The organism is Rugamonas fusca (genome assembly GCF_014042365.1).
Lineage (GTDB): Bacteria > Pseudomonadota > Gammaproteobacteria > Burkholderiales > Burkholderiaceae_D > Rugamonas > Rugamonas fusca.
In genome coordinates this window covers 110,395-166,751 of the sequence record NZ_JACEZS010000007.1, presented here as the reverse complement: position 1 = coordinate 166,751, position 56,357 = coordinate 110,395, and the positions used below count along the sequence as shown (strand labels likewise).

Sequence of the window (56,357 nt, the reverse complement as noted above, 5' to 3'; positions counted from 1 at the left end):
AGCACCTGGTGGTCAAAGGGGACACGTTGTGGGACATTTCCGGCCGTTTCCTGGAAAAGCCCTGGTGCTGGCCGCAAGTGTGGGACTTGAACAAGGAACAGATCCATAATCCGCACTGGATTTATCCGGGCCAGATCATCTGGTTCGACCGCGCCGCCGGCCGCCTGCGCCTCGGCAACAAGATCGAGGCCGGCGACGGCAGCGACGCCAACACGCTGCACCTGTCGCCCCAGGTGCGCACGGAGGGGCTGGGCAAGGACGCCGTGCCGTCCATCCCGTCCGGCGTGATCGAGCCGTTTTTGACCCAGCCCCTGATCATCGAGAACGATGAACTGAACAACGCCCCGCGCATTATCGCCACCCAGGACGGCCACGTGTTCCTGGGCAAGGACGACAAGGCCTATGTGCGCGGCGAGCTGAAGGATGGCACCTCGTTCCAGGCCTTCCGCCCAGGCAACGCGCTGAAGGACCCGGTCACCAAGCAAGTGATCGGCTACGAGGCGTTCTACCTCGGTACGCTCAAGCTGCGCACGCCGGCCAAGGCCGGCAGCGATGTGCACACCTTCACCGTGGCCACGGCCAAGGAGGAAATGGGGGTGGGCGATCAGCTGATGCAGGCGCCGCCCACGCCGATGCGCAACTACGTGCCCCATCCGCCGGAACAGCGGGTGGAAGCGCGGGTGGCGGCCATCTATGGCGGCGTGACCCATGCGGGCCAGAACCAGGTGGTGAGCATTAATCGCGGCAAGCTTGACGGACTCGATATCGGCTCCGTGCTGCAGCTGTACCATACCGGCAGGACCGTCAGCGATCCGGGCGCCAGCAAGGGCTGGCACGGCATGAGCGATCCGCAGGTCAAGCTGCCGGACGAGGAAGTGGGCAGCTTGTTTATCTTCCGTGTGTTCAAGCATATTTCCTATGGCTTGATCATGCAGGTCACGGCGCCGGTGGAAGTGGGCGACGTTGCCCAGTCGCCGGAGTAAGCCGCGCCGTGCAAGCCACGGATACCCAGCCCGCCGCCCCCCCGCCAGCGTCCCCTGCGCCGCTGGCGGACTGGCTGCGCCTGAGCCTGACGCCGCGCGTGGGGCTGCTGACGGCGCACCGCCTGCTCACTGATTTCCCCTCGCCAGGCGCCATCTTCGCCGCCGGCCATGGCGGCCTGCCAGACTGGCTCAACGCCGCCCAGGCGCGCGCGCTGGCCACTGCCACCAGCGGCGAGACGGCCGACGCCGTGGCTGCCGGGCTGGACGCCATTCATGGCTGGCTGCAACAACCATCGCGCCGGGTGCTGGCGCTGGACGACCCCGACTACCCACCCGCGCTGCGGGCCACGCCCGATGCGCCGCTGTTGCTGTATGTGCATGGCCGCACCGAACTGCTGGCGCGCGATGCGCTGGCCATGGTGGGCAGCCGCAACGCCAGCGCCCAGGGTGCCAGCAACGCGACCCGGCTGGCCGAGGCGCTGTCGGCGACGGGGCTGGTGATCGTATCGGGCCTGGCGCTGGGCATCGATGCGGCCGCCCACGAAGGCGGCTTGCGCGGCGAAGGCGGCACGGTGGCCGTGCTGGGCACGGGCGTCGATGTGATCTACCCGCGGCGCAACGCGGGCCTGGCCAGCCGCATCGCCGGGCAAGGCTGCCTGGTCAGCGAATATCCGCTGGGCACGGTGCCGCGCGCGTCCAACTTCCCCAAGCGCAACCGCATCATCAGCGGGCTGGCGCGCGCGGTGCTGGTGGTGGAGGCGGCGGCCGGTTCCGGTTCGCTGATCACGGCCCGGCTGGCGCTGGCGCAGGGGCGCGACGTGTACGCCATCCCCGGTTCCATCCATGCCACGCTGGCCAAGGGTTGCCACATACTAATTAAAGAGGGCGCCCGGCTGGTTGAATCGGCCGACGATGTGCTGGCCGCGCTGGCCGGCCAGCCGCCGGGGGTGGCCGGGGCGGCGCCCGACGACAGCTTCGTCGATCCGCTGCTGGCGGCGCTCGGTGACGATCCCGCCACGCCGGCTTTGCTGGCGCTGCGGCGCGGCCTGGACTTGCCGGCCGTACAGAACCAGTTGCTGGCGCTGGAGCTGGCCGGCCTGGTCGAGCGTTTGCCAGGCGGCATGTTCCAGCGTTGTGGGCGTTAAGCAGTGGCTTGCATGGCCCGTGCGGCACTTGTGCCCGATCTGATTTAACTGATAGAGTAGCGCCATGTTCGACATCCTTGTTTATCTCTACGAGACGTATTACCGTCCCGATGCCTGTCCGGAACCGGAGGCATTGGCCAGGAAACTGTCGGCCGTCGGTTTCGATGACGTCGAGATTTCCGAGGCGCTCGTATGGTTGACGGACTTGACGGCCATGGCCGGCATGGAACAGACCTTGACGGCGGCCTCCACCGGCACCCGTTTCTATGTCGACGAAGAGCAGGACGTGCTGGGCACGGCCGCCATCGGCTTCATCCAGTTCCTGGAATCGGCCAAGGTGCTGTCGCCACTGCAACGCGAGATCGTCATCGAGCGAGCCCTGGCGCTGGACGAAGTGCCCGTCTCGCTGGCCAAGCTCAAGGTCATCGTGCTGATGTTGCTGTGGAGCCAGGGCAAGGAGCCGGACGCGCTGATGTTCGACGACCTGTTCGGTTCCGACGAAGACCAGGCGCCGCGCCTGCTGCACTAGGACGCGCCGGCCACCGCTGCCGTCGCTGGCTTCCATCGTACCGTTCGGGCTGTCGCTGATGTTGCCGCGGCATGCTTGCCCTTTGCGCCGCAAGCCGTTTATTATTGGCGCTTTGACAAGTTGTCAACGTCCGGGCCCGCGAAAATTCAGCCTTTGCCGCATTGCCCATGTATGATGCGCATGCTGTACCCACTCCAGAGTAACTACGAGACAACAAAATATGAGCAAAACCCTCATCATCGCCGAGAAGCCATCTGTCGCGAACGACATCGCGAAGACGCTGGGCGGCTTTACCAAGCACGATGAGTACTTTGAGTCCGACGATTACGTGCTGTCCTCCGCCGTCGGCCATTTGCTGGAAATTGCCGTACCGGAAGAACACGACGTCAAGCGCGGCAAGTGGAGCTTCGCCCACCTGCCCATGATCCCGCCGTATTTCGCGCTCAATCCCATCGCCAAGACGGAAGCGCGGCTCAAGGTGCTCAATAAGCTGATCAAGCGCAAGGACGTCACCACCCTCATCAACGCATGCGACGCGGGCCGCGAAGGTGAGTTGATTTTTCGTTTGATCGCGCAGAACGCCAAGGCCAAGCAGCCCGTCAAGCGGCTGTGGCTGCAATCGATGACGCCGGGCGCCATCCGCGACGGTTTCGCCCATTTGCGCAGCGACGAGGAAATGCTGCCGCTGGCCGACGCGGCCCGTTGCCGTTCGGAAGCGGACTGGCTGATCGGCATCAACGGCACCCGCGCCATGACGGCCTTCAACTCGAAGGAGGGCGGCTTCTACCTGACCACCGTGGGCCGGGTCCAGACCCCGACCTTGTCGATCGTCGTCGAGCGCGAGGACAAGATCAAGAAATTCGTGCCGCGCGACTTCTGGGAAGTGCGCGCGCAGTTCGTGTGCGCGGCCGGCGTGTATGAAGGCCGCTGGCTCGACACCAAGTTCAAGAAGGACGACAGCGACCCCGAGAAGAAGGCCGAGCGGCTGTGGAGCAAGGCCGCGGCCGACTCCATCGCCATGGCCTGCGTGGGCAAGCAGGGCAAGGTGACCGAGGAGGCCAAGCCGACCACCTCGATGGCGCCGGCCCTGTTCGACCTGACCAGCTTGCAGCGCGAAGCGAACTCGCGCTTTGGCTTCTCGGCCAAGAACACGCTGGGCCTGGCCCAGGCCCTGTACGAAAAGCACAAGGTGCTGACCTACCCCCGTACCGATTCGCGCCACCTGCCGGAAGACTACATGCCGACCGTGATGCAGGCGCTGGAAGTGGTCAAGGAGAATCCGAACTACCACCAGTTCGCCAAGCAGATCCTGGACAAGGGCTGGGTCAAGCCGAACAAGCGCATCTTCGACAACGCCAAGATTTCGGACCACTTCGCCATCATCCCGACCACGATCGCGCCCAAGAACCTGTCCGAGCCCGAGCAGAAGCTGTACGACCTGGTCACGCGCCGCTTCATGGCCGTGTTCTTCCCGCCGGCCGAGTTCCAGGTGACGACGCGCTACACGGAAGTGTCGGGCCACCAGTTCAAGACCGAAGGCAAGGTGATGACCAATCCGGGCTGGCTGGCCATCTACGGCAAGGAAGCGTCGACCGACGAGGACAAGGCCGATAGCACGGGCGGCAACCTGGTGCCGGTGGCCAAGGGCGAGAACGTGCACACCGACAAGGTCACGGCCAACGGCCTGGTCACCAAGCCGCCCGCCCGCTACACGGAAGCGACGCTGCTGTCGGCCATGGAAGGGGCCGGCAAGCTGGTGGAGGACGACGAGCTGCGCGACGCCATGGCCGGCAAGGGCCTGGGCACGCCAGCCACGCGCGCGGCCACCATCGAAGGCTTGTTGACGGAACGTTACCTGGTGCGCGAAGGCCGGGAGCTGATCCCCACCGCCAAGGCGTCGCAACTGATGACCTTGCTGCGCGGCCTGGGCGTGAACGAACTGACGGCGCCCGAGCTGACGGGCGAATGGGAATACAAGCTGTCGCAAATGGAAAAGGGCAAGATCTCGCGCGAGGAATTCATGCGCGAAATCGCCCAGATGACCCAGATCATCGTCAAGCGCGCCAAGGAATACGACAACGAGACCATCCCCGGCGACTACCACACCATGCGCACGCCCTGCCCGAACTGCGGCGGCGTGGTCAAGGAAAACTACCGCCGCTTCGCGTGCACCAAGTGCGACTTCTCGATGAGCAAGACGCCGGGCAGCCGCCAGTTCGAGATCGAGGAAGTGGAAGAACTGCTCAAGAACCGCACCATCGGTCCGCTGCAAGGCTTCCGCTCCAAGATGGGCCGGCCGTTCGCCGCCATCCTGCGCATCGTGCGCGACGAGGACATCAACAACTTCAAGCTGGAATTCGATTTCGGCCAGAACGATGAAGCCGGCGAAGATGGCGAGGGCGTGGACTTCACCGGCCAGACCCCGCTCGGTCCGTGCCCGAAATGCGCGGCCGGCGTGTACGAGATGGGCCTGGCCTATGTGTGCGAGCACAGCGTGGCCAAGCCCAAGACCTGCGACTTCCGCAGTGGCCGCATCATCCTGCAGCAGGAAATCCTGCCCGAGCAGATGGCCAAGCTGCTCAACGACGGCAAGACGGACTTGCTGCCGGGCTTTATCTCGCAGCGCACGCGGCGGCCGTTCAAGGCGTTCCTGGTCAGGGGCAAGGATGGCAAGATCAGCTTCGAGTTCGAGGAACGCAAGGCCAAGCCCGGTGCCAAGGCCAAGGCCGGCGCGGTAGCGGAGGACGGCGCGGACGGTGCGGCGGGCGCGGACGAAGCGGCGGCACCGGCCAAGGCGGCCAAGGCGCCGGCCAAGAAGGCCAGCGCCACCAAGGCCAAGGCGCCCGCCAAGCGGGCCACAGCCGTCAAGGCGCCGGCCAAGAAGGCCGTAACCAAGAAGACGGCAGCGGCGGCGGAATAAAGCGAAACCGGGACCTCAGTGTCCCGGTTTTTTTTTCGCGCCAGGGCGAATGGAGCCCGCAAATGGGGACCTGGCACGTTTGACGGTTTAGCGTGGCGAGAACGCGATGCACCAGCCGTCCGGATTGATGGCGCCGCTGATGACGCGGCAACTGCCCGGTGCTCCGTCCGGGCCCGGCTGGAATGCGGCGCACTGGGCGCAGCGCAGGCCATCCTGCGGATGGTCCTGGTACTGGAAGTCCGATTTGGCGCCGTTGCCCGCCAATGCCACGCGGGGGCGCGCCAGGCCACCGGCCGCCGCCAGTGCGGCCAATGCCAGCGCGCCGCGCAAAGCCCGGCGCCGGGATAGTGTTTGCTTGGTCATGGTGGAGTCTCCCTTCCTGTCTGATATATACCGTTTATACCGTTTTTAAAATCAAAACATCAGCCACAGCATCAGGTATAAGGCGTTGTTGTCGCGCGCGTTGCGGCCCTGGCCGTCGTAGTTGGTGGCGGCGCCGTTGAACCTGTTGTAGCGCGTGTATTGCAGCATGAAGCGCACGTCGCGCCGGGGCAGGTAGTCGAATTCCCACAAATAGCCGGCGCTGTTGGGGCTGCCCGTGGCGCTGCCGGTGACCGGCTCGCCCGTGTTGTACAGCGCGTCGTCGGCCGTGCCCCGGGTGGCGAAGCGGCCCACGCTGAAACCGTATTTCCTGTCGAAATAGTAGGTGGCCTTGGCCCGCAGGCTGTGCAAGTCATTGCTGGCGTTGCTGGCCGCGCCGATGCGCGCCCGCTCGCGCACGTAGTTCAGCTGGGCCGACACGCGGTGCCGGTCCGTGATGTACTGGTACTGGGCGTCAAAGCCGAGGTCGCGGTAATGGTCGGTGGGGCCGCTGCGCACCGTGTTGTCGGGATAGCGGTCCAGCACCAGGCCGTAGGCGCCCACCATGGCCGAGTGGTGCGCATGGTCCCAGTCGTGTTGCAGGGCCAGCCGCCAGTAGGGCGGATAGCCTTTCAGAGCGGCATCTTCCGCATGGTCCGTGCCCAGGCGCAGCGGCGAGAACAGGCCGTCGGCCGTGCGGTAGAAACTGAGCTCGCCGTACACGGTGTCGCGCCACAGGGCGTAGGCGCCCAGGCCCGCCACCTGCTGGCCCAGGCTTTCGATGGCCGTGGCCGCGTTGGGCGCGGCCGCCACCGGCGAGCTGGCGTATGGAAAGCCCCAGGCCGGCCCCGTGTTGTAGACATCCTGCACGGTGGGGTTGTTGTGCAGCGTGAAGCCGTACACCAGCTTGCTGCTGCCCTGGCCCGCGTGGTTGGCATAGCGCAGGTCGACATTGTCGATGCTGCCGTGGTGTTCCACGCCGTCGTAGCTGTACTGGGAGAACAGGCCCACGTGGTCGGCCAGTTTGCCCGACAGGAAAACACTGGCCTGCTGCAGCGTCGCCTGCCGGTCCTTGGGAAAGCTGTCGGCCACACGCGGATCGACACTGGCGGTGGACGTGGCCGAAGCCTGCACCATGCCCGCCAGCGGCAGGCGCAGCCGGTCGCCCAGCGTGTAGCCATTGAGCTTGAACTGGCGGCCGGTGGGGGTGAGTTCGGGCCAGCTCAGGTGGCAGGTCATGCAATCGAGGCCGGTCTGGCGGGCAAAGCTGGGGACGGCCTGTGCCACGTTGGCCAGGCAAGCGAGCGCCGCGACGGCGAGCACGGTGCGGCAACGGGACCATTGATGCGGGCGGTTGTGCATGGTGGCATCCTATGAACGATATGGCAGGGGAACGATGCCCGTTGATGCCAGGGTGGCGCCACATTGTTCAAGTGCGATCGCCTGGCCTCGGGCATACCAAAGCGAGCCGATCAATTGTGGAGGGGCAGATTGGAAGCCGCTTGATCTATCGCAAACTCCAGGTCGATCAAGCGCGCCAGTGAGTTGTCCTTTGCCAAGGCAAGGCTTGCCTGACAGCACTTGCGGGCACTTGCGTGCGGTGGCCGCGCCTCCTATAGTGAAGTGATCAGGAGAGCCAGCCATGACCGTCGCGCTCAATTCCGTTCGCTATCCGTCACCGTATCAGACCTATGTGCCGCCGGCGCAGACCAACGGCGCGGCGGGGTTGCCCGACGCCGCCGTCGCCTTGTCGGCGCAGCAAGCCGTGGTGGCCTCGCTGGGCGGCTCGACGGGCGTGACCGTCTACACGCCCAGCGGCCTGCTGGAATCGCTGCAGCAGGCCGGCATCCTGGCGCAACCGGCCACCGTGCCTGTGCCGGGCAGCAATACGGCGAACCTGGCCCAGCAGGCGCTCGAGCTCGGGGTGATCGGCACGTTGACCGGCACCAGCACCACGGCTACCTCCGGCATCTACAACGGCAACGGCGTGCTGGCGGGGTTGCCGTCCACGCAGGCATCGACCAACTGGGCGGACTTGCTCAAGACCAACCCTTCGCTGGCCGGCGCCGTGGTCCAGGCTTCCGTCAGTTCCAGCCTGCTGAGCACCTTGTTCGCAACGGCCTGAGCCGGGCTAGCGGGCCTCCATTTCCACGTTGATCATGTTGTCGTCCGGCTTGCGGTCGATCAGCTTGTTGTCGGGATCGATGCCGGCGCGGGCCGGGCGGCCCTGCACCAGCAGCGTGTAGCGGTTGTCCTTGCGCTCCATGCGCACGCGCTGGCGCAGCAGCGGGTTGCCGTTGCCGTCGTCCACGCCGATGTCGATCCAGTCGTGCAGCGGCACGTCCCGCTCGGCGCCCTGTGCGTCGGCCCGCACCTTGGCCGCGCTGACGGCCAGTTGCACTGCGTAGCGGCCATCGGCCAGCTTGCGCGCCGTAGCCGACACGGCATGGTTTTCGTACAGCACGATCTGCTCGAACAAATCGTCGATCAGGTAGGCGTGCTCGGGCGGGGTGATGCGGCGCAGCGCGTCCACCAGCACGGTCACGCCAGGGTAGGGGCCGCTACGCTTGCCATACTCGGCCAGCAGCGTGCGCAGCGCGGCGTTGACGCGCGCCTCGCCGATCCGGTCCTGCAGCAGATACATGGCCAGGCTGCCCTTGTTGTAGTGGATGTAGTCCTGGTGCTCATTTTCGGCCAGCGGCAATTCCTTCTTGCGTTCCAGCGCGCGGCCCAGCAAGTATTTGTTGAGATCGTAACGCAGGAAGCGGCGCATCTTGCCGGCCCCGTAGCGCTGCTGCATCACCATCAGCGCCGAGTATTCGGCCAGCGTTTCGCTCAGCGCGCTGGCGCCGCGCGCATTGCCTCCGACGAGCTGGTGGCCCCACCACTGGTGCGCCACTTCATGGGCGCTCACGTAGAACGGGTAATCGATGTCCTTGGGATTGCTGTCGTCCACCTTGGCGATGAAGCCCACGCTTTCCGAGAACGGGATCGTGTTCGGGTACGATTGCGCGAACGCGGCGAAGCGGGGGAATTCCACCACGCGCAGCACCTTGAACTGGTAGGGGCCGAAATTGCGGGTGCAGTAGTCGAGCCCGTCCTTGAGGCCGTGGGCGATGCGCTCGAGGTTGAATTCGTGGCCGCGATGGTAGTACAGCTCGATGCCCACGTCCTGCCACCAGTCGCGCCGCACCTGGTAGCGGGCCGATTGCACGGCGTAGAAGTTCAGCATGGGCTGGTCCATCTTGTAATGGAAGTAGTGGCGCCCGTTGGCGCGCCAGTCTTTTTCCAGCGTGCCCGGGGCGATGGCGGTCTGGTCGGCGCTGGTGCTGACGGTGGCGTCGAAGTTGATCCAGTCGGCGTCGTTGCTCACTTCATTGTTGGCCAGGCCGCGCGGGTCGTCGCGCGCCAGCATGCGCTCGCGCGCGGGCAGGTCGTGACGGCGGCGGTCGCGCGCATCGTCGAGCTCGGCCCGCTGCTGGTAGCCGATGTGGGGCAGCACGTCGTTGTTGAAGAAGGTGCCGTTGGCCGCCACCGGCGTCTCCTGGCCCAGGCCGAGGATGCCCTTGGGCGCGAATTCCAGCTCGAATTCGAGCGCCAGTTCCGCGCCCGGCGCCAGCGGCGTGGCCAGCTGGTAGCTGTAGAAACCCAGTTCCGTATCGCGCAGGCCGGCCCGCACGGGCTGGCTGAAGCGCATGGCGCGGATGGTGGCCGTCATGTCCTGCTGCACCAGCACGGTGGCGATGGCTTGTTGGCTACGGTTGCGCAGCAGGTAGCGGCCCTTGGCCAGCAGCCGGCGCTGTTCCGGCATGATGTCCAGGTTCAGCGTCACGTCCGTGATGCGGGGCTGGGGCAGGGCGGCGAACTTCTGGTACTGGCGCTCGTAGCGGGCCCGCTGTTGCTCCTTGCCCCAGGTCGAATGGTATTCATTGGCGATGTGCATGTTGTAGAACAGCACGCCGCCGGCGCCGCCGAACACCAGCAAGCCGAGCGCCAATGTACGCAGCACGGGGGCGGTCAGGCCGTGGCGCGCCAGTTGCAGCCGCTGGCGCCATTCGGCATTGGTGCCACGGGCCCAGAACAGCAGCGACAGCACCACCAGCACGATGGCCGCGCCGCCCCAGTACAGGTCGAACCACCATGCGCGTGCCAGCGCGTGGCCGTAACCGTTCAGGGCCGAGTAGGTGAGGGTGGGGGTGATACCGTACAGCAGCATCGGATGGTCGAGACCGATGGAACTGAGCGTGATGGTCGCCAGGTAATACACGATCATGGCGAAGTAGCCCAGGTATTTGTGGTTGAGCAGCACTTGCAGCGTGATGGCCAGCACCGCCACCAGCGCATAGCCGGGCAGCTGGATCAGGAACAATTGGAACAGGTACAGGCCCGGTTCGAGCAGGAAATAACCCTTGAAGATCTGGATCGACATGCCGCACAGCATGACCACCACCAGCAGCAACGCTTGCAGGCCCACCAGCGCGATCAGCTTGGCCATCAGCGGCAGCCAGCTCGGGATGGGCAGCGCGTCCAGCATCTGCGCCATGCGCGCCTCGCGTTCGCGCCACACCAGTTCGCCCGCGTAGAAGGTGGTGATGATCAGCATGAACAGCGCGAACATGCTGGAGACGGCATCGAGCACCATGTAGGTGACCGGATAGGTGTTGGTGCCGAACATGGAGCCGAGGTCGATCGCGCTCGCGTACATCATCAGCACGCCAGCCAGCACGATGACGAGGAAATAGATGTTCTTGGTGGTCTCGCGCAGGTTCAGCCAGCTCATGCGCGCCAGCAGCAGGCCCAGGTTGCGGGCCGCGAAATCGGGCCGTTCTTCCAAGGCTGCCGATACGGGCGCGGCGGGCGGCGCGGCTTCCTTGTCGGCGCGCCGGTCGGCGCCGCTGTCGACGCTGGCGATGAAGTGGAAGCGCCAGTAGCCCAGCAGCAGCGCCGCCGCGCCCAGGCCGCACCAGATCGTGCGGTTGAGCAGGAACACCCCTTCCAGCCACACCATGCGCGTGTTGCGTTCGGCAATGGGCCAGTATTCGGTGAGGCGGATGATGGCCGTGGTGCCGAACGGGTCGATCAGCGCCGCCAGGGTCTTGTAGTCGAGGTCGCGCGCCAGGTCGGGCGCAACGATGTAGCCGATCAGCATGACGACGCTGCTGATGTAGACGGGCAGCATGCGCCGCGTGAGCGCGGCCAGGATGAAGAACACGGCGCCGAAGATGAAGATGTCGGGCAGCATCACGCTCACATACGGCATCAGGTAGGCCAGCACGCCCGGATGGCCCAGCCGTTCAAGGTCGATGCCGGGCAAGTAGGTGCCCAGCCAGGCACCCAGTGGCAGGCTGGTGAAGATCACGGCCAGGCTCAGGAAGGCGCCCAGGAAGCGGCCAAAGATGTACTGGTGCTTGCCGATGGGCGCGCTGAAGAAGAAGTGGTGCATGTCATATTCGAAATCCTGCTGCACCGAGCGGCCCATCATGGCCGCCATCACGATCACGCCCAGCGAGCCCAGGTAGCTGACGGTGATCATCACCGAGCGCGGCGCGTTGATGGCCACGCTGCCGAACGAGACCACGGCGGCCTTGAACACGCCGCCGGCGGCGGCCATCCACAGCAGGGCCAGCAGCAGGAACATGCCGAAATAGACCCAGGTCGACAGCAGCTTGAGCCGCTGGCGCGCCTCGAACAGGGCGATGGCTAGCATGGGACGACCTTAGGCACAGGGTTGCGCGGCGCGGTGGCGGCCGGCGATGGTGGCGAAATACACGTCCTCCAGGTCGCCGATGGCTTCCTCGAAGCCGTCGCCCGGATCGTCCTCGCTGTAGACGTGGATCAAGGTGCGGCCCGACAGCAGGCGCGAGGAAATGACAGGGTGGCGCAGCTGGAACGAGGGCAGGTCGCGCTTGTCGATGAAGCGCACCCAGATCTTGTCGCTGACCTCGTCGATCAGCTGCTGGGTCGGGCCGCACAGCAGCACGTGGCCGTGGTTGATGATGGCCATGTTGGCGCACAGGTCGGCCACGTCGCTGACGATGTGGGTCGACAACAGTACGGTGCGGTCGTCGCCGATGTCCGACAGCAGGTTGTGGAAGCGCACCCGTTCCTGCGGGTCCAGGCCGGCCGTCGGTTCATCGACGATGATCAGGCGCGGATCGCCCAGCAGCGCCTGGGCGATGCCGAAGCGTTGCCGCATGCCGCCCGAGAAACCGCCCAGGCGCTGGTGGCGCACGTCGTACAGATTGGTTTGCTGCAATAATCCTTCCACCACTTCGCGGCGCCGGCCCCGCTGCGACAAGCCCTTGAGCACGGCGAAGTGGTCCAGCAATTCGTAGGCCGTCACCTTCGGGTACAGGCCGAAGTCCTGCGGCAGGTAGCCCAGCAGGCGGCGGATTTCATCCTTTTCATCGAGCACATCGTATTCGCCGAAGAACACGGAACCGCTGTCGCATTCCTGCAAGGTGGCCAGCGTGCGCATCAAGGTCGACTTGCCGGCGCCGTTGGGGCCGAGCAGGCCGAACATCCCGGCCGGGATCGTGAGCGAAATATTATCCAGCGCCACCACGCCGTTGGCGTAGGTCTTGGATAAGTTGCTGATGCGCAATTCCATTGTGACTCCTGTCCTGGTTCTGTAACGGCCGGTTGGCGTCATTGCAGAACGAATAAGCACTTTTTACATGGTGCATTGTATTGAATTTGCGACAGCCGCGGGGGGCGATTGCGACAGGCGGCGCGAAGGATGCGCCAGAGTGCGCAAACGGCGCACTGGAACGCGGGCCGTCCGGCGGGGCGCGCGGGCCGCCTTAGAAGGCGTTTCAAAATGGACGTGGCCAGGCGCTGCAACGACGCCACGGTCATGTTGAAACGTCTTCTTAATTGCGGAACAATACCTGTTCGCGATTGAACCACCAGCGGCACAGGGCCAGCATGGCGCCGGCCGTCACCGTGGTCGACAGCAGGATCACGGAAAACATGCGGTAATCCATGGTGCCCTTGACCAGTTCCTTCATGGCCAGCGACACATTGGTCAGCGGCACCATGGCCCAGAACCAGTTCATTTCCACCCCCGGCAGCAAAGCCACGATGGTGGGCAGGATGGTGACGATGATCAAGGGCGAGATCAGGCCGGCCGCTTCCTTGTAGCTCTTGGCGTAGACGGAGATGGCCAGCAGGATGGAGGCGAAGATGGCGGCCGTGGGGATCAGCATCAGCGCCACCATGGCCAGGTCGGCCACGCCGATGGCGTGCAGCATCATGGCCAGGTTGCCTTCGATGGCGTGGCCGAAGAAAAACAGCAGCAAGCCCAGGCTGGCCACCATCAGCAGCGCCGACGTCAGGCCGATCGTAAACAGCACCAGGAACTTGGCCACCACGATGGCCGAGCGCGGCACGGGCGCCAGCAGCAGCGTTTCCAGCGTGCCCCGTTCCTTTTCGCCGGCGGCCGTGTCGATGGCCGGGTACATGGCCGCCATCAGGCACACCATCAACAGGATGTAGGGCAAAAAGCCGCCGAACAGGGCGCCCATCTGCTCGCGCTTGTCGGCCGTGGAATGTTCTTCCAGCTTGATCGGATCGAGCGCGAAGCGCAGCTGGTTCTGGCTCAGGCCCAGGGCCAGCAACACCTGTTCGCGCAGTGCGCTGTTCTGGGCGTGGATCACGGCCATCACGCGCTTGCGGGTGACGTCGATCGGTGTGGCGTTGTTGTAGTGCAGGGCGACGGCCGCTTGCTGCTGGCGCGCCAGCTGGTCGTCGAAGCCGTCCGGAATCACCAGGGCGAACTTGATGCGGTCGTCCGCGATGGCGGCCTTGATCTGGTCCGGCCCGGCCAGCTTCACTTCGCGGAAGCCCTTCTCGCGCGCGAAGCGGGCGCTGAGCTGGGGCGCGTTTTGCTGGCCGAAAATGCTGTAGGTCATCTCCGCCGTGTTGGCGTGGCGGAACATGGAGGAGGACAGGTAGCCAAAGCCGGTGAAGATCAGCGGCATGGCGAAGATGGGGATGAAGACGGTGAAGATGAAGGTCTTGCGGTCGCGCACCAGTTCCAGCATTTCCTTCAGGTAGATGGTCCACATGGCGCGCCCCCGTGGTTGATGACGCTGATGAAGGCGTCGTACAGGTCGGCGCTGCCGCCCAGGTGGCGTAGTTGCTTCGTGGTGCCGTGGAAGGCCGTCTTGCCGTGGTTGATGATGCAGACCCGGTCGCACAGCTTTTCCACCTCGTGCAGGTGGTGGGTGGAAAAAATCAGCGGGATGTGCAGCGCCTTGTAGCTGGCGATGAAGTCGAGCAGGATCTTGGACGACATCACGTCCAGCCCCGTGGTGGGTTCGTCCAGGATGACGATTTGCGGCTCGTGCACGACGGTGCGGGCGATGGCGCATTTCTGCTTCATGCCGCTGGAAAGCTGGTCGGCCCGCTTGTTGCCGAATTCATGCATGTGCAGCAGGTCGAACAGTTCGTCGCAGCGGCGCTTCAGGTAGGGCGGGCTCATGCCGTGCAGGCGGCCGAAGTATTCGATGTTCTCGCGCGCCGTCAGGCGCCCGTACAGGCCGGTGGTGCCGGACAGGAAGCCGATGCGCTGGCGCGCGGCCAGCGGGTCGGCCAGCAAGTCCTCGCCGTTGGCCATGACGCTGCCGGCATCGGGCTTGAGGGCCGTCGACAGCAGGCGCAAGGTGGTGGTCTTGCCGGCGCCATTCGGGCCGAGCAGGCCCAGCACCTCGCCGGGCGCGCAGCGGAAGCTGACGTCGCGCACGGCATGGAACCAGCCGTCATGTTCGCGCGGATCATGCAGCTGGTACGGTGTGCCTTTGTGCGACGGCAGGCGGAAACGCTTGGCCAGGCCCTTTACCTCGATCATCGGGCGTTCCTCATGACTCGGTAAGGTAGGGTAGCACGCAAAAATTCTGGCGTGCAAGGCACAAGCGCGGAATTGCTTGCTATAGTCTGCCCCATGAATCCGCAACTGCAGCAAAACATCCTGGCCGTGACCCGTTGCGGCACCAGCAAGAGCGAGGGCACCGGTTTTTTCCGCGTGGCCACGGGCCTCTGTTACCTGGCCAGCCTGATGACCAAGGAAAAGCTGGATTTCAAGCAGATCGACCGCGCCTACAACCGTTTCATCTACCACAGCATCGGCCGCGGGCACAGCATCACCAGCGTGCTGCAATTCATGAGCGGGGAGAACGTGGTGCGGGTGGTCGAATCCAGGCGCTTCCTTGAGGCATTCGCCAGGCATTGCCCCGAAGTGCCGGTAGAGAGCATTCCCTTCCTGCTGGGCCTGAACCTGGGCGTGGCCAAGGACATCTCCGGCATCGACGTGCGCGGCCCGGTGGCCGACTACATCGAGCGCCAGCGCCAGTTGCGCGAGGAAGCCGAGACCTGAGCCCCGCCCGCCGGGCGCCATCTTCCCGTGATCGTCCTATAATGGCGCTTTCCGAACGATTGCGATTATGACCATGGCAGCGAACCGTTATCACCATCCCCTGGACCGTTTCATCGCCGGCGCCGACAAGGCGTTGCGCGTGATCACTGGCGTGGCGTCCGCCTCGCGCCCCACGCCGGGCGCGCACGCGGCCGACGCCGTGCTGAGCGAGGCCGAGCAGCGCCACAGCGCCGGCCTGATGCGCGTCAACCATGTGGGGGAAGTGTGCGCCCAGGCCCTGTACGACGCGCAAGCCCGCTACGCCCACGGCGACGCCATGCGGGCCCAGTTCGAGCAGGCTGGGCGGGAGGAAGAGGATCACCTGGCGTGGACCGCGCAGCGGTTGGCCGAGCTTGGTTCGCAGCCGAGCGTGCTCAACCCGCTGTTCTACGCGGGCGCGTATGCGCTGGGCACGGTGGCGGCCTATCTGGGCGACGCGCGCAGCCTGGGTTTTGTGGTGGAAACGGAACGCCAGGTGGAAGCGCACCTGGCCAGCCATCTGGAAAAACTGCCGCCGCAGGACGCCAAGTCGCGCGCCATCGTCGAGCAGATGCGCGTCGATGAAGTGGCGCACGGGGCGGCGGCCCAGGCGCTGGGCGCCATCGAGCCGCCCGTGCCCGTCAAGCTGGCCATGACGGCCATGGCCAAGGTCATGACCGGCAGCGCCTACTACTTGTAACGCACAGCCGACGTCAGGCGACGTCGACGATCTCGAACGAGTGGGTGATCTCGGCCGTCTTGCCCAGCATGATGGAAGCCGAGCAATATTTTTCGTGCGACAGCTTGATCGCCCGTTCCACCGAGGCCGGCTTGAGGTTCTTGCCGGTCACGGTGAAGTGGAAATTGATCTTGGTAAAGACCTTCGGTTCCGTGTCGGCCCGTTCGGCCTTCAGCGTGCATTCGCAGCCGCGCACGTCCTCGCGGCCTTTTTTCAGGATCAGCACCACGTCATAGGCGGTGCAGCCGCCCGTGCCCAGCAGCACCATTTCCATGGGACGCGGCGCCAGGTTGTGGCCGCCGCCCTCGGGCGCGCCATCCATGTTGACCAGGTGGCCGGAGCCCGTCTGTGCCAAAAAACTCATGCCCGAGGGGCCGTTCCAACTGACTTTGCATTCCATTGCACTCTCCGTAAGAAAATCTTGCGGCTATTGTAATGGGAGGCGGGCGGCTTTGCCTAAGCGGCCGTTGCAACATGACGGCAGCGTCGCGTGGGCCGGCGCGGCCGGCCTGCAAGCGCTTTCGTCTCAGAACGTTTCCCATTCGCCGTGATCGGGCATCACGCCGGTCCTGGCATGCGCCAGCTTGACCGGTGGCCGCGCCGGGCGCCGGGCCGGCGCGGCGGCGGGACGCGCCAATGGCAGCGGTTTGGCGGCCTGGGCGGCTGCGCGGGCTGGCAGGGACGTGACGCTTGCCGTGGCGGTGCCCGCGCCTTGATGCAGCTGGAACACGGCGACCGCCTGCAGCAAGTCCTGCGCCTGGCCGTTGAGCGCGGTGGCCGCCGCCGCCATCTCCTCCACCAGCGCCGCGTTCTGCTGGGTGTTCTCGTCCAGTTGGGTGAGCGCTTCGCCCACCTGGGTCACGCCCGTGCTCTGCTCCACGCTGGCCGAGCTGATCTCGGCCATGATGTCGGTCACGTGCTGGATGGCGGTGACGACTTCGTTCATGGTGGCGCCGGCCTGGTCCACCAGCGCCGCGCCTTGCTCGACCCGTTCCACGCTGTTGTTGATGAGGTCCTTGATCTCCCTGGCGGCGGCCGCGCTGCGGCTGGCCAGGTTGCGCACCTCGCTGGCGACGACGGCGAAGCCGCGGCCCTGTTCGCCGGCCCGGGCCGCCTCGACGGCCGCGTTCAGGGCCAGGATATTGGTCTGGAACGCAATGCCATCGATCACGCTGATGATGTCGGAAATTTTCTGGCTGGAGGTGCTGATCTCCTTCATGGTGTCGATCACTTGGGCCACCACGGCGCCGCCCTGGGCCGCCACGCCGGACGCGTTTTGCGCCAGCTGGTTGGCCTGGCGGGCGTTGTCGGCATTCTGGTTGACGGTGGAGCTCAGCTCTTCCATGCTGGCCGCCGTCTGTTCCAGCGCGCTGGCCTGCGATTCGGTGCGTCCGCTCAAGTCCTGGTTGCCCTGGGCGATCTGGGTACTGGCCGACACCACCGATTCGCTGCCCTGGCGCACGCTGGACACCACGGTGATCAGCGATTGCTGCATGCGGCCGATGGCGGCCATCACGCTGCGCGTGTCGCCGCTGCGCAGGTGCAGGCTGGAAGTCAGGTCACCGTCGGCCACCCGGCCCACCACCTGGGATAACTCAGCCGGTTCTGCGCCGAGCTGGCGGGTGATGGCGCGCGCGATGGACCAGGCCAGGAACAGGCCCAGCAAGGTCGCCGACACGGCGATGACCCACACCAGGCGAGCGCCGGAGGCGACGGACTCATTAGCCTGTTCGCCGATGTCCTTGGCCAGCCCTTGCTGGAAGGCCAGAAATTCGTCGACTGCCTTGAACAGCGCGTTTTGCTTGCCCCGCAGATCGCCGATGATGATGGCGGTGGCGGCCTGCGCATCCTCGGGCTTGCCCGTCAGGCCAAGCTTGATGGACTCGTCCAGGCGCTGGTTGTAGGCGGGCCTGGCCTCGTTGATCGCGTTGAGCAGTTCCAGTCCCCGCGCCAGGTTGACGGTCTTGCCCAGCTCATCGAGGATGGCCCTGTTCCTCGCTTGCAGCGGGGGGATTTTATCGGCCTCGACCTGGGCGTCCTTGACGTCGGCGATCAAGGCGACGTTGCGGTTGGCGCGGGCGATGGCGTTCAGGTTGTCCTTCAACTCGGTGAGTTGGCGCATCTTCACCATGCGGTTGCCGACCAGTTCGCCGATCCCGTCGTTAAGCGTGTTCAATCGCCAGAGCGCCGTGGCGCTGACCACCATCAAGGCCAGGATCAGCAGGCCGAAACCGATGGCGAGCCGCGAACTGACTTTTAGATTCTCGAATTTCATCGCATTGTCTCCCTGATTGCTTCTAGGTGTAGTTGACCACGCTGAGGCGTGTTTTTTTGCCGGTGCCTGGTGGCCGGCTATGCCAGAACGCCAGCAGGCCAGGAGGTCGGCGGCCGGTGGCGGTGGATGAAGATGCACGACTGGGTCGCAGCGTGCTGTAATTTCCATGTGGAAACTATATGGGAAGCTTACCTGATAATTGCAGACCCGTAAGACTGATGTGCGACAATCGGTTGCATTTTGTCGACAAATGGTCGAAATAGCATGTTTCTTGCCCGCGCCGCGCCGGCCATGATGCATGCGGGCCGCTTGACCCGGCCGTCGTTCGGCGGTTATAATTGCCGGCTTTCCGTTCGCTCAGGAAAGAATCAACAAAAAGGCCGAGTCCGCTGAAGTCATGGCGGAACCACCATATGAGCGTGTGTAATTCATTTAGGAAGTCAACATGAAAACTTTTTCCGCTAAAGGACATGAAGTCCAGCGCGACTGGTTCGTGATTGACGCGACGGACAAAGTCCTCGGACGTGTTGCCAGCGAAGTGGCACTCCGACTGCGCGGCAAACACAAGCCAGAATTTACTCCTCACGTCGATACCGGCGATTTCATCGTCATCATCAACGCAGGCAAACTGCGCGTGACCGGCACCAAGGCCACCGAGAAGACCTACTACCGTCACTCGGGCTATCCAGGCGGCATCTACGAAACCAACTTCCTGAAAATGCAACAGCGTTTCCCAGGTCGCGCGCTGGAAAAAGCGGTCAAGGGCATGCTGCCTAAAGGTCCGCTGGGCTACGCCATGATCAAGAAGCTGAAAGTGTACGCCGAAGGTTCGCACCCGCACGCTGCTCAGCAACCCAAAGCACTCGAAATCTAAGGAACTGACATGATCGGTAACTACAATTACGGCACCGGCCGTCGCAAGAGTGCAGTGGCTCGCGTGTTCATCAAAGTTGGCACTGGCCAAATCATCGTCAACGGCAAGCCAGCGGCTGAGTACTTCTCCCGCGAAACCGGCCTGATGGTTATTCGTCAACCGCTGGAACTGACCGGCAACGTCGAGCGTTTCGACATCAAGGTCAACGTGCACGGCGGCGGCGAGTCCGGCCAGGCAGGTGCAGTGCGCCACGGTATCACCCGCGCCCTGATCGACTACGATGCAGGCCTGAAGGGCGATCTGGCCCGCGCCGGCTTCGTGACCCGCGATGCACGTGAAGTGGAACGTAAAAAAGTTGGTCTGCGCAAAGCACGTCGCGCAAAGCAATTCTCGAAGCGTTAATTTCACGCGATGTCAGCGCACTGCCTGCAGTGCGCTGTACCAAAAAGCCGCCGGCGTTTGCCAGGCGGCTTTTTGTTTTATGCTGCGGCGCCGCACGAATGCCGTTCATGCCTGATAAAATGGCAGACTCACACCTCCACCTCACTTTCAAGGAAAGAACATGATCAAAGTTGGCATCGTCGGCGGCACCGGATACACGGGAGTGGAATTGCTGCGTCTGTTGGCCGTTCACCCCGATGTACAGCTGACGGCCATCACCTCGCGCAAGGAAGATGGCTTGCCCGTGGCCGACATGTTCCCTTCGTTGCGCGGCCGCGTGAACCTGGCGTTCTCGGCGCCCGACAAGGCCGACCTGACCCAGTGCGACGTGGTGTTCTTCGCCACCCCGCACGGCGTGGCCATGGCCCAGGCGCCTGCGCTGCTGGCCGCTGGCGTGAAAGTGATCGACCTGGCGGCTGACTTCCGCCTGAAAGACCAGGCCACGTTCGAACAGTGGTACAAGATTCCCCACACCTGCCCGGAACTGCTGAAAGAGGCCGTGTATGGCCTCGTTGAGCTCAACCGCGACGCCATCAAGGGCGCCAAACTGATCGCCAACCCCGGCTGCTATCCGACCACCATGCAACTGGGCTTCTACCCGCTGCTCAAGGCTGGCCTGGTGGACGCGGGCGGCCTGATCGCCGACTGCAAGTCCGGCGTGTCCGGTGCCGGCCGCAAGGCCGAGATCGCCACCTTGTTCTCCGAGGCGAGCGACAACTTCAAGGCCTACGGCGTGGCCGGCCACCGTCACACGCCGGAAACCGTGGCCCAGCTGCAGAACTTCACGGATCAGCCCGTGAACCTGATCTTCACCCCGCACCTGGTGCCGATGATCCGCGGCATGCATTCCACGCTGTATGCGCGCCTGACGCGCGACATCAGCAACGAGGAATTGCAAGCCTTGTTCGAAGCGCAATACGCGGACGCGGCGTTCGTGGACGTGATGCCGTTCGGCTCCCATCCGGAAACCCGCTCCACGCGCGGCTCGAACATGCTGCGCCTGGCGCTGCATCGCAACGGCAACACCGTGATCGTGCTGGTGGTGCAGGACAACCTGGTCAAGGGCGCCTCGGGCCAGGCCGTGCAGTGCATGAACCTGATGTTCGGCCTGGACGAGGGCAAGGGCCTGAACCAGGTGGCGCTGCTGCCGTAACGCGCATCACGCGCGGGCGCGGAAAACGGCGAGGCAGATCAAGGCGGACGGCAGCAAACTTGGGCATAGTCAGGCATGCCGGTATCCGGTGCCGGCCTTGCCGGGGAGTGCCATGTTCGCCAAAGCCCGTAATCCGATGGAAAGCCTGATCGGCCCGGCCACCCGGATCGACGGCCATGTGCTGTTCCGGGGCGGGCTGCGCATCGATGGCAAGGTGGTGGGCAGCGTGTGCGCGGAGCCGGGGCAGGACAGTTACCTGGTCGTGTCCGAACATGCCTGCATCGACGGCGAGGTGCGCTGCGGCCACCTGATCGTCAACGGCGAGATACGCGGCGCTATCCATGTGGCCGAAAGGGTTGAAATTCAGCCCCAAGCCCGTATCGTAGGGGATGTTTATTACAAGGTGCTGGAAATGCACGGTGGCGCCCAGGTGCTGGGCAAGCTGGCCTGGTGCGATGGTGCCGGCGCGGTGGATCAGGGCGCCACGAATGGCGTGGTCGAGAACATAAATTGCGCCAAAGGTCTATAATGTACGGAATGATTTTACGTAGGAGTCTGATATGAATGCTGTTGCTGAAGCGCAAGATGTAATCCCGTCGCCTATCAACTTTACCGATAGCGCGGCTGAGAAGGTCGCCCAGCTGATCGAGGAAGAGGGCAATCCTGATCTGAAACTGCGCGTCTTCGTGCAAGGTGGCGGCTGTTCCGGCTTCCAGTACGGCTTCACGTTCGATGAAATCATCAACGAAGACGACACCACCATGATCAAGAACGGCGTCACGCTGTTGATCGACTCCATGAGCTACCAGTACCTGGTGGGCGCGGAAATCGACTACAAGGATGACCTGGAAGGTGCCCAGTTCGTGATCAAGAACCCGACCGCCAGCTCGACCTGCGGCTGCGGTTCCTCGTTCTCGGTCTGACTTAAAGCCTCGAACGCACGGCCGCTGATGCGGCTGTGGCGTTTCCACATCCACGGCGGACAGCGCAAGCTGCTCCGCCGTTGTTGTTTTTACGCCCCGCACTTGCCACGGCGGCGCGGCCGCTGCCTCAGTGCGGGTACAGCGCGCCCAGCACCCGTTCCCCGGCCGCGCCAGTGACGGCTGGCAGGTTGCCGGCCAGCCGCTCCGTGTAGCGGTAGCCCAGCCAGGCGAACGCCAGCGCTTCCACCCGGTTCGGCGCCACGCCCAGCGCGTCGGTCGACGCCACGTTCACCTTGCCGTCCAGTGCCGCTGCCAGCATGCGCAGCAAGGTGCCGTTGCAGGCGCCGCCGCCGCACACGTAGACCGCGTCCGCCTGCGCGCCGTAGCGTTGGATCGCCTGCGCCAGCGTAACGGCCGTCAATTGCGTCAGCGTCGCTTGCACGTCCGCTGGTGCTGCGTTGGGGAAGGACGCCAGATGGGCATCGAGCCAGTGCAGGTGGAACAGGTCGCGTCCCGTGCTCTTGGGTGCGGGCAGGGCGAAGAACGGCTCGGCCAGCATGGCTTGCAGCAACGGTGCGATGGCCGTGCCGCTGGCGGCCCAGGCGCCGTCCGCGTCATATTCCTTGCCCTGGTGGCGGTTGATCCAGCCATCCATCAGCACGTTGCCGGGGCCGGTATCGAAGCCGGTCACGCGGCCATCGCCGTGCAAGACGCTGATGTTCGAAATGCCGCCGATATTGGCCACCACCCGCGCCTGGCCGGCCAAGCCAAACAGTGCCTGGTGGAAGGCCGGCACCAGCGGCGCGCCCTGGCCGCCGGCCGCGATGTCGCGGCTGCGGAAGTCGGCGATCACGTCGATGCCGCACAGTTCGGCCAGCAGGGCAGGGTTGTTGGTCTGGCGGGTGAAGCCCAGCTCAGGCCGGTGGCGGATGGTCTGGCCATGCACGGCCACGGCGTGCACGGCCGATGGCGCCAGGCTGGCTTGTGCCAGCAGGTCCGCCACGCAGCGCGCATAGCAGGCGGCCAGTTGATTGGCGGCCAGCGCCTCGCGTTCGATTTCATTGTGGCCTGCCGCTTGCAGCGCCATCAGTTCGGCCCGCAGTGCAGGCGGGAACGGCAGGTAGGCGGCGGCCAGGGTGTGGACAGCGGTGCCGTCGAAGTCGGCCAGCGCGCCATCGACGCCGTCGAGGCTGGTGCCGGACATGAGACCGATGTACAGGGCCATGGAGCAATCCTTGAACGTAAAGGCTGTATTTTGCCTGACTGCCCGGGTTCCTGTGCTGAGAATCGCGATCCCGATGGGCGAAAAAAAACAGGCCACGCGGGCCTGTTTTCTCGTTGGCGTTGGCCGGCCTTACTTGGCCGCCACGCGGGTGCCGCCGGAACCGACCGGCTGCAGCAGCGCGAAGCGGTGCGACATGTCGGCGGCGTAGGCCTTGAAGCGGGTCATTTCGGCTGCCGTCAGCGGCGCCTGGGCTTGCACGTTCATCTTCGATGGATCCCTGGCTTCGCCACCGACGCGGAATTCGTAGTGCAGGTGAGCACCCGTGGACCAGCCCGTCGTGCCCACGTAACCGATCACGTCACCCTGGCTGACTTTGCTGCCCTTGTGGATGCCGGCCGCGAAACGGCTCATGTGCGCATACGCGGTGGAGTAGTTGGCCCAGTGCTTGAGGACGATCACGTTGCCATAGCCGTTCTGGGTGCCTTCGAACTCGACCACGCCATCGCCGGCGGCGCGGATCGGCGTGCCCGTCGGCGCGGGGAAATCGGTGCCCTTGTGCTGTTTCCACTGGCCGAACACGGGGTGCACGCGCATGCCGAAACCGGACGAGATACGGCTAAATTCCACGGGCGACTTGAGGAAGGCTTTCTTGAGCGATTTGCCATCGAAGCTGAAGTAACCGCCGCCTTGCTTGCTTTGCGGATCTTCGAACCAGACCGACTGATAGGTGGTGCCGTGGTTGGTGAATTCGCCGGCCAGGATGCGGCCCGCGCGCACGAATTCGCCGTTCTGCCAGAACGTTTCGTAGACCACGTTGAAATGGTCGCCGCGCTTCAGGTCGCCACGGAAGTCGATGTTGGTCGAGAACATCTCGATGATCTGCTTGACGATCGAGTCCGGCAGCTTGGCGCCGTCGTCGCTCGAATCCGTGGCCGCGTACAGCGTCGAAGTGATGGTGCGCGCGTGCATTTCGATGCGGCGCTCCAGCTTGGCCGCTTCTTCCTTGGCCTCGAAGCTGTCGCCCTTGCGGGTGATGGAGATGTTCTTGACGGGCATGTCCTTGCCATCGACCACGGTCGCTTGCAGCCACTGCAGGTTGCCTTCGTCGTCAGTCTGCGCCTGTACGCGCTTGCCGGTGGTCAGCTGCATCACGCCGCGCGCCACCTTGTCCTTCTTGATGAAGGTTTCGGCCGCTTCGTCGTCCACGCCCAGGCGGTTCAGCAGCGCCGCCAGCGTGTCGCCGGCCCGTACTTTTTCCTCATGGATGTAGTGCGCGTCGGTCTGTTGCTGTTCCAGCGCGGCGATCTGCGTGGACAGGTTGGGCAGGGCCAGTTCCTCGGACACGGATTTCACGGGCAAATCCGCAGCGTCCGGTGCCAGCGGCGCGACGCCGGCCGCACCAAACGCGCACACTGCCAGAAACAGTGCGGAGGCGCTGATGATGCGTGCCTTGCGCGTCGAACCTAGCAGTGTGAACAAGCGTGAGCTTGTGAATTTGTTTGTAGGGTTCATGCAATCAGTTAAAATTTGCCGCTTGAACTATTCAGGAACGTTTAATTTTTCTTATTCTTTATTCGGTTCGTTTTCATACGGCAAGATTGATGGGATCGGGCATTATAACAAACTCCTGAGCCAGCCTACTTTTTTCGGAAAATCGTTTACAAACATATGGATACCTCGTCTGCATCGCCTAAGAAGGCCCCCGCTCCCGTCCTGCCGCTGTCGGACCGCGTCCAGGAAGCTCTTGCCATCACCAAGCGCGGTGTCGACGAGCTGCTGGTCGAAAGCGAGTTCGCGCAAAAACTGGCGCGTTCCGAGCAAAGCGGCGTGCCGCTGCGCGTCAAGCTGGGCCTGGACCCGACGGCGCCGGACTTGCACCTGGGCCACACCGTGGTGCTCAACAAGATGCGCCAGTTGCAGGACCTGGGCCACCAGGTGATCTTCCTGATCGGCGACTTCACCTCCATGATCGGCGACCCGTCCGGCCGCAACGTCACCCGTCCGCCGCTGACCCGCGAGCAGGTCGAGGAAAACGCGATGACCTATTTCAAGCAGGCCTCGCTGGTGCTCGATCCGTCGCGCACGGAAATCCGCTACAACTCCGAGTGGTGCGATCCGCTGGGCGCGCGCGGCATGATCCAGCTGGCCTCGCGCTACACGGTGGCACGCATGATGGAACGCGACGATTTCAGCAAACGCTTCAAGAGTGGGACGCCGATTGCGGTCCATGAGTTCCTTTATCCGCTGATGCAAGGTTACGATTCCGTCGCACTCAAGGCTGACCTGGAGCTGGGCGGCACCGACCAGAAGTTCAACCTGCTGGTGGGCCGTGAACTGCAGAAAGATTACGACCAGGAACAGCAGTGCATCCTGACCATGCCACTGCTGGAAGGCCTCGATGGCGTGGACAAGATGTCCAAGTCCAAGAACAACTACATCGGCATCACGGAACCGGGCAACACCATGTTCGCCAAGCTGATGAGCATTTCCGATGTGATGATGTGGCGCTACTACGAGCTGCTGTCGTTCCGCTCGCTGGCCGAACTGGCCCAGCTGAAACAGGAAGTGGCAGACGGCAAGAATCCGCGCGACGCCAAAGTGGCGCTGGCGCAGGAAATCGTGGCCCGCTTCCACTCGCAGCAGGCGGCCGAGGAAGCGCTGGCCGACTTCGTCAACCGTTCCAAGGGCGGCATTCCGGACGACGTGCCGGAAGTGGCGCTGAGCGGCGCGCCGGTGGGCATCGCCCAACTGCTCAAGCAGGCGGGCCTGTGCCCATCGACGTCGGAAGCGATGCGCATGGTCGACCAGGGCGGCGTGCGCCTTGATGGCACCGTGATCAGCGACAAAGCCGTCAAGATCGAAGCGGGCACCTTCGTGCTGCAAGTGGGCAAGCGCAAGTTCGCGCGCGTCACGCTGAGCGCATGATCGCGCTGCTGCAACGGGTCACGCGCGCCAACGTGGTGGTGGAGGGCGCCGTGACCGGCGCCATCGACGCCGGCCTGATGGTGCTGGTGTGCGCCGAACGGGGCGACACGGAACGCGAGGCGGACGCGCTGCTGACCAAGCTGCTTGGCTACCGCGTGTTCGCCGACGCCGCCGGCAAGATGAACCTGAGCGTGACGGACGTGGCTGGCGGCCTGCTGCTGGTGCCCCAGTTCACGCTGGCGGCCGACACCAAGTCCGGCAGCCGGCCTTCGTTCACGCCGGCCGCCAGCCCCGAGGATGGCCGCCGCCTGTTCGACCATGTCGTGGCCCAGGCCCGCGCGCGCCATCCCGTGGTGGCCACGGGCCAGTTCGGCGCCGACATGCAAGTGTCGCTGACGAACGACGGTCCGGTGACGTTCTGGTTGCAAACTTCGGCCAAATAGTAAGATGTTTGCGTGCGCGCAAAGCGGCACGCGAATTTGGCCAGCGGATATGGAGCGGAGCGGGGGGATGCGATGAGACTGTGGAGCGAGACTTTCCGCGATGGCGGCGCCATCCCCGCCGGTTGCGCGTTCGCGGTGATGGACCCCATCGGCCGGGTGCGCCTGTCGGATAATCGCCATCCCCACCTGGCGTGGGACGAGGTCCCTGCCGGCACCGAATCGCTGGTGCTGTTCTGCATCGACGGCGACGCCCCCCAGGATGGCAGTCACGTGAACATGGAAGGCCACACGCTGCCCTTCGAACTGGCGCGCGGCGATTTTTTCCACTGGACCCTGATCGACCTGCCGCCCACCGTGCGCGCGCTGCCCGAGGGCGCGCTGGCATCCGGTGTGGTGGCGCACGGCAAGCCCGGCCCCGGCGTGGCGCTGGCGGCCAACGGCGCCGTCCACGCACTGCGCCAGGGCATCAACGATTACACCGGCTGGTTCGCGGCCGATCCGGACATGGCCGGCGACTATTACGGGTATGATGGCCCCTGTCCGCCGTGGAACGACTTGCGCCTGCACCATTACATCTTCCGCCTGTATGCGCTGGATGTGCCGAAACTGGCGCTGGCAGGGCGCTTTACCGGCCCCGAAGCTTGTGCCGCCATCCACGGCCACATTATTGATGAAGCACAATTGATCGGCACCTACACGCTCAACCCGGCGCTGGTGCCCCCGCACAAATAAATCCATGAAACACACGAATATCTTGCTGATTCGCCACGGCGAAACGGCCTGGAACGCCGCGCGCCGCCTGCAGGGCCATACCGACATCGCATTGAACGAGGAAGGCCGGCGCCAGGCTGAAGCGCTGGGCCGCGCCTTGGCCGGCGAGCGGCTGGACGCCATCATCGCCAGCGATCTGGAGCGCGCCTTGCAGACGGCCCATGCCGTGGCCGGCCAGCACGGCATGCCCGTGCATACCGACCCCGGCCTGCGCGAACGCTGCTACGGCGTGTTCGAAGGCATGCTGTATGCCGAGATCGCCGAGCGCTACCCGGCCGAATATGCCTTGTGGCAAGCGCGGGATGTGGACGCCGTGATGCCGGCCGGCGCCCGTCCGGCCGAAAGCTTCCGCCAGTTCTACCGCCGCGCCGTCGATCATATCGGCCACTGGGCCGCGCGCCATCCGGGCCAGACCATCGCCGTGGTGGCCCATGGCGGCGTGCTCGAATGCGCCTACCGGGAAGCCATTGGCATGACGCTCGACAGCCCGCGCGACTTCCAGGTCAAGAACGCCAGCGTCAATCGTTTCACCTGGCGTGACGGCAAGCTGACCCTGGCCAGCTGGGGCGAGGTGGATCACCTGAGCCCGGCCGCGCTCGATGAATTGAGCTGAACGCGCGTGCTTATTTTTCCAAGCCAGCAATATTAATTCGCGGCTGTCAAGCACCTGGGCGATGGTTCTGTTGAAAAATAGTGCTTATAAATTGAGCAGCCCTTCGGTTAAAATAGAGGGTTCCTTGTTCCCGTTCAGGCAAGTCCAGTGCAAATCGGCCCTTATTTATTGCGTAACAATGTATTCGTCGCCCCCATGGCGGGGGTGACGGATCGTCCATTCCGGCAGCTGTGCAAGCAGCTCGGCGCGGGCTACGCCGTATCCGAGATGGCCGCCTCCAATCCGCGGCTGTGGGCCACGGAAAAGAGTTCGCGCCGGATCGACCATGCGGGCGAAATGGAACCCAAGGCGGTGCAGATCGCCGGCGCCGATCCGCAAGACCTGGCCGACTGCGCCCGCTTCAACGTGGAACGTGGCGCCCAGATCATCGACATCAACATGGGCTGCCCCGTGAAAAAGGTGTGCAACAGCTGGTGCGGTTCGGCCCTGTTGCAGGATGAGGCGCTGGTCAAGGAGATCCTGCACGCCGTGGTGGGTGCGGTGGACGTGCCCGTCACGCTCAAGTTCCGCACCGGCTGGAACCGCGCCAACAAGAACGCGCTGACCATCGCCCGCATCGCCGAAGACGCCGGTATCGCCATGCTGACCTTGCATGGCCGCACCCGCGCCGACGGCTACAAGGGCGACGCCGAGTACGACACCATCGCCGCCGTCAAGCGCGCCGTGGCCATCCCCGTGGTGGCCAACGGCGACATCACTTCGCCGGAAAAAGCCCGCTACGTGCTGGACCAGACGGGCGCCGACGCCATCATGGTGGGCCGCGCCGCCCAGGGCCGGCCATGGATCTTCCGCGAAATCGACCACTATTTGCGCACCGGCACCCATTTGCCGGCGCCCTACGTGGACGAGGTGCGGGCGCTGATGGACGAGCACCTGCGCGCCCACTACGCGTTCTACGGCGAATACCTGGGCGTGCGCACGGCGCGCAAGCATATCGGCTGGTATGTGCGCGACCTGGAGGGCGGGGAAGCGTTCCGCCAGCAAATGAACTTGCTGGAGTCGACGGATGAGCAGTTGCAGCTCGTCGACCAGTTCTTTGAATCGCAGTGGCGTTTTGGCGAGCGGTTACAATACCGCCTCCCGGAACCAGCGGAGGCCGCATAACGGTGCTCCGGAGCTTCAAAACAAGGTAGAAAAAAAAGGGCAAACGCTGCTGCCGCGTGATCCGCGACAATGGCGTCATAACAGATCAATTAGCCGAACGGTAACAAAATGAGCAAAGAAAGTATCCAGGAAGTGGTCCAGAAAAGCCTTGAAGATTACTTCAACGACCTGGGCGAGCAACAAGCATCGAATATCTACGACATGGTCGTGCTGACCGTGGAAAAACCCATCCTCGAAGTGGTGATGACGCGCGCCGACGGCAACCAGTCGCATGCGGCGCAAATGCTGGGCATCAACCGCAACACCCTGCGCAAGAAACTGCAAGAGCACGGCCTGCTGTAAGCGCGCGCGACCTTCCGGCACCTCGGTGGCTGTGACTGGCCGCTGGCGCCGGTGGGCTTGAACCAAGAAACCTCAACCAACTAGCCATAGCCATGATTAAACAAGCTCTCATCTCCGTATCCGACAAGACCGGCGTCCTGGACTTCGCCCGCGCCCTGGCGGCCATGGGCGTCAACCTGCTGTCGACCGGCGGCACCGCCAAACTGCTGGCCGACAACGGCCTGGCCGTGACCGAGGTGGCCGACTACACGGGCTTCCCGGAGATGCTCGATGGCCGCGTGAAGACGCTGCACCCGAAAGTGCACGGCGGCATCCTGGCCCGCCGCGATTTCCCTGAGCACATGGCCAAGCTGGAAGAGCACAACATGCCGACCATCGACATGGTGGTGGTCAACCTGTACCCGTTCCAGGCCACGGTGGCCAAGGACACGTGCACGCTGGAAGACGCGATCGAGAACATCGACATCGGCGGTCCCACCATGCTGCGTTCGGCCGCCAAGAACCACAAGGACGTGGTGGTGATCTGCGACCCGGCCGACTACGGCGTGGTGCTGGCTGAAATGAAGAGTACCGACAACGCGCCCGGCCAGGTCAGCTACGACACCCGCTTCAAGCTGGCCACCAAGGTCTACGCCCACACGGCCCAGTACGACGGCGCCATCACCAACTACCTGACCAGCCTGGGCGCCGACAAGGCCCACGCCAGCCGCGCCACCTACCCGCAAACGCTGAACGTGGCGTTCGAAAAAGTGCAGGACATGCGCTACGGCGAGAACCCGCACCAGAGCGCCGCCTTCTACCGCGACCTGCAACCGTCGGCCGGCGCACTGGCCAACTACCGCCAGCTGCAAGGCAAGGAACTGTCGTACAACAACATCGCCGACGCCGACGCGGCCTGGGAATGCGTGAAGAGCCTGGGCGGTTTCGACCAGAGCGCCGCCTGCGTGATCGTCAAGCACGCCAATCCATGCGGCGTGGCGCTGGGCGCCAACGCGGTGGACGCCTACAAGCGCGCGCTGCAGACCGATCCGACTTCGGCCTTCGGCGGCATCATCGCCTTCAACACGGAAGTGGACGGCGTGGCCGCCACGGAACTGGCCAAGCTGTTCGTGGAAGTGCTGATCGCGCCATCGTTCACGGCTGAAGCGCTGCAGATCCTGTCGGCCAAGCAGAACGTGCGCCTGCTGGAAATCCCGCTGGGCAACGGCGTCAACGCGATGGACTTCAAGCGCGTCGGCGGCGGCCTGCTGGTGCAATCGGCCGATGCCAAGAACGTCATGATCGCCGACCTGAAAGTGGTGACCAAGCTCCAGCCTACCCAGCAGCAATTGCAGGACATGATGTTCGCGTGGCGTGTGGCCAAGTACGTCAAGTCCAACGCCATCGTGTTCTGCGGTAACAACATGACGCTGGGCGTGGGCGCCGGCCAGATGAGCCGTATCGACTCGGCCCGCATCGCCTCGATCAAGGCGCAGAACGCCGGCCTGTCGCTGGCCGGTTCGGTGGTGGCGTCGGACGCCTTCTTCCCGTTCCGCGATGGCCTGGACGTGGTGGTGGACGCGGGCGCGACCTGCGTGATCCATCCGGGCGGCTCGATGCGCGACCAGGAAGTGATCGACGCGGCTGACGAGCGCGGCGTGGTCATGGTGTACACCGGCACCCGCCACTTCCGCCATTAATCGCAAGTAGTCCCTGCAGTGCGGCGGGCCGTTTGCGGTCCGCCGCACTGTTTTTATATACAGCATTCAATTTTCCCGGTTACAATCCGGGAATGATTATTCTCGGCATCGACCCCGGCTTGCGCACCACCGGCTTTGGCGTCATCCACCAGCAGGGGGCCAAGCTGCGCTACATCGCTTCGGGCACCATCAAGAGCGGCGAGGGCGATTTGCCCACGCGCCTGAAAGTGATCCTGGACGGCGTGGGGCAGGTGGCCAGTCAGTACCAGCCGGACTGCGCCGCCATCGAGCAAGTGTTTGTGAACGTCAATCCCCAATCGACCTTGTTGCTGGGCCAGGCCCGCGGCGCGGCCATCTGCGCGCTGGTGACGGCCGAGCTGGCCGTGGCCGAATATTCGCCCACCCAGGTCAAGCAGGCCGTGGTCGGTACGGGCCGGGCCGTGAAGGCCCAGGTGCAGGCCATGGTGGCGCGGCTGCTGGCGCTGCCCGGTTTGCCCGGTACCGACGCGGCCGACGCGCTGGGCGTGGCCATCTGCCATGCCCACAGCCGCGAAACGCTGACCCTGATCGCCGGCGCCAGCGCGGCCAGCGCAACGGTCGCCGCCGCCGGCCTGCCCGGACCGCTGGCCGGGCTGCGGCTGCGGCGCGGCCGGCTGGTCGGCTAATTCCCTTACTAATACCAAAAAGGTATCACGATGATAGGTCGTCTGTCCGGCATCCTGCTGGAAAAAAATCCGCCGCAACTGCTGGTCGACGTGCAGGGCGTGGGCTATGAGGTGGATGTGCCGATGAGCACCTTCTACAACCTGCCGCAGGTGGGCGAGAAGGTGGTGCTGTTCACCCACCAGGCCATCCGCGAGGATGCCCATTTGCTGTTTGGCTTCGGCAACGCCGAGGAGCGCGCCGTGTTCCGCCAGCTGATCAAGATCAGCGGCGTGGGCGCGCGTACGGCGCTGTCCATCCTGTCGGGTATGTCGATCGCCGATCTGGCGCAGGCGGTGACGTTGCAGGAATCGGGCCGCCTGGTCAAGGTGCCCGGCATCGGCAAGAAGACGGCCGAACGGCTGCTGCTGGAACTGAAGGGCAAGCTGGGCGCCGACATCGGCGCCGGCGGCGCCCATGCCGTGCCGGACGCGCAGTCGGACATCCTGAACGCGCTGCTGGCGCTGGGTTACTCGGACAAGGAGGCGGTGGCGGCGCTGAAGAACATACCTGCCGCCACCAGCGTATCGGACGGCATCAAGCTGGCGTTGAAAGCGCTGTCGAAGGGGTGATTTGCTTCAATTGGATGTCCTGGCGCGGATGCGTGTCACCTTAAACCCTGTTGCCATTGCATTGGCCGACGTCCTTGTGAATGGCTTAGAATGGGATACCAAGGCGAAAGCCAAGAACTAGCATGATGATTACATGAGCATCCAAACCGACAACTTCACCGAACAGCGCATCATCGACGCGGCGCCCGCTTCGCCCAATGAGGAAGCGATCGAACGGGCCTTGCGTCCCAAGCACCTCGATGAATATGTCGGGCAGGAAAAGATCCGCGACCAGCTGGAAATCTTCATCAAGGCCGCCCGCAAGCGCGGCGAGGCGCTGGACCACACCTTGCTGTTCGGTCCGCCCGGCCTGGGCAAGACCACGCTGGCCAACATCATCGCGCGCGAAATGGGCGTGAACCTGCGCCAGACTTCCGGCCCCGTGCTCGAGCGTCCCGGCGACCTGGCCGCCATCCTGACCAACCTGGAAGCGAACGATGTGCTGTTCATCGACGAAATCCACCGCCTGTCGCCCGTGGTGGAGGAAATCCTGTACCCGGCACTCGAGGATTACCAGATCGATATCATGATCGGTGAAGGCCCGGCGGCCCGTTCCGTCAAGCTGGACTTGCAGCCGTTCACGCTGGTGGGCGCCACCACGCGGGCCGGCATGCTGACCAATCCGCTGCGCGACCGTTTCGGCATCGTGGCGCGGCTGGAGTTCTACAACACGGCCGAGTTGACCCGCATCGTCACCCGTAGCGCCGCCTTGCTCAAGGCCGAGATCGCGCCCGACGGCGCGGCCGAGGTGGCGCGCCGCGCGCGCGGCACACCCCGCATCGCCAACCGTCTGCTGCGCCGCGTGCGTGACTACGCGGAAGTGAAGGGCAACGGCGACATCACCAAGCAAGTGGCGGACGCGGCGCTCGTCATGCTGGACGTGGACACGGTCGGATTCGACGTGATGGACCGCAAGCTGCTGGAAGCGGTGCTGTTCAAGTTCGGCGGCGGTCCGGTGGGCATCGGCAACCTGGCGGCGGCCATCGGCGAGGCGGCCGATACCATCGAGGACGTGCTGGAACCTTATCTGATCCAGCAAGGTTTCCTGCAACGCACGCCGCGCGGACGGGTGGCCACGCCGGCCGCCTACCTGCATTTCGGCGTCAATCCCCCGCGCATCAACCCGAACGGCGAGCTGTGGGAGAGCTGAACCCGCCCATGCACATCTGGGTCGATGCGGACGCCTGTCCGGCCGTCATCAAGGAGATCCTGTACCGGGTGGCCGAGCGTACCCAGCTGCAGCTAACACTGGTGGCCAACCAGCTGATGCGGGTGCCGCCATCCCGTTTCATCCGCGCCCTGCAAGTGCCGTCCGGCGCCGACGTGGCGGACCAGGAGATCGTGCGCCGGCTGGCGGCGGGTGACCTCGTCATCACGGGCGACATTCCGCTCGCCTCCGACGTGCTGGACAAGGGCGGCTACGCCCTCAACCCGCGCGGCGAGTTCTACACGCGCGACAACATCCAGCAAATGCTGACCATGCGCGCCTTCCTCGACGAGCTGCGCGGCAGTGGCGTGGACACGGGCGGTCCGGCCGCCTTCAGCCAGGCCGACCGCCAGCATTTCGCCAACAGCCTGGACCGCCATCTGCACAAGATGCGCAAGCGTTGAGCGCTCACTGTTCCATTTCTCCACACTTTTGTTGCACCCTGGCGCAGCCCACTGCGCCGGCGGCGCTTGCGCGCCCCCCGAAACTTGACGGCATGGAACTTGCGTAGAGTGCTGTGATGGTCTGAAAGCCATGTGCACATGGTCCAGGACGGTCAAACAACTTACCTACATTCAAGGAGACAGCCATGCAATGGAGCAAACCAGAGTTCATCGATTTCCGTTTCGGTTTTGAAATCACGCTGTACATCGCCAACCGCTGACAGGCGTGCGCCGCAGCCGCCGGTTGCTTGCCGGTGGCTGCGGCGCGTATCCGATTCGAGGCATCATGAAAATCATCGTACTTGGTTCTTCGGCTGGCGGCGGCTATCCGCAATGGAACTGCAACTGCCGCAATTGCGACGGCGTGCGCAAGGGCACCATCAACAGCCGCGCCCGCACCCAGTCGTCGATCGCCATTTCCGCCAACGGCAGGGACTGGCTGCTGGTCAATGCCTCCCCCGATATCCTGACCCAGATCCGCGCCACCCCGGCCCTGCAGCCGGCGCGCGCCGCGCGCGACACCGGCATCGCGGCCGTGCTGCTGATGGATGCCCAGGTCGACCACGTGACGGGCTTGATGATGTTGCGCGAAGGGCGCCGCATTCCCCTTTATTGCAGCGCGTCCGTGTGGGACGATCTGCGGACCGGCTACCCGCTGGCCGACGTGCTGTCGCACTACTGCGGTGTGCAATGGCAGCCGCTGCCAGTGGCCGGCGAGCCGCAGCCGTTCGAGATTCCGGCCCTGAGCGGCGTACGGCTGACGGCCGTGCCGCTGCACAGCAAGGCGCCGCCGTATTCGCCGCACCGTGAGCGGCCCCAGCCGGGTGACAACATCGGCCTGCTGGTCGAGGACCTGATCACGGGCCGCACCTTGTTCTACGCGCCTGGCCTGGGCAGCCTCGACGCCGCCACCACGGCCGTCATGCGCGGCGCCGACTGTCTGCTGGTGGACGGCACGTTCTGGACCGAGGATGAAATGATCGCGCTCGGTTTCTCGCCCAATCCGGCCGCGTCCATGGGCCATTTGCCGCAGTCGGGCCAGGGCGGCATGATCGAAGTGCTGGACCAGATGCCGGCCTCCCGCAAGATCCTGATTCACATTAACAACACCAATCCCATCCTCGATGAAGACTCACCCCAGCATGCCACGCTGGGCGAGCACGGCATCGAGCTGGCGTATGACGGTATGGAGATTTCGCTATGAACATGATGTCGCAAACAGGGCCGGACAACCGGCCGGCGTGGGATGAACGTGAATTCACGGAACAGCTGATGGCCAAGGGCGCCGGCTATCACATCCACCACCACTTCAACGTGCGCATGCAGCAGGGCACGCTGACACCGGAGCAGATCCGGGGCTGGGTGGCCAACCGCTTTTACTACCAGATCAACATCCCGCGCAAGGATGCGGCCATCATGGCCAACTGCCCGGATCGCGCCACGCGCCGGCTATGGGTGGAGCGCATCCACGACCACGACGGCCATGGCGACAACCCCGGCGGCATCGAGGCGTGGAGCCGGCTGGGCGAGGCGGTCGGCATCGCGCGTGACGACCTGTGGTCGCTGCGCGAAGTGCAGCCCGGCGTGCGCTTCGCGGTGGATGCCTACGTGAACTTCGCGCGCCAGGCGCCGTGGCAGGAAGGTGTCTGCTCGTCGCTGACGGAGATGTTCGCGCCCAAGATCCACAAGGACCGGCTGGCCAGCTGGCCGAAAAATTACCCGTGGATCGAGCCGGAAGGGCTGGCTTACTTCCGCAGCCGCATCTCGCTGGCCGAGCGCGACGTGGAACACGGCCTGGCCGTCACGCTGGCGCATTTTCGTACGCGCGCCCAGCAGGAGCAGGCGCTGGGCATCCTGCAATTCAAACTCGACATCCTGTGGGCGATGATGGATGCCATCGCGCTCGCCTACGACTGAACCGGGAGTGCCATCATGCTGACCGAAATGACGACGCCCAAGCTGTCCAGGCTGTTCCGCCTGCAGTGGGAGGAAGCGCAGCAAGCCTACGTGCTGCTGTACCCAGAAGGGTTGGTGCGGCTCAACCCGAGCGCGGCGGAAATCCTCAAGCGCTGCGACGGCAAGCGCGAGGTGGCCGACATCGTGCGCGAGCTCGAAACAGCGTTCAAGGCCAGCGACCTGGAGCCGGACGTGCGGGCCTTCCTGGACGAAGCACAGCGGCGAGGCTGGCTTGGCTAGCGCGGCCACCTCGCAGGTCAGCACGGCGGCCGTCGCGCCGCCCATGTGGTTGCTGGCCGAGCTGACTTACCGCTGCCCGCTGCATTGCGCGTTCTGCTACAACCCGGTCGATTACGCGGCCAACCGCAAGGAGCTGAGCACGGAACAATGGCTGGAGGTGCTGCGGCAGGGGCGTGCGCTGGGGGCAGCCCAGCTGGGCTTTTCCGGCGGCGAACCGCTGCTGCGCGACGACCTCGAGCAACTGGTGGCCGCCGGCAACCGGCTCGGCTACTACACCAACCTGATCACCTCCGGCATCGGGCTGACGGAGCAGCGCATCGCCGCCTTCAAGGCGGCCGGGCTCGATCATATCCAGTTGTCGTTCCAGGATTCGACCAGGGAGATGAATGATTTCCTCAGCAGCACCCGCACCTTCGACTTGAAGGCGCGCGTGGCGCGGCTGATCAAGCAGTATGACTATCCGATGGTGCTCAACGTGGTGCTGCACCGCTACAACCTCGACCACGTGGAGCGCATCATCGACATGGCGCTGGACATGGGCGTGGAATACCTGGAGCTGGCCAACACGCAGTACTACGGCTGGGGCATGGTCAACCGTGCCCAGCTGATGCCCACGCGCGAACAGCTGGAGCGGGCCGAAGCGGTGGTGAACGCTTGCCGCGAGCGTATCGGTTCAAAGTTGCGCATCCTGTTCGTGGTGCCCGATTATTTCGAGGCGCGGCCCAAGGCGTGCATGAATGGCTGGGGTTCCGTGTTCCTGGCCGTGGCGCCCGACGGCGCGGCCTTGCCCTGCCACGCGGCGCGCACCATACCCGGCATGACGTTCCCGAACGTGACGGAGCAGAGCCTGAAACAGATCTGGTACGAGAGCGACGCCTTCAACAAGTTCCGCGGCGATGCGTGGATGAAGGAGCCGTGCCGTAGCTGCGACGACAAGCACAAGGACTACGGCGGCTGCCGCTGCCAGGCGCTGGCGCTGACGGGCGACGCGGCCAACGCCGATCCCGTGTGCAGCAAATCGCCCCAGCATGGCGACATTGTGAAGATCGTACGCCAGGCCCAGGCCAGCCAGGCGGAGGCGGGCAGGGAAGCGCCGCTGGTGTTCCGCAGCGACGCCAATTCGAGGTTGCTGGCGCAGCAGCAGGGGCCGGCATGAACGTATTGCGCGGATAAAAAAACCGGCCAGTGCTACGTGGCCGGTTTTTCTGTCGGGGGGAAGGCGCTTACTCCTGGCGCACCCAGGTTTGCGAGCGGCCGAACATCGAGATGCCGATGTAGCCGCGCACGTTCAGCTTCTTGCCGCCGTCTTCCAGGCTCAGCTTGCTCTTGTAGACCTTGCCGTTATCGGGGTCGAGGATCTCGCCGCCCGTGTATTCGCTGCCGTCCTTCTTCAGGCCGGACATGATGACCAGGCCGATCACGGGCGCATCATGGCGGGCGCCTTCGCACTTCTCGCACTTCGGATTCTGGTCTTCCGTGGGAGCACGGAACAGTTTTTCGATCTGGCCCTGCAGCGCGCCATTGTTTTCGGTGATGCGGATCAGGGCCTTGGGCTTGCCCGTCACGTCATCGATATTCTTCCACAGGCCGACGGGCGAGTTGGTGTCCGCCCAAGCGGGGGCGACCAGCGCGCTGGCGGCCAGGCTGGCTGCTGCGATGGCAAAAATGGTTGCTACTTGTTTCAAAGAACGCATCGTGGAGTCTCCGGGAGTAGTTGTTGTGTATTTTGCAGTTTAGCAAACTGTCAGCCCAATTTTAGCGCATGTTGTAAAAAAATTGACCACTCGTGCTATTTTGATTCTAATCCGCAACGCTCAAAAAGAATCGGGGACGTACTCCGGTTTTCCCGTGCGGGAAAACCGGAGTACGTCCCCGATTTTGCGCTGGCGAAACTGGCGCCGTCAGGCCGCTGGCAGCTTGGCGAACTGTTCGCGCATCTTGGCCAGCGTGGCCGAGAAGTTGGCGACCCGTTCCTTTTCCTGCGCCACCACTTCGGCCGGCGCGCGCGCCACGAAGCTTTCGTTCGACAGCTTGCCGCTGGCCTTGGCGATCTCGCCTTCCAGGCGCGCGATTTCCTTGTTCAGGCGCTCACGCTCGGCCTTGACGTCGATCTCCACTTTCAGCATCAGCTTGGTGGTGCCGACGATGGAGACGGCGGCCGGCGATTCCGGCAGCGCGTCCACGATCTGCACTTCGGCCAGCTTGCCCAGCGACTGGATGTAGGGCGCGAACACTTGCAGCGCGGCCTTGTCGGCGGCATCGCCCGGCTCCACGATCAGCGGCACGCGCAGCGATGGCGCCAGCTGCATTTCGCCGCGCAGGTTGCGGGTGGCGTCCGTCAACGCCTTCAGTTGCTGCATCCACGCTTCGGCCGTCTCGTCGATCTTGGCCGTGTTGGCCAGCGGATACGGTTGCAGCATGATGGAATCGCCTTCGGCCTTGAGCGTCTTGCCGGCCAGCGGGGCCACCGTCTGCCACAGCGCTTCCGTGACGAAGGGGATGATGGGGTGGGCCAGGCGCAAAATCACTTCCAGCACGCGCAGCAGCGTGTGGCGGGTGGCGCGCTGCTGGCCTTCCGTGCCGTGTTGCACCTGGACCTTGGCCACTTCCAGGTACCAGTCGCAATACTCGTCCCACACGAACTTGTAGATGGTGGAGGCGATGTTGTCGAAGCGGTAGTCCTCGAAGCCCTTGGCGATGTCCAGCTCGGCCTTTTGCAGCAGCGAGATGATCCACTTGTCGGCCATCGACAGGTCGGCTTCATTCTCCGTGCAATCCTTGCCTTCCGTGTTCATCAGCACGAAGCGGGTCGCGTTCCACATCTTGTTGCAGAAGTTGCGGTAGCCTTCGCAGCGGCCCAAGTCGAAGTTGATGTTGCGGCCCAGCGAGGCATACGAGGCCATGGTGAAGCGCACGGCGTCGCTGCCGTAGGCGGCGATACCTTCCGGGAATTCCTTGCGCGTGGCCTTGGCGATCTTTTCCGCCGCTTTCGGGTTCATCAGGCCGGTGGTGCGTTTTTCCACCAGCGCTTCCACGCCGATGCCGTCGATCAGGTCGATCGGGTCCAGCGTGTTGCCCTTGGACTTGGACATCTTCTGGCCCTGCGAGTCGCGCACCAGGCCGTGCACGTACACGGTCTTGAACGGCACCTTGCCGGTGAAGTGGGCCGTCATCATCACCATGCGGGCGACCCAGAAGAAGATGATGTCAAAGCCCGTCACCAGCACCGACGAAGGCAGGAAGGCTTCCAGGTCCGGGGTCTGCTCGGGCCAGCCCAGCGTGGAGAACGGCACCAGCGCCGACGAGAACCACGTGTCGAGCACGTCGTTGTCGCGGCGCAGCGGGCCGGTGCTGCCGGCCTTGGCGGCCTGGGCTTGCGCTTCCGCTTCCGACTTGGCGACGAAGATGTTGCCGGCCTCGTCGTACCAGGCCGGGATCTGGTGGCCCCACCACAGCTGGCGCGAGATGCACCAATCCTGGATGTTGTTGAGCCACTGGTTGTAGGTGTTGCTCCAGTTTTCAGGCACGAACTGGATCTCGCCGCTGGCCACCTTGTCGAGCGCCGTTTCGGCGATCGATTTGCCGGGGAAGAACGTGCCTTCCGGGGCCGGCTTGCTCATGGCCACGAACCACTGGTCGGTCAGCATCGGCTCGATCACGACGCCGGTACGGTCGCCGCGCGGCACCATCAGCTTGTGCGGCTTGATTTGTTCCAGCAAGCCTTGCGCTTCCAGGTCGGCCACGATCTGCTTGCGGGCGGCGAAGCGGTCCAGGCCGCGGTAGGCGGCTGGCGCGTTGTCGTTGATCTTGGCGTCCAGCGTCAGGATCGACGGCATGCCCAGGTTGTGGCGCTGGCCCACGGTGTAGTCGTTGAAGTCGTGCGCGGGCGTGATCTTGACGCAGCCGGTGCCGAATTCCTTGTCCACATAGCTGTCGGCGATGATGGGGATTTCGCGGTCGCACAGGGGCAGCTTGAGCAGCTTGCCCACCAGCGCCGTGTAGCGCTCGTCAGTCGGGTCCACGGCCACGGCCACGTCGCCCAGCATGGTTTCAGGACGGGTGGTGGCCACGGTCAGCGCGCCGCTGCCGTCGGCCAGCGGGTACTTGATGTACCACATGGAGCCGTCTTCCTCCTCCGACACCACTTCCAGGTCCGACACGGCCGTGCCCAGCACCGGGTCCCAGTTGACCAGGCGCTTGCCCCGGTAGATCAAGCCTTGCTCGTGCAGGCGCACGAACACTTCGGTGACGACCTTGGAGCGGGTCTCGTCCATGGTGAAGTATTCGCGTTTCCAGTCCGGCGAGGTGCCCATGCGGCGCATCTGGCCGGTGATGGTGTTGCCGGATTTCTCCTTCCACTCCCACACTTTCTCGATGAACTTCTCACGGCCCAGGTCATGGCGCGACACTTTTTGCGCGTCCAGCTGGCGTTCCACCACGATCTGGGTGGCGATACCGGCGTGGTCGGTGCCGGGAATCCAGGCCGTGTTGTGGCCCAGCATGCGGTGGTAGCGCGTCAAGCCATCCATGATGGTCTGGTTGAACGCATGGCCCATGTGCAAGGTGCCGGTCACGTTCGGCGGCGGCAGCTGGATGCTGAACGACGGCTTGCCGGCGGTGAGCGTGGCGGCGTAGTAACCGCGCTGTTCCCACTCGTTGCGCCAGAATTGTTCAATGTCGGCGGGCTCGAAAGACTTGGCTAATTCCATGATTTGGTGAGTTAAATTTGCGAAAGCAGCCATTATAGATGACGAAGCAGGCCATACGACGGGACTTGGGCGCAGCACGGTGAAAATCTGCGGGAAAAGTGCCAAACCGTGGCGCGCGCCGCCGGCCATGGGAGGGAAATTGCTTTCGGGAATGAAAAAAGGGGCGCCGCAGCGCCCCTTCCGGACAGAACAGCCTGGCGTTTATGGCACCAGGTTGAAGTTCACGCCAGTCTGGTTGGCGGTCGAAATGTCCACCGAGGACAGCGACTTGGTGGTGTAGCCCGCGGCCGATGCTTCCAGCAGGTATTTGCCCACGCCCGGCTGCACCGTGGTGGCGCTGGCGAAGGTCAGCGGCAAGGTCGCGCTGTAGGCCGCGTACTGGGGCGCCTTGGTTGGCAGGCCGGTCAGCGTGTAGCCGCCCGTGGTCAGGTCCGCGCCCTGGTACTTGATGGTGACGGTGGGGCCAGAGGCGATGGTCTGCTTGGCGTCCACATAGGCGGTGGCCGTGGTGCTGACGGGCGCCAGCAGCACCGTGCCGCTGATGCTGCCCGTGGTGGAATCGGGCAGCGTGATCGGCGCGGCCGAGGTGCTGACGGGGACGATGACGCTGGTGCTGGTCACCGGCACGGCGCCGACGATGGCGGCGGCATGGGCGTCGGCCGTCACCACCACGTCGTAATTACCGAGTGGCAATCGGGTCAGCGAGAATTCGCCGGTGGTGGCGTTGGGCGTGGTGGCGCTGACGATGGCGCCATTTTGCTGGGCCGACACCATCACGTGGCTGGTCAGCAGGGCCGGCGCGACGAAGCCGCCAATGCCGTTCAGCGCGGTCGGGATCACCTTGACCACGGGTTTCAGCGCGTACTTGCCATTGCCCTTGGTGACGATGGATTTGCAGGCGTCGAAGTCCAGCACCAGGTCCACTTTCTGGCCGGCCGCGACGTCGAATTCATTGTTCAGCTTGATGCCGCTTTGCACTGCGCTCGGCGTGTCGAGCGACACTTCCGTCGTGCTGCCGGTGGGCACCACGGAGTTGGCCAGGCCGTTGCCCGTGTTCGGGTCCAGCACCAGGCGCAGTTGCGTATAGTGGCCGGCGCCCAGCGGCGTCTGGCCCAGCGCGTCGAGCGCGCCGTTGGTGAGGTTGAGCAGGTTGATCTTGCGGGCCGGGCTGAGCGTGATGTCGGTCCAGCCGGCGTCCGTGTCGCTGGCCGTTGCGCTCTGGTTCACCCTTACCTTGTTGACGGTGATGTTGACGGCGTCAAAGCCGCAGGAGGGCGCATCGGTCAGCGACACGCTGAGCGTGCCCATGGTGCTGGTGGGCGCCGTGGAACCGCCGCCGCCGCCACAGGCAGCCAGGGTGAGGGCGGTGAGCGCGGCGAGTGCCGCGCTGGCAGTACGAAGGGGGCGATAGCCTGGCTGTTTCATGATGGGCCTCTTATTCTGTTGACGTTCGACGGCAGTGACGAGTTCGCTGCACAGACATTATGCGTTCCTTGTGGAAACAAGAATGTTAGTTTCCGCACATAGTGAGGTTTTGTTACAACTCTTACTTCTGAGCTTACCCAGCAGCCAGGTAGCGCCGACATGCCATCAGAGCGGACCCGGCATGGAGATAGTGTCGCACATCTGGAGCGCCGGCGGGGAGCTCAGCAGTTCATCGAAACGGGCCAGCGCCTGGCGCAGCGGAGCCGAGGCCAGGTGCGCGTCACAGGCGGCCTGGTCGCGGTACAGCTCGCAGACGACAAAGACGTCGGGCTGGTCGCGGCGGCGGTGCACGGTGTAGGACAGGCAACCCGGTTCGGCGCGGCTGGTGATGGCCAGCGCGCACAGCAAGGAGGCCACTTCGTCGGCCTTGTGGGGATGGGAATGCAAGTTGGCAATTAACAACATGTTGGCTCCTTAACGGTTCAGGGAGCTTGTATGGTGCCGTCCTGGGTGCGCGGTGGATTGTAAAAATGCGTCGTGCCGCTGGCCTGGCGCAGAAAGCGCTGGGGTGTGGTGTGCGCCAGCGCCCGGAAGTCGTGGATGAAATGGGCCTGGTCGAAATAGCCGTGGCGCAGCGCCGTATCCAGGCCGGGGGCGTCGGGCGCCAGCAGCAGCGCCCGCACCGTGTGGTGGAAGCGGCACAGCCGGCGCAGCGCGGCCGGGGTCTGGCCAGTGGCGGCCAGGACGCGGCGTTCCAGCTGACGCCGGCCCAGTGCCAGCCGGGCAGCCAACTGTTCGATCGTCACGCCACCCCGGCTGCGGTACAGGGTATCGACGGCCGCCTCGACCAGTGCGTCGGCGCGTTCGGGGCGCAACTGGCGCAGCAGGAAATCCTGGATCAGCCTGAGCCGCTCGGCGTGGGTGCCGGCGGCCGCCACGCGGGCGGCGCACAGCCGGCCCGGCGCGCCCCACACGTCGGCGATGTCGCGCGGTCCGTCGTGCAGCTCGGCGGCGGGCACGGCGGTGAAGCGGGCCAGCATGCCGCTGCGAAAGCGCACGGCGATGAAGCCGACCTCGTCCATCGCCGCCAATGCCAGCGGCACAGTGCGCAGGCACAGCAAATGGGCCGGGGCGTGCGGCGTGGAGGACAGCGCCGTGTCACCGTCGCCGGCCTGGCGGAATGGCCGCCGGTAGTGGAAATACAGTTCGGCCCCCGTGCCGGGCAACAGTGTGGGCAGGGCGACCGTTACACCGGGGGCGCTTTCCCACCCCCACAGGCGGTCGATATAGGGTCGCAGCGGCGGGGTGGGGAGCAGGTGAAAGCGGCGCATGGTGGACGATGGCGGGCGGGATGGCCATCATGCCACGCGGGCGCGCCGGCGGGAAGCGTGCCCGCTGCGCCCGGCGCCCGCCGGCGGCGACTGGTCCGTACTCAGGCCTTGCGGCGACGCGCGATCCAGCCCACCAGGCCCAGGCCGGCCAGCAGCATGGCGGCCGTATCGGGCTCAGGCACAGGCGCCATCGCGTCGATGCCCGTGTAGCTGATGCCGTTGTCGGGGAAGGTCATGTGATTGAGCAGCGTGCCCGTGAGCGAGTAGTCGTAGATGTTGTTGCCCGAGGTCAGGAAGACATCGTTGTTGGTGCCCAGCGTGAGCCGGTCGATGTCGAATCCCACGCCGAAATAGCTGGTCTGGTTCAGCGCCAGGTTGCGCAGCGTGACGCCATGCTGGGAGCCCGCATAGGACGCCACCAGCAGATTGTTGCCATAAGCGACGTCCGTGTAATTGATGCCCAGGTCGGGGAAGGTCATGTTGGTGACCTGGGTGCCGTTGGTCAGGTAATCGTACAAGTGATTGCCCGAGGCCAGGTAGACGTGGTTGTTGTCGCCGGCGGCGATGCCGTTGATGTTAAAGCCCGTGCTGACGGCGTTCGACTGGTTCAGCCCATAGTCGCGCACGGTGAAGCCTTGCTGGGAACCATTGTAGGAAGCCACCACGTGGCCGCCGCCCACATCCACATCCGTGTAGTTGATGGAGGCGATGGGGAACGCCATGTCATGGATCAGGGCGCCGCTGGTGCTGTAGTTGATCAGGTGGTTGCCGGCCGCGATGTACAGATCGTTGTTCGCGCCCAGCGCCAGGCCGCGTGCCTGCACGCCCGTGCTGAAGTAATTGGTTTGCACCAGCGCGTCGGTGCGTTGCGTCACGCCCAGCTGGGAGCCGGAATAGCTGGCATAGACGGTGGCGTGGGCGGGCAGTGCGCAGCCGAGGGCGGCGCCCAACAGCAGGCTCGACAGTACGGGGGAGCTTGGTTTCATGGTTGGATCCTGATCAGTGGGGGAAGGGGACAGCGGCCAGATTCAAACGATAGTCTTTTTACAATTGCTGGAAATTGTAGCAGTAATTCATGTTTGAGTTTCAAGCAAGAGGCCGCGAATCAGGTCCATGTTGTTGATGCGATACGCTGGTGGCGCCGCAAGCTGTCTCAACTGGGACATCGCTCATCCGAATGTCGAATTCCGCGATTTTTTTGACCCGGCGTGGTCCAGGGCGTAGCGTGGCCAGTCCCGCAACCTTGATCGAACGATAAGGAGATGGTCATGGCACGACGTTACATCGCAGCATTGTTGGCAGGCTTGGGCATGGGCGCGGCCTGGGCGGCGCCGCAGCACGCATGGATCAGCCTGGGCGACGCCGCCTACGCCGAATTGAAGCTGGCCGCGCCGCAGGCGATCGCGCGCGAAAGCCGCGCCACCGCGCAGGGCGCCGCGGCGCTCGCGCATGGCGAGCGCATCCACCTGGTGGAAGTGGACGAGCAGCAGATGCTGGCCTTGTCGGCGTCCGTGCACCGGCGCCTGCACCGTTGCGGCGGCTTCATGTACCACCCCAGCGAGGCGGCCGGCCTGACAGCGCTGATGCCGGCCCCGCGCACGGCGTTGGCTGCGCCCACCCGGCCCTCGTATGTGATCGCGCAGCAAGCGGTGGCCGCGCCCATGCTATCGCAAATGCAGGCCAGCAATATCGGCCAGACCATCGTCGACATGTCGGCCTACGCCAACCGCTATTACACGACCAACAATGGCGTGAACGCGTCGGACTGGCTGCGCCAGCGCTGGAGCACGCTGGCGGCCGGCCGCCCCGACATCGCCGTGAGCCAGTTCACCCATGGCGCATTCCCGCAGAAGTCGGTGATCGCCACCATCAACGGCAGCGACAATGGCAGCCAGGTGGTGGTGCTGGGCGGCCACCTCGACTCGATCAACCAGGCCGGCACAAGCGAGACCACGGGCGCACCGGGCGCCGATGACGATGCCTCCGGCGTGGCCAGCCTGACCGAACTGCTGCGGGTGATCGTGGCCAGCGGCTACCATCCGCGCCGCACTATCAAGCTGATCGGCTACGCGGCCGAGGAGGTGGGCTTGCGCGGCTCGCAGGACATCGCCCAGAGCTTCAAGCGCGACGGCGTCAACGTGGTCGGCGTGATGCAGCTCGACATGACCAACTACCATGGTTCGCAATACGACATCTACCTGTACACGGACTATACGGACAGCGCCCAGAACGATTTCGTGCAGCGCCTGATCGGCAGCTACCTGCCCACGCTCAAGGTTGGCTACGACCAGTGTGGCTATGCCTGTTCCGACCATGCGTCGTGGACGGCGCAGGGCTACTGGAGCTCGATGCCGTTCGAAACCACGCTGGACGAGGACAACCCATACATCCACACCGCCAACGATACCTACGCCAACTCCGGCAACCAGGCCGACAACGCGCTCAAGTTCGCCCGCATGGCGATGGCCTACGCGGTGGAACTGGGCAGCGAAGGTCCAGGCACGCCGCCGCCGGCCGACCGCACGGAAACGGCCAGCGGCACGCTGGCCAAGGGGCAGAAGGTCAGCTACGGCCCATACCACGTGGCGGCCGGCGGCAGCTTTGCCGCCACTCTGAGCGGCAGCGGCGACACCGACCTGTACGTGCGCAAGGGCGCGGCGGCCAGCACCAGCGGCTATGACTGCAAGTCCGACGGTCCCACCAGCGCCGAAAGCTGCACCGTGTCGCTGAGCGCCAATGGCGACGTCTACGTGCTGCTGAACGGCTACAGCGCGGCCAGCTACACGCTGACAGTGAGGTACCGGCCACAATAGGGCGCACGCGCTCCGCCAGTGGCGTGGGCGACGATCGCTTGCGCCATGCACGTGTTGCGCGGCCGCGACGACGGCCATGCCTTATCATCGATGACAACTTTCGCCATGCTCTGGACATCACGCACGACACGCGCGGGATCCTGCATCCCTGCACCACGGCAGCTTAGTCAAGACGGGCGCCGCGCATAGTGTGTATGCGCGGCGTTTTTTACGCGCCGGTGCTGGCGCTGGACGGCGCCGGGGGTATAATGCGATCCGCTGCCCCGCCGTCTGGTGGGGCGGCACACGCTAGGGGTCCTGCAAAGCGCCATTGATTGAGCGCCGCGCGGGTGAGAAATACCCTCCGAACCTGATCTGGATAATGCCAGCGAAGGGAAGCTCAGGATATCGCCGGCCGCCGTCAGGCCATCATCAGCGCCATCCCCACCTCCTTTGCTGGCTCCTGTAGCTAACCAAGGAGCCAAATTGAACGCCAATCCGAAATTCCTCTCCGCCACCGCCACGGTGGACCAGGCCGCCATCGCGCCGCTGCCCAATTCGCGCAAGGTCTATGTGCAGGGCAGCCGCCCCGACATCCGCGTGCCGATGCGCGAGATCACCCAGGCCGACACGCCGGCCTCGTTCGGCTTTGAAGCCAATCCGCCCGTCTATGTGTACGACACCTCGGGCCCGTACACCGACCCCGACGCCAAGATCGACATCCGCTCCGGCCTCGCCTCCACCCCGCGCCTGCCATGGATCCTGGAGCGCGACGACACCGAGGAGCTGGACGGCCCCACCTCCGACTACGGCAAGGCGCGCCTGGCCGATCCGGCCCTGGCCGAGCTGCGCTTCAACCTGCACCGCCAGCCGCGCCGCGCCAAGGCTGGCAAGAATGTCACCCAGATGCACTACGCGCGCCAGGGCATCATCACGCCCGAGATGGAGTTCGTCGCCATCCGCGAAAACCTGCGCCGCAAGGAATACCTCGAGAGCCTGAAGACCTCCGGCCCCATGGGCCAGCGCCTGGCCGACCTGATGGGCCGCCAGCATCCGGGCCAGGCCTACGGCGCCGCCATCCCGGCCGAGATCACGCCCGAATTCGTGCGCGACGAGATCGCCCGCGGCCGCGCCATCATCCCGGCCAACATCAACCACCCGGAAATCGAGCCGATGATCATCGGCCGCAATTTCCTCGTCAAGATCAACGCCAACATCGGCAACTCGGCCGTCACCTCGTCCATCGGCGAGGAAGTGGAGAAGATGACCTGGGCCATCCGCTGGGGCGGCGACAACGTGATGGACCTGTCGACCGGCAAGCATATCCACGAGACGCGCGAATGGATCATCCGTAACAGCCCGGTCCCCATCGGCACCGTGCCGATCTACCAGGCGCTGGAAAAGGTCAACGGCAAGGCCGAGGACCTGACGTGGGAAATCTTCCGCGACACGCTGATCGAACAGGCCGAGCAGGGCGTCGATTACTTCACCATCCACGCCGGCGTGCTGCTGCGCTACGTGCCGATGACGGCCAAGCGCCTGACGGGCATCGTCTCGCGCGGCGGCTCCATCATGGCCAAGTGGTGCCTGGCCCACCACAAGGAATCGTTCCTGTACACGCACTTCGAAGAGATCTGCGAAATCATGAAGGCCTATGACGTGTCGTTCTCGCTGGGCGATGGCCTGCGCCCCGGCTCGATCTACGACGCCAACGATGAAGCCCAGCTGGGCGAACTGAAGACGCTGGGCGAACTGACCCAGATCGCCTGGAAGCACGACGTGCAGGTGATGATCGAAGGCCCCGGCCACGTGCCCATGCAGCTGATCAAGGAGAACATGGACCTGCAACTGGAGCAGTGCCACGAGGCGCCGTTCTACACGCTGGGCCCTTTGACGACCGACATCGCGCCCGGCTACGACCACATCACGTCGGGCATCGGCGCCGCGCAGATCGGCTGGTACGGCACGGCCATGCTGTGCTACGTGACGCCCAAGGAGCACCTGGGCCTGCCCGACAAGAACGACGTCAAGGACGGCATCATCACCTACAAGATCGCCGCCCACGCAGCCGACCTGGCCAAGGGCCATCCGGGCGCCCAGATCCGCGACAACGCCTTGTCCAAGGCCCGCTTCGAGTTCCGCTGGGACGACCAGTTCAACCTGGGCCTGGACCCGGACAAGGCGCGCGAATTCCACGACGAGACCCTGCCCAAGGATTCGGCCAAGGTGGCGCACTTCTGCTCCATGTGCGGCCCGCATTTCTGCTCGATGAAGATCACCCAGGAAGTGCGCGAATTCGCGGCGGCCAACGGCGGCATCGACGACAAGGCGGCGCTGGAGCAGGGCATGCAGACCAAGGCCATCGAGTTCGTCAAGAACGGCGCCGAGCTGTATCGCAAGCTGTGAGGCGGCCATGATCGCGATAGAACTGAACGGCGCGCCGCACAGCGTGCCGGCCGGCCACACGGCGCACGACCTGGTCGACGCGCTGGAGTTGACGGGCCAGGCGCTGGCGCTGGCCATCAACCGCACGGTGGTGCCGCGCCAGCAATGGCGCGAGCGCCTGCTGCAGGCGCAGGACAAGGTGGACATCGTGCGCGCCATCGGCGGCGGCTAACCAAGGACGACTAAGGACTATGAATATGCAAGAGCAGAACCAAGACCTGCTGACCATCGCGGGCAAGACCTACAACTCGCGCCTGCTGGTGGGCAGCGGCAAATACAAGGACCTGGCGCAGACGAAGGAAGCAACCGACGCGGCCGGCGCCGAGATCATCACGGTGGCCATCCGCCGCGTCAACATCGGCCAGGACCCCAAGGCGCCCAGCCTGCTGGACGTGCTGCCGCCGTCGCAGTACACCATCCTGCCCAACACGGCCGGCTGCTACACGGCCAAGGACGCCGTCTACACGCTGCAGATGGCGCGTGAACTGCTGGGCGGGCACAAGCTGGTCAAGCTGGAAGTGCTGGGCGACGAGAAGACGCTGTTCCCGCACATGCCGGAGACCCTGGTCGCGGCCGAGGCGCTGGTGCGCGACGGCTTCGACGTGATGGTCTATTGCAGCGACGATCCGATCCAGGCCAGGCTGTTGGCCAGCATCGGTTGCGTGGCCGTGATGCCGCTGGCCTCGCTGATCGGTTCGGGCATGGGCATCCTGAACCCGTGGAACCTGTCGCTGATCATCGAGCAGGCCACGGTGCCGGTGCTGGTGGATGCCGGTGTGGGCACGGCGTCGGACGCCGCCATCGCCATGGAACTGGGCTGCGACGGCGTGCTGATGAACACCGCCATCGCCGGCGCCCAGGACCCGGTGCGCATGGCGCGCGCCATGCGTCTCGGCGTGCAGGCCGGTCGCGAGGCTTACCTGGCCGGCCGCATTCCGAAACGCTTCGCCGCCTCGCCATCGTCGCCGATGGCCGGCCGGCTGGCATGACGCAATACGCCGCCACGGGCCGGTGCGGGCCAGCCACTGCGCCCGCCGCGGCGCTGCCAGTGCGTGGTCCCGATGAGCGGGCTTGCGTGCTGGTGCTGGCCGGCGTCGACCCGTCCGGCGGCGCCGGCATCGCGGCCGACCTGCAGGCCGTGGCCGGCCAGGGCGCCCATGCGCTGACGGTGGTCACGGCGCTGACGGCGCAGGACAACGACCGCGTCTACCACGTGCAGCCGGTCGACAGCGCCATGGTGCTGCGCCAGGCCGACGTGCTGGCGGCGAAGATCGCGATCGCCGCCGTCAAGATCGGCATTACGGGCAGCGCCGCCAACGCGCAAGCCATCGCCACGCTGATCCTGCGCCTGCGCGCGCGCCAGCCGGACCTGCCCGTGGTGCTGGACCCGGTGCTGGCCAGCGGCCACGGCGACCTGCTGTCGCGCGACGACGCGGCGCAGGCGCTGGCGCCGCTGCTGCCGCTGGTGACGGTGCTCACGCCCAATGGCCCGGAAGCGCGCGCCCTGAGCGGCGCGGACACGCCGGCCGCGCAGGCGCGCGTGCTGCGCGCGCGTGGCTGCCAGCACGTGCTGATCACGGGCGGCCACGACGACGGCGAACAGGTCGTCAACCGCTGGTACGGTCCGGAGCGCGAGCAGCAATGGCGCTGGCCGCGCCTGCCCGGCGGCTTTCACGGCAGCGGCTGCACCCTGGCCTCGTCGATTGCCGGCCTGCTGGCGCAGCAGATGCCGATGGCGGTGGCGCTGGAACGGGCGCAGTTGTTCTGCCACCACGCGCTGGAAGCGTCGTATCCGATCGCCGCGGGCCAGCGCATCCCGCTACGTTAACCAAAAGAATAATCGTGTTACGTCCCCGATTTTGATCAAGAGAAAAATCGGGGACGTAACACGGTTTTGAGAGGAAGCACTATGCAAGGACTTTATCTGGTCACCCCCAACTGGGACGATACGGAACGGCTGCTGGCCGTGACGGAACAGGCGCTGGGCGCCGGCGTGGCGCTGCTGCAGTACCGCCACAAGGACGCCAGCCCGGCGCTGCGCGCGGAGCAGGGCGCGGCCCTGCTGGCGCTGTGCCGCCGCCACGGGGTGCCACTGATCATCAACGACCATGTGGACCTGTGCCGTGCGCTCGACGCCGACGGCATCCACGTGGGCGGCACCGACGCCTCGCTGGCCGAGGTGCGCGCCGCCGTGGGGCCGGACAAGATCGTCGGCGCCTCCTGCTACGGCGACCTGCCGCGCGCGCTGGCGGCGCAGGCGGCTGGCGCCAGCTACGTGGCGTTCGGCGGCTTCTATCCATCGCGCGTCAAGCAGTACGCCGTCACGACGGCACCCGCCATCCTGGACGAGGCGCGCGCCGTGATCACGGTGCCCACCGTCGTCATCGGCGGCATGACGCCCGAGAACGCGGCGCCGCTGGTGGCGCGCGGCACCAACATGGTGGCCGCCATCAGCAGCGTGTACCTGGCCGACGATCCGGCCGCCGCCGTGCACCGCTTCCGGGCGCTGTTCTTGGCTGATTAACAACGGACTTGTCGACACGCTGGTAACCCGTGGGCCGTTACGTCTTATAATTCAGGCGTTTACTTGTCCACGGATCCGCCCCATGAACGTCTCCGCCAGCGCTAAGCGACTGATACTGATCGTCGACGACGACCAACTGCTGCTCGATTACCTGGGCGAGGTGCTGCGCCACGCCGGGTACGACACGCAGCAGGCTTCCTCGTCCGAGCAAGCCTTGCAACTGATCGCCCAGCGCGAACCGGACCTGGCCCTGCTCGATATCCACATGCCCGGCATGAATGGCCTGGAACTGGCCAAGCGCCTGCACGCCCAGACGTCCGTGCCGTTCATGTTCCTGTCCGGGCGCGGCGACGCGGACGCCGGCAAGCAGGCGGCGGCCTACGGCGCCGTCGGGTTCCTCGTCAAGCCGGTCGACGAGAAGCATTTGATGCCGGCCTTCGCGGCTGGCCTGGCGCGCGCCGACGAGATCCGCCAGCTGCGCCGCACGGAACTGAACCTGAACGCGGCACTGGCGGCCGGGCGCGAAACCAGCTTGGCCGTGGGCCTGCTGATGTGCAAATTCCAGACCGACCGCAACACGGCCTTCGAAGTGCTGCGCGACCACGCCCGCTCCAGCCGGCGCAAGGTCAACGAAGTGGCCGACCAGCTGCTGTCGGCCGAGGAAACCCTGAACAGCCTGCACGCGGCGTTCAACAACCGTCTCAAAAAGTAAACGCCGGGCCGGTCGCGTACTTGCCGGCCCCCCGTTTTGTTGTAAGATGAAAACCCGTGGCTGTAACAATTGGCCACTCCGCCTTTGTGCAGCGAGACCCTGACCCGCCTTCGCTGCCTGATCCCGCGGCCGCCCGTTCCCCGCGCCGCCCTTCCAGTCCGGCCCAGCTCCGCCGAACCGTTTCCGTGCCATGTGTCGCAGTGCGCGCTTGCGCCGCGCGGCTGCCGCGTGCGCGGGACCGACCGACCATTTTTCGCCGGAGAGATGCCATGTCGAACAAGCCAGCCGGTGCGCCCGCACTGTTCTGCACCACCCCGCTGCAGCTGGACCAGGCCCATGCCGTCCATGACGACCTGTGCGCGCATGGCGCCACGCCGCGCGTGCTGCATGTGGACGGCGACCACGAAACGGCGCTGGTGCTGGCCACGCTGCTGGTGCCGGAAACCCAGGTCACCCACGCCGGCACGCTGGATGCCGCGATGCGGGCCGTCGGCAGCGGGCGTTTCGCGCTGGTGGTGCTGGACCCGGATCTGCCCGACGGTGACGGCGCGGCCTTGCTGGACTTGTTGGGCGAACAGCAGCGCGCCACCCCCGTGCTGCTGTATTCGGCGCGCCAGCCGGAGCGCGACGGCCAGGCCATGGCGTTCTTGCCCAAACCGTGGACGTCGCCGCGCCAGCTGTGGCTGACCGTGTCGCGACTGATGGAGATCCCGTCATTGGCAATGGAGGCCCAGCCTGCGTACTGACGTTTCGTTCACGTTGGCCATTTGCTATGATGGCGCACCGGCCCTGCCGGATCGCCGACTAACGCCAACAAGGACGAACACATGAAAACCAAAGCTGCCGTTGCATGGAAGGCGGGCCAGCCGCTGACGATCGAGGAAGTGGAGCTGGGCGGCCCGCGCGAGGGCGAGGTGCTGGTCGAGATCAAGGCCACCGGCATCTGCCACACGGATTACTACACGCTGTCGGGCGCCGACCCGGAAGGCATCTTCCCCGCCATCCTGGGCCACGAGGGCGCCGGCGTGGTGGTCGACGTGGGGCCGGGCGTGAAAAGCCTGCAGCGCGACGACCACGTGATCCCGCTCTACACGCCGGAATGCCGCCAGTGCAAATTCTGCCTGTCGCGCAAGACCAACCTGTGCCAGTCGATTCGCGCCACCCAGGGCCGCGGCCTGATGCCCGACGCCACCAGCCGTTTCTCGCTGGACGGCAAGCCGATCTTCCACTACATGGGCACCTCCACCTTCTCCAACTACATCGTGGTGCCGGAGATCGCGCTGGCGAAAATTCGCCCGGACGCGCCGTTCGACAAGGTGTGCTACATCGGCTGCGGCGTGACCACGGGCGTGGGCGCCGTGCTGTTCACGGCCAAGGTGGAGGCGGGCGCCAACGTGGTGGTGTTCGGCCTGGGTGGCATTGGTCTGAACGTGATCCAGGCCGCGCGCATGGTGGGCGCGGACAAGATCATCGGGGTCGACCTCAATCCGGCCCGCGAGGCCATGGCGCGCAAGTTCGGCATGACCCACTTCATCAATCCTTCCAAGGTGGAGAACGTGGTGGACGCCATCGTCCAGCTGACCGACGGCGGCGCCGACTACAGCTTTGAATGCATCGGCAACACCACCACCATGCGCCAGGCGCTCGAGTGCTGCCACAAGGGCTGGGGCCAGTCCATCATCATCGGCGTGGCGGCGGCCGGCGAGGAAATCGCCACCCGCCCGTTCCAGCTGGTGACGGGCCGGGTGTGGAAAGGTTCGGCGTTCGGCGGCGCACGCGGGCGCACGGACGTGCCCAAGATCGTGGATTGGTACATGGAAGGCAAGCTCAATATCGATGACCTGATCACGCACCGGCTGCCGCTGGAGCGCATCAACGAAGGCTTCGACCTGATGAAGTCGGGCGAATCGATCCGCTCGGTGGTGCTGTACTGACCCGGCGGGCCGGCGGCGCCAGTGTCGTGGACTGTATAAAACCCCAGCACTGGCGCGCCGGCCCGGTATAATCACGGGATGCAAAATCTCCTCCACAACCTCAATCCCGAACAACTGGCCGCCGTCACGCTGCCGCCCCAGAGCGCCCTGATCCTGGCCGGCGCCGGGTCTGGCAAGACGCGCGTGCTGACCACCCGCATCGCGTGGCTGATCCAGACCGGCCAGGTGTCGCCGGCCGGCATCCTGGCCGTGACCTTCACCAACAAGGCGGCCAAGGAAATGATGACGCGCCTGTCGGCCATGTTGCCGATCAATACGCGCGGCATGTGGATCGGGACCTTCCACGGCTTGTGCAACCGCCTGCTGCGCACCCACTACCGCGACGCGGCGCTGCCGCAGACCTTCCAGATTCTCGATTCGCAGGACCAGCTGTCCGTCATCAAGCGCCTGCTCAAGGCGAACAACGTGGACGACGAGAAGTTCCCGCCCAAGGAGGTGCAGTACTTCATCAACGGCGCCAAGGAGCAGGGCCTGCGCGCCAGCCAGATCGACCCGTATGGCCCGGACGAGCGCAAGAAGGTCGAGCTGTACCAGCTGTACGACGACCAGTGCCAGCGCGAAGGCGTGGTCGATTTCGCTGAACTGCTGCTGCGCACCTACGAGCTGCTGAGCCGTAACCAGCCCTTGCGCGAGCATTACCAGCAGCGCTTCAAGCACATCCTGGTGGACGAGTTCCAGGATACCAACAACCTGCAATACAACTGGCTCAAGCTGATGGCCGGCCATGGCAGCCAGGGCGGCGGCGCGCTGTTCGCCGTGGGCGACGATGACCAGAGCATCTACGCCTTCCGCGGCGCCAACGTGGGCAACATGAGCGCGTTCGAGCGCGAGTTCAAGGTGCAGAACCTGATCAAGCTGGAACAGAACTACCGCTCGCACGGCCACATCCTCGATGCGGCCAATATGCTGATCGCCAATAACAGCAAGCGCCTGGGCAAGAACCTGCGCACCGACGCCGGCCACGGCGAGCCGGTGCGCGTGTACGAGGCCAGCTCCGACCTGGCCGAAGCCCAGTGGATCATCGAGGAGTCCAAGAACCTGATCGCGGACGGCGTGTCGCGCAGCGAGATCGCCGTGCTGTACCGCTCCAATGCGCAGTCGCGCGTGATCGAGCATGCGCTGTTCTCGGCCGGCATTCCGTACCATGTGTACGGGGGGCTGCGCTATTTCCAGCGCGCCGAGGTCAAGCACGCCATCGCCTACCTGCAGCTGATGGACAACCCGCACAACGACTCGGCCTTCCTGCGCGTGGTGAACTTCCCCACGCGCGGCATCGGCCTGCGCTCGATCGAGCAGTTGCAGGCGGCGGCCGAGCAGCACGGCATTTCGCTGTACGCGGCCGTGCCTTACGTGGCGGGCAAGGCGGGCAGCTCGCTGGGCGGTTTCGTGCGCCTGATCGAAGGCGCCCGTTTCGAGACGCAGCAGATGGCGCTGCCGGAGCTGGTGCGCGTGACGCTGGAGATGAGCGGTCTGCTGACCCATTACCAGACCGAGAAGGAAGGCGCCGACCGCATCGAAAACCTGGAGCAGATGGTCAGCGCCGCCACCCAGTTCGTGTCCGAGGAAGGCTACGGCCAGGGTGCGCCGGCCCACATGGGACCGAAGGCGCAGGCGCAGGCGGGCGACGCCATCGTCAACGCCGATGGCGTGGAAATCTATGACGCCGACGCGCCGCTGCCGACCGTGATGTCGCCGCTGTCGGCCTTCCTGTCGCACGCCTCGCTGGAGGCCGGCGACAACCAGGCGCAGGCCGGCCAGGATGCGTTGCAGATGATGACGGTGCACTCGGCCAAGGGCCTGGAATTTGACAACGTGTTCATCACGGGCCTGGAGGAGGGCTTGTTCCCGCACGAGAGCAGCTCGCGCGAGGATGGCGGCATCGAGGAGGAGCGGCGCCTGATGTACGTGGCCATCACGCGCGCGCGCAAGCGGCTTTACATGAGCTTCGCGCAGACCCGCATGCTGCACGGCCAGACCCGCTACAACATGAAGTCGCGCTTCTTCGACGAGCTGCCGGAGGAATCGCTCAAGTGGCTGTCGCCCAAGGTGCAGTCGCACTGGTTCGCCTCCAACAACCGCAAGTCGGCGTGGGACGACGCCGTGCCGCTGGTGGGATCGGACAACGCCATCGCCCAGAAGATCGCGCAGAAATCGGCCGGCAATGGCTGGCGCATCGGCGAATCGGTCGCGCATGGCAAATTCGGCGAAGGCGTGATCGTCAACATCGAAGGCAGCGGCGGCAACGCGCGCGCGCAGATCAACTTCGGCAGCCACGGCATGAAGGTGCTGGACCTGAGCGTGGCCAAGCTGGAGCGCCTGGCGCGTTGACGTGTAGGATCGCGTGCACGGCTGGCGGGACCATTTCCGG

At 65.0% G+C, this 56,357-nt stretch carries 54 protein-coding genes and 1 riboswitch (1 of these 55 running past the window's edge); of the genes, 38 read left to right on the top strand and 16 right to left on the bottom strand.

What is annotated here, in order from left to right:
- The 4 genes from H3H36_RS10435 to H3H36_RS10420 form a co-directional block, all read left to right on the top strand.
- Window positions 1-983, top strand: partial view of a LysM peptidoglycan-binding domain-containing protein gene (locus H3H36_RS10435; protein WP_182217077.1) — the 3' portion only. It extends 115 nt beyond the left edge of the window; the window shows 983 of its 1,098 coding nt (coding positions 116-1,098); its start codon lies off the left edge, out of view; the stop codon is at window positions 981-983.
- Between the two features lie 8 nt (window positions 984-991).
- Entirely contained in the window at window positions 992-2,128 is a 1,137-nt protein-coding gene (gene dprA, locus H3H36_RS10430) for a DNA-processing protein DprA (protein ID WP_182217074.1), read from the top strand.
- A 64-nt stretch (window positions 2,129-2,192) separates the two neighbouring features.
- On the top strand, window positions 2,193-2,657 hold the full coding sequence (locus H3H36_RS10425; RefSeq protein ID WP_182217072.1) for a Smg family protein: 465 nt from the start codon (window positions 2,193-2,195) through the stop codon (window positions 2,655-2,657).
- A 220-nt stretch (window positions 2,658-2,877) separates the two neighbouring features.
- Complete coding sequence (locus H3H36_RS10420) at window positions 2,878-5,577, top strand: DNA topoisomerase III (protein ID WP_182217069.1); 2,700 nt, start codon at window positions 2,878-2,880, stop codon at window positions 5,575-5,577.
- Between the two features lie 87 nt (window positions 5,578-5,664).
- Here H3H36_RS10420 and H3H36_RS10415 read toward each other — a convergent pair whose 3' ends face one another.
- Window positions 5,665-5,940, bottom strand: coding sequence for a high-potential iron-sulfur protein (locus tag H3H36_RS10415; protein WP_182217066.1), 276 nt, complete (start codon window positions 5,938-5,940; stop codon window positions 5,665-5,667).
- A gap of 51 nt (window positions 5,941-5,991) precedes the next feature.
- Window positions 5,992-7,299 carry a cytochrome C gene (locus H3H36_RS10410; RefSeq protein WP_229219846.1) on the bottom strand — a complete coding sequence of 436 codons (1,308 nt, stop codon included), beginning with the start codon at window positions 7,297-7,299 and terminating at the stop codon, window positions 5,992-5,994.
- Window positions 7,300-7,579: 280 nt separating this feature from the next.
- Here H3H36_RS10410 and H3H36_RS10405 point away from each other — a divergent pair, with 280 nt between their 5' ends.
- Window positions 7,580-8,062 carry a hypothetical protein gene (locus H3H36_RS10405; protein ID WP_182217064.1) on the top strand — a complete coding sequence of 161 codons (483 nt, stop codon included), beginning with the start codon at window positions 7,580-7,582 and terminating at the stop codon, window positions 8,060-8,062.
- Window positions 8,063-8,068: 6 nt separating this feature from the next.
- Here H3H36_RS10405 and H3H36_RS10400 read toward each other — a convergent pair whose 3' ends face one another.
- The 4 genes from H3H36_RS10400 to H3H36_RS10385 all read right to left on the bottom strand — a co-directional run bounded on the left by H3H36_RS10400 (window position 8,069) and on the right by H3H36_RS10385 (window position 14,788).
- Window positions 8,069-11,644, bottom strand: a complete 3,576-nt coding sequence (locus tag H3H36_RS10400) for an ABC transporter permease/M1 family aminopeptidase (protein ID WP_182217061.1) — start codon at window positions 11,642-11,644, stop codon at window positions 8,069-8,071.
- Between the two features lie 9 nt (window positions 11,645-11,653).
- Window positions 11,654-12,547, bottom strand: a complete 894-nt coding sequence (locus tag H3H36_RS10395; RefSeq protein WP_182217059.1) for an ABC transporter ATP-binding protein — start codon at window positions 12,545-12,547, stop codon at window positions 11,654-11,656.
- A 262-nt stretch (window positions 12,548-12,809) separates the two neighbouring features.
- On the bottom strand, window positions 12,810-14,006 hold the full coding sequence (locus tag H3H36_RS10390) for an ABC transporter permease (protein WP_182217056.1): 1,197 nt from the start codon (window positions 14,004-14,006) through the stop codon (window positions 12,810-12,812).
- A complete protein-coding gene (locus H3H36_RS10385; RefSeq protein WP_182217054.1) occupies window positions 13,988-14,788 on the bottom strand; it encodes an ABC transporter ATP-binding protein in 801 nt (266 codons plus the stop codon). The genes H3H36_RS10390 and H3H36_RS10385 overlap by 19 nt, the downstream gene beginning before the upstream one ends.
- Window positions 14,789-14,881: 93 nt before the next feature.
- On the opposite strand from H3H36_RS10385, the gene H3H36_RS10380 reads away from it, so the two are divergent.
- Both H3H36_RS10380 and coq7 read left to right on the top strand, forming a co-directional pair.
- Complete coding sequence (locus H3H36_RS10380; RefSeq protein ID WP_182217052.1) at window positions 14,882-15,313, top strand: hypothetical protein; 432 nt, start codon at window positions 14,882-14,884, stop codon at window positions 15,311-15,313.
- Between the two features lie 73 nt (window positions 15,314-15,386).
- Window positions 15,387-16,031 (top strand): 2-polyprenyl-3-methyl-6-methoxy-1,4-benzoquinone monooxygenase, encoded by a 645-nt coding sequence (gene coq7 / locus H3H36_RS10375; RefSeq protein ID WP_182217049.1) that lies wholly within the window; start codon window positions 15,387-15,389, stop codon window positions 16,029-16,031.
- A gap of 13 nt (window positions 16,032-16,044) precedes the next feature.
- Here the strand turns inward: coq7 and H3H36_RS10370 are convergent, their stop codons facing one another.
- Both H3H36_RS10370 and H3H36_RS27525 read right to left on the bottom strand, forming a co-directional pair.
- Entirely contained in the window at window positions 16,045-16,470 is a 426-nt protein-coding gene (locus H3H36_RS10370; RefSeq protein ID WP_182217046.1) for an OsmC family protein, read from the bottom strand.
- Between the two features lie 126 nt (window positions 16,471-16,596).
- Window positions 16,597-18,345, bottom strand: a complete 1,749-nt coding sequence (locus tag H3H36_RS27525) for a methyl-accepting chemotaxis protein (RefSeq protein WP_182217044.1) — start codon at window positions 18,343-18,345, stop codon at window positions 16,597-16,599.
- Window positions 18,346-18,790: 445 nt separating this feature from the next.
- On the opposite strand from H3H36_RS27525, the gene rplM reads away from it, so the two are divergent.
- The 5 genes from rplM (at window position 18,791) to erpA (ending at window position 21,736) form a co-directional block, all read left to right on the top strand.
- Window positions 18,791-19,219, top strand: a complete 429-nt coding sequence (gene rplM / locus H3H36_RS10360; protein WP_056157909.1) for a 50S ribosomal protein L13 — start codon at window positions 18,791-18,793, stop codon at window positions 19,217-19,219.
- Window positions 19,220-19,228: 9 nt separating this feature from the next.
- Window positions 19,229-19,621, top strand: coding sequence for a 30S ribosomal protein S9 (gene rpsI / locus H3H36_RS10355; RefSeq protein WP_050409450.1), 393 nt, complete (start codon window positions 19,229-19,231; stop codon window positions 19,619-19,621).
- Window positions 19,622-19,781: 160 nt separating this feature from the next.
- Window positions 19,782-20,813, top strand: coding sequence for an N-acetyl-gamma-glutamyl-phosphate reductase (argC, locus tag H3H36_RS10350; protein ID WP_182217042.1), 1,032 nt, complete (start codon window positions 19,782-19,784; stop codon window positions 20,811-20,813).
- 112 nt (window positions 20,814-20,925) lie between these two features.
- Window positions 20,926-21,342 (top strand): bactofilin family protein, encoded by a 417-nt coding sequence (locus H3H36_RS10345; protein ID WP_182217039.1) that lies wholly within the window; start codon window positions 20,926-20,928, stop codon window positions 21,340-21,342.
- A 31-nt stretch (window positions 21,343-21,373) separates the two neighbouring features.
- Window positions 21,374-21,736 (top strand): iron-sulfur cluster insertion protein ErpA, encoded by a 363-nt coding sequence (gene erpA, locus H3H36_RS10340; RefSeq protein ID WP_182217037.1) that lies wholly within the window; start codon window positions 21,374-21,376, stop codon window positions 21,734-21,736.
- 127 nt (window positions 21,737-21,863) lie between these two features.
- Here erpA and H3H36_RS10335 read toward each other — a convergent pair whose 3' ends face one another.
- Together H3H36_RS10335 and H3H36_RS10330 are read right to left on the bottom strand one after the other, a co-directional pair.
- The gene (locus H3H36_RS10335; RefSeq protein ID WP_182217035.1) at window positions 21,864-22,961 is read right to left on the bottom strand and encodes an anhydro-N-acetylmuramic acid kinase; all 1,098 of its coding nucleotides are present in this window, start codon (window positions 22,959-22,961) and stop codon (window positions 21,864-21,866) included.
- A gap of 129 nt (window positions 22,962-23,090) precedes the next feature.
- On the bottom strand, window positions 23,091-24,473 hold the full coding sequence (locus H3H36_RS10330) for a M23 family metallopeptidase (RefSeq protein ID WP_182217033.1): 1,383 nt from the start codon (window positions 24,471-24,473) through the stop codon (window positions 23,091-23,093).
- A gap of 156 nt (window positions 24,474-24,629) precedes the next feature.
- Here H3H36_RS10330 and tyrS point away from each other — a divergent pair, with 156 nt between their 5' ends.
- From tyrS to pqqE, 16 genes are all read left to right on the top strand, one after another.
- Window positions 24,630-25,886 (top strand): tyrosine--tRNA ligase, encoded by a 1,257-nt coding sequence (gene tyrS / locus H3H36_RS10325; protein WP_182217031.1) that lies wholly within the window; start codon window positions 24,630-24,632, stop codon window positions 25,884-25,886.
- Window positions 25,883-26,329: a D-aminoacyl-tRNA deacylase gene (dtd, locus tag H3H36_RS10320; protein ID WP_182217029.1), complete on the top strand. Its 447-nt coding sequence runs from the start codon at window positions 25,883-25,885 to the stop codon at window positions 26,327-26,329. The genes tyrS and dtd overlap by 4 nt, the downstream gene beginning before the upstream one ends.
- A 72-nt stretch (window positions 26,330-26,401) precedes the next feature.
- Complete coding sequence (locus tag H3H36_RS10315; RefSeq protein ID WP_182217027.1) at window positions 26,402-27,061, top strand: YbhB/YbcL family Raf kinase inhibitor-like protein; 660 nt, start codon at window positions 26,402-26,404, stop codon at window positions 27,059-27,061.
- A gap of 4 nt (window positions 27,062-27,065) precedes the next feature.
- Complete coding sequence (locus tag H3H36_RS10310) at window positions 27,066-27,713, top strand: histidine phosphatase family protein (protein WP_182217025.1); 648 nt, start codon at window positions 27,066-27,068, stop codon at window positions 27,711-27,713.
- A 147-nt stretch (window positions 27,714-27,860) separates the two neighbouring features.
- Window positions 27,861-28,877: a tRNA dihydrouridine synthase DusB gene (gene dusB / locus H3H36_RS10305; protein WP_182217023.1), complete on the top strand. Its 1,017-nt coding sequence runs from the start codon at window positions 27,861-27,863 to the stop codon at window positions 28,875-28,877.
- A gap of 108 nt (window positions 28,878-28,985) precedes the next feature.
- Complete coding sequence (locus H3H36_RS10300; protein ID WP_008445162.1) at window positions 28,986-29,219, top strand: helix-turn-helix domain-containing protein; 234 nt, start codon at window positions 28,986-28,988, stop codon at window positions 29,217-29,219.
- 92 nt (window positions 29,220-29,311) lie between these two features.
- Window positions 29,312-30,898 (top strand): bifunctional phosphoribosylaminoimidazolecarboxamide formyltransferase/IMP cyclohydrolase, encoded by a 1,587-nt coding sequence (gene purH / locus H3H36_RS10295; RefSeq protein ID WP_182217021.1) that lies wholly within the window; start codon window positions 29,312-29,314, stop codon window positions 30,896-30,898.
- A gap of 92 nt (window positions 30,899-30,990) precedes the next feature.
- Entirely contained in the window at window positions 30,991-31,563 is a 573-nt protein-coding gene (gene ruvC, locus H3H36_RS10290; protein WP_182217018.1) for a crossover junction endodeoxyribonuclease RuvC, read from the top strand.
- A 30-nt stretch (window positions 31,564-31,593) separates the two neighbouring features.
- Complete coding sequence (gene ruvA, locus H3H36_RS10285) at window positions 31,594-32,172, top strand: Holliday junction branch migration protein RuvA (protein WP_182217016.1); 579 nt, start codon at window positions 31,594-31,596, stop codon at window positions 32,170-32,172.
- Between the two features lie 133 nt (window positions 32,173-32,305).
- Complete coding sequence (ruvB, locus tag H3H36_RS10280; protein ID WP_182217014.1) at window positions 32,306-33,361, top strand: Holliday junction branch migration DNA helicase RuvB; 1,056 nt, start codon at window positions 32,306-32,308, stop codon at window positions 33,359-33,361.
- A gap of 8 nt (window positions 33,362-33,369) precedes the next feature.
- Window positions 33,370-33,822: a YaiI/YqxD family protein gene (locus tag H3H36_RS10275; RefSeq protein WP_182217011.1), complete on the top strand. Its 453-nt coding sequence runs from the start codon at window positions 33,370-33,372 to the stop codon at window positions 33,820-33,822.
- A gap of 185 nt (window positions 33,823-34,007) precedes the next feature.
- Window positions 34,008-34,082 (top strand): pyrroloquinoline quinone precursor peptide PqqA, encoded by a 75-nt coding sequence (gene pqqA, locus H3H36_RS27700; RefSeq protein ID WP_173593773.1) that lies wholly within the window; start codon window positions 34,008-34,010, stop codon window positions 34,080-34,082.
- 62 nt (window positions 34,083-34,144) lie between these two features.
- The gene (gene pqqB / locus H3H36_RS10265; RefSeq protein WP_182217217.1) at window positions 34,145-35,065 is read left to right on the top strand and encodes a pyrroloquinoline quinone biosynthesis protein PqqB; all 921 of its coding nucleotides are present in this window, start codon (window positions 34,145-34,147) and stop codon (window positions 35,063-35,065) included.
- A gap of 2 nt (window positions 35,066-35,067) precedes the next feature.
- Window positions 35,068-35,778, top strand: a complete 711-nt coding sequence (gene pqqC, locus H3H36_RS10260; protein ID WP_375539586.1) for a pyrroloquinoline-quinone synthase PqqC — start codon at window positions 35,068-35,070, stop codon at window positions 35,776-35,778.
- A gap of 15 nt (window positions 35,779-35,793) precedes the next feature.
- The gene (pqqD, locus tag H3H36_RS10255; protein ID WP_182217009.1) at window positions 35,794-36,057 is read left to right on the top strand and encodes a pyrroloquinoline quinone biosynthesis peptide chaperone PqqD; all 264 of its coding nucleotides are present in this window, start codon (window positions 35,794-35,796) and stop codon (window positions 36,055-36,057) included.
- Complete coding sequence (gene pqqE / locus H3H36_RS10250; RefSeq protein ID WP_255461826.1) at window positions 36,050-37,213, top strand: pyrroloquinoline quinone biosynthesis protein PqqE; 1,164 nt, start codon at window positions 36,050-36,052, stop codon at window positions 37,211-37,213. Before pqqD ends, pqqE begins: the two co-directional genes overlap by 8 nt.
- Window positions 37,214-37,280: 67 nt before the next feature.
- On the opposite strand, the gene H3H36_RS10245 is transcribed toward pqqE, so the two are convergent.
- The 6 genes from H3H36_RS10245 to H3H36_RS10220 all read right to left on the bottom strand — a co-directional run bounded on the left by H3H36_RS10245 (window position 37,281) and on the right by H3H36_RS10220 (window position 44,508).
- Complete coding sequence (locus H3H36_RS10245; protein ID WP_182217006.1) at window positions 37,281-37,751, bottom strand: DUF2147 domain-containing protein; 471 nt, start codon at window positions 37,749-37,751, stop codon at window positions 37,281-37,283.
- 207 nt (window positions 37,752-37,958) lie between these two features.
- On the bottom strand, window positions 37,959-40,766 hold the full coding sequence (locus H3H36_RS10240; protein ID WP_182217003.1) for a valine--tRNA ligase: 2,808 nt from the start codon (window positions 40,764-40,766) through the stop codon (window positions 37,959-37,961).
- Between the two features lie 201 nt (window positions 40,767-40,967).
- Entirely contained in the window at window positions 40,968-42,191 is a 1,224-nt protein-coding gene (locus tag H3H36_RS10235) for a DUF4382 domain-containing protein (RefSeq protein ID WP_182216996.1), read from the bottom strand.
- Between the two features lie 165 nt (window positions 42,192-42,356).
- Window positions 42,357-42,656 (bottom strand): putative quinol monooxygenase, encoded by a 300-nt coding sequence (locus H3H36_RS10230; protein WP_182216994.1) that lies wholly within the window; start codon window positions 42,654-42,656, stop codon window positions 42,357-42,359.
- Window positions 42,657-42,673: 17 nt separating this feature from the next.
- Window positions 42,674-43,522: an AraC family transcriptional regulator gene (locus H3H36_RS10225; protein WP_182216992.1), complete on the bottom strand. Its 849-nt coding sequence runs from the start codon at window positions 43,520-43,522 to the stop codon at window positions 42,674-42,676.
- Window positions 43,523-43,623: 101 nt separating this feature from the next.
- Entirely contained in the window at window positions 43,624-44,508 is an 885-nt protein-coding gene (locus tag H3H36_RS10220) for an FxDxF family PEP-CTERM protein (protein ID WP_182216989.1), read from the bottom strand.
- A gap of 282 nt (window positions 44,509-44,790) precedes the next feature.
- Here H3H36_RS10220 and H3H36_RS10215 point away from each other — a divergent pair, with 282 nt between their 5' ends.
- From H3H36_RS10215 to H3H36_RS10170, 10 genes are all read left to right on the top strand, one after another.
- Window positions 44,791-46,335 carry a M20/M25/M40 family metallo-hydrolase gene (locus tag H3H36_RS10215; protein ID WP_182216987.1) on the top strand — a complete coding sequence of 515 codons (1,545 nt, stop codon included), beginning with the start codon at window positions 44,791-44,793 and terminating at the stop codon, window positions 46,333-46,335.
- Between the two features lie 280 nt (window positions 46,336-46,615).
- Window positions 46,616-46,728, top strand: a riboswitch (TPP riboswitch).
- Window positions 46,729-46,800: 72 nt separating this feature from the next.
- On the top strand, window positions 46,801-48,720 hold the full coding sequence (gene thiC, locus H3H36_RS10210; protein WP_182216986.1) for a phosphomethylpyrimidine synthase ThiC: 1,920 nt from the start codon (window positions 46,801-46,803) through the stop codon (window positions 48,718-48,720).
- A gap of 7 nt (window positions 48,721-48,727) precedes the next feature.
- The gene (thiS, locus tag H3H36_RS10205; RefSeq protein ID WP_182216985.1) at window positions 48,728-48,931 is read left to right on the top strand and encodes a sulfur carrier protein ThiS; all 204 of its coding nucleotides are present in this window, start codon (window positions 48,728-48,730) and stop codon (window positions 48,929-48,931) included.
- A 25-nt stretch (window positions 48,932-48,956) separates the two neighbouring features.
- Window positions 48,957-49,748 (top strand): thiazole synthase, encoded by a 792-nt coding sequence (locus H3H36_RS10200; protein WP_375539585.1) that lies wholly within the window; start codon window positions 48,957-48,959, stop codon window positions 49,746-49,748.
- Window positions 49,749-49,807: 59 nt separating this feature from the next.
- The gene (gene thiD, locus H3H36_RS10195) at window positions 49,808-50,587 is read left to right on the top strand and encodes a bifunctional hydroxymethylpyrimidine kinase/phosphomethylpyrimidine kinase (RefSeq protein WP_311196618.1); all 780 of its coding nucleotides are present in this window, start codon (window positions 49,808-49,810) and stop codon (window positions 50,585-50,587) included.
- Between the two features lie 81 nt (window positions 50,588-50,668).
- Complete coding sequence (gene thiE / locus H3H36_RS10190; RefSeq protein ID WP_182216979.1) at window positions 50,669-51,283, top strand: thiamine phosphate synthase; 615 nt, start codon at window positions 50,669-50,671, stop codon at window positions 51,281-51,283.
- A gap of 82 nt (window positions 51,284-51,365) precedes the next feature.
- Window positions 51,366-51,995 (top strand): ANTAR domain-containing response regulator, encoded by a 630-nt coding sequence (locus tag H3H36_RS10185; RefSeq protein ID WP_182160421.1) that lies wholly within the window; start codon window positions 51,366-51,368, stop codon window positions 51,993-51,995.
- Window positions 51,996-52,264: 269 nt separating this feature from the next.
- Window positions 52,265-52,741: a response regulator gene (locus H3H36_RS10180; RefSeq protein WP_182216976.1), complete on the top strand. Its 477-nt coding sequence runs from the start codon at window positions 52,265-52,267 to the stop codon at window positions 52,739-52,741.
- Between the two features lie 81 nt (window positions 52,742-52,822).
- A complete protein-coding gene (locus tag H3H36_RS10175; RefSeq protein ID WP_182216961.1) occupies window positions 52,823-53,929 on the top strand; it encodes an S-(hydroxymethyl)glutathione dehydrogenase/class III alcohol dehydrogenase in 1,107 nt (368 codons plus the stop codon).
- A gap of 78 nt (window positions 53,930-54,007) precedes the next feature.
- Complete coding sequence (locus tag H3H36_RS10170) at window positions 54,008-56,317, top strand: UvrD-helicase domain-containing protein (RefSeq protein WP_182216959.1); 2,310 nt, start codon at window positions 54,008-54,010, stop codon at window positions 56,315-56,317.
- The last annotated feature ends 40 nt before the right edge of the window (window positions 56,318-56,357 follow it).

Excerpts from the sequence above, each read along its gene's own strand:
- H3H36_RS10425 (WP_182217072.1), top strand. The coding sequence starts at position 2,193 with ATGTTCGACATCCTTGTTTATCTCTACGAGACGTATTACCGTCCCGAT.
- H3H36_RS10420 (WP_182217069.1), top strand. The coding sequence starts at position 2,878 with ATGAGCAAAACCCTCATCATCGCCGAGAAGCCATCTGTCGCGAACGAC.
- H3H36_RS10415 (WP_182217066.1), bottom strand. The coding sequence starts at position 5,940 with ATGACCAAGCAAACACTATCCCGGCGCCGGGCTTTGCGCGGCGCGCTG.
- H3H36_RS10410 (WP_229219846.1), bottom strand. The coding sequence starts at position 7,299 with ATGCACAACCGCCCGCATCAATGGTCCCGTTGCCGCACCGTGCTCGCC.
- H3H36_RS10405 (WP_182217064.1), top strand. The coding sequence starts at position 7,580 with ATGACCGTCGCGCTCAATTCCGTTCGCTATCCGTCACCGTATCAGACC.
- H3H36_RS10400 (WP_182217061.1), bottom strand. The coding sequence starts at position 11,644 with ATGCTAGCCATCGCCCTGTTCGAGGCGCGCCAGCGGCTCAAGCTGCTG.
- H3H36_RS10395 (WP_182217059.1), bottom strand. The coding sequence starts at position 12,547 with ATGGAATTGCGCATCAGCAACTTATCCAAGACCTACGCCAACGGCGTG.
- H3H36_RS10390 (WP_182217056.1), bottom strand. The coding sequence starts at position 14,006 with ATGTGGACCATCTACCTGAAGGAAATGCTGGAACTGGTGCGCGACCGC.
- H3H36_RS10385 (WP_182217054.1), bottom strand. The coding sequence starts at position 14,788 with ATGATCGAGGTAAAGGGCCTGGCCAAGCGTTTCCGCCTGCCGTCGCAC.
- H3H36_RS10380 (WP_182217052.1), top strand. The coding sequence starts at position 14,882 with ATGAATCCGCAACTGCAGCAAAACATCCTGGCCGTGACCCGTTGCGGC.
- coq7 (WP_182217049.1), top strand. The coding sequence starts at position 15,387 with ATGGCAGCGAACCGTTATCACCATCCCCTGGACCGTTTCATCGCCGGC.
- H3H36_RS10370 (WP_182217046.1), bottom strand. The coding sequence starts at position 16,470 with ATGGAATGCAAAGTCAGTTGGAACGGCCCCTCGGGCATGAGTTTTTTG.
- H3H36_RS27525 (WP_182217044.1), bottom strand. The coding sequence starts at position 18,345 with ATGAAATTCGAGAATCTAAAAGTCAGTTCGCGGCTCGCCATCGGTTTC.
- rplM (WP_056157909.1), top strand. The coding sequence starts at position 18,791 with ATGAAAACTTTTTCCGCTAAAGGACATGAAGTCCAGCGCGACTGGTTC.
- rpsI (WP_050409450.1), top strand. The coding sequence starts at position 19,229 with ATGATCGGTAACTACAATTACGGCACCGGCCGTCGCAAGAGTGCAGTG.
- argC (WP_182217042.1), top strand. The coding sequence starts at position 19,782 with ATGATCAAAGTTGGCATCGTCGGCGGCACCGGATACACGGGAGTGGAA.
- H3H36_RS10345 (WP_182217039.1), top strand. The coding sequence starts at position 20,926 with ATGTTCGCCAAAGCCCGTAATCCGATGGAAAGCCTGATCGGCCCGGCC.
- erpA (WP_182217037.1), top strand. The coding sequence starts at position 21,374 with ATGAATGCTGTTGCTGAAGCGCAAGATGTAATCCCGTCGCCTATCAAC.
- H3H36_RS10335 (WP_182217035.1), bottom strand. The coding sequence starts at position 22,961 with ATGGCCCTGTACATCGGTCTCATGTCCGGCACCAGCCTCGACGGCGTC.
- H3H36_RS10330 (WP_182217033.1), bottom strand. The coding sequence starts at position 24,473 with ATGAACCCTACAAACAAATTCACAAGCTCACGCTTGTTCACACTGCTA.
- tyrS (WP_182217031.1), top strand. The coding sequence starts at position 24,630 with ATGGATACCTCGTCTGCATCGCCTAAGAAGGCCCCCGCTCCCGTCCTG.
- dtd (WP_182217029.1), top strand. The coding sequence starts at position 25,883 with ATGATCGCGCTGCTGCAACGGGTCACGCGCGCCAACGTGGTGGTGGAG.
- H3H36_RS10315 (WP_182217027.1), top strand. The coding sequence starts at position 26,402 with ATGAGACTGTGGAGCGAGACTTTCCGCGATGGCGGCGCCATCCCCGCC.
- H3H36_RS10310 (WP_182217025.1), top strand. The coding sequence starts at position 27,066 with ATGAAACACACGAATATCTTGCTGATTCGCCACGGCGAAACGGCCTGG.
- H3H36_RS10300 (WP_008445162.1), top strand. The coding sequence starts at position 28,986 with ATGAGCAAAGAAAGTATCCAGGAAGTGGTCCAGAAAAGCCTTGAAGAT.
- purH (WP_182217021.1), top strand. The coding sequence starts at position 29,312 with ATGATTAAACAAGCTCTCATCTCCGTATCCGACAAGACCGGCGTCCTG.
- ruvC (WP_182217018.1), top strand. The coding sequence starts at position 30,991 with ATGATTATTCTCGGCATCGACCCCGGCTTGCGCACCACCGGCTTTGGC.
- ruvA (WP_182217016.1), top strand. The coding sequence starts at position 31,594 with ATGATAGGTCGTCTGTCCGGCATCCTGCTGGAAAAAAATCCGCCGCAA.
- ruvB (WP_182217014.1), top strand. The coding sequence starts at position 32,306 with ATGAGCATCCAAACCGACAACTTCACCGAACAGCGCATCATCGACGCG.
- H3H36_RS10275 (WP_182217011.1), top strand. The coding sequence starts at position 33,370 with ATGCACATCTGGGTCGATGCGGACGCCTGTCCGGCCGTCATCAAGGAG.
- pqqC (WP_375539586.1), top strand. The coding sequence starts at position 35,068 with ATGATGTCGCAAACAGGGCCGGACAACCGGCCGGCGTGGGATGAACGT.
- pqqD (WP_182217009.1), top strand. The coding sequence starts at position 35,794 with ATGCTGACCGAAATGACGACGCCCAAGCTGTCCAGGCTGTTCCGCCTG.
- H3H36_RS10245 (WP_182217006.1), bottom strand. The coding sequence starts at position 37,751 with ATGCGTTCTTTGAAACAAGTAGCAACCATTTTTGCCATCGCAGCAGCC.
- H3H36_RS10240 (WP_182217003.1), bottom strand. The coding sequence starts at position 40,766 with ATGGAATTAGCCAAGTCTTTCGAGCCCGCCGACATTGAACAATTCTGG.
- H3H36_RS10235 (WP_182216996.1), bottom strand. The coding sequence starts at position 42,191 with ATGAAACAGCCAGGCTATCGCCCCCTTCGTACTGCCAGCGCGGCACTC.
- H3H36_RS10230 (WP_182216994.1), bottom strand. The coding sequence starts at position 42,656 with ATGTTGTTAATTGCCAACTTGCATTCCCATCCCCACAAGGCCGACGAA.
- H3H36_RS10225 (WP_182216992.1), bottom strand. The coding sequence starts at position 43,522 with ATGCGCCGCTTTCACCTGCTCCCCACCCCGCCGCTGCGACCCTATATC.
- H3H36_RS10220 (WP_182216989.1), bottom strand. The coding sequence starts at position 44,508 with ATGAAACCAAGCTCCCCCGTACTGTCGAGCCTGCTGTTGGGCGCCGCC.
- H3H36_RS10215 (WP_182216987.1), top strand. The coding sequence starts at position 44,791 with ATGGCACGACGTTACATCGCAGCATTGTTGGCAGGCTTGGGCATGGGC.
- thiS (WP_182216985.1), top strand. The coding sequence starts at position 48,728 with ATGATCGCGATAGAACTGAACGGCGCGCCGCACAGCGTGCCGGCCGGC.
- H3H36_RS10200 (WP_375539585.1), top strand. The coding sequence starts at position 48,957 with ATGCAAGAGCAGAACCAAGACCTGCTGACCATCGCGGGCAAGACCTAC.
- thiE (WP_182216979.1), top strand. The coding sequence starts at position 50,669 with ATGCAAGGACTTTATCTGGTCACCCCCAACTGGGACGATACGGAACGG.
- H3H36_RS10185 (WP_182160421.1), top strand. The coding sequence starts at position 51,366 with ATGAACGTCTCCGCCAGCGCTAAGCGACTGATACTGATCGTCGACGAC.
- H3H36_RS10180 (WP_182216976.1), top strand. The coding sequence starts at position 52,265 with ATGTCGAACAAGCCAGCCGGTGCGCCCGCACTGTTCTGCACCACCCCG.
- H3H36_RS10175 (WP_182216961.1), top strand. The coding sequence starts at position 52,823 with ATGAAAACCAAAGCTGCCGTTGCATGGAAGGCGGGCCAGCCGCTGACG.
- H3H36_RS10170 (WP_182216959.1), top strand. The coding sequence starts at position 54,008 with ATGCAAAATCTCCTCCACAACCTCAATCCCGAACAACTGGCCGCCGTC.